This is a genomic window from Mannheimia sp. E30BD, from assembly GCF_041807785.1.
Classification (GTDB): domain Bacteria; phylum Pseudomonadota; class Gammaproteobacteria; order Enterobacterales; family Pasteurellaceae; genus Mannheimia.
Map to the genome: position 1 here is coordinate 1 of NZ_JBGTYX010000001.1, position 57,671 is coordinate 57,671.

The following is a 57,671-nucleotide window of genomic DNA, read 5'->3' on the forward strand; positions in this document are numbered from 1 at the left end:
CGGTTACGCCTGCTACAAACAGCTCTATGAGTTTATGTTGTTTGTACTGACTTAGACGACTTTTTCTCATAAGGTTATCTTAACCTAAATGGAAGTTTTAGTCGTTATCTAGGACAGCCCCTTGTTTAATCCTATTTCTAAATATACTTATATTCCCATTTTAATAGGTAAAAATAAGGTTAAGAAATATATTAAAGTTAAATTCATCGATTGTGCTAATAAAAATAAACGTCCAAAAATTTATTTACAAGAAAATTTTATTTCTATTTTTTATTATGATGGCAATAAGGAAACTCTTCCAATCCATGAATTCTTTGATCTAAGCAAGATAAATTTAGGTATCAGTAATAAGGTGGAATATGTTGGGTATACAAATGAACCAAGTAGAAGGCCAACAAATGGTTCACATACTGGATTAAGTGATATCCTATATAAGATATCAAATGAAGATAATGATTTCCTGATCTATTTTAATACTTTCAAAGTTAGAGTAATAACAGATAATAATAATTCTAGTTTAAATATTATCGCATCGAATGCAATGACTAACGAAGTTAATATTGATACTGAAGGTAAAATAATTGAGAAATGTTTTATTTCATATTTTAACTCCAATACTCAGAATCGTAACCGAAAAAATGAAGATAGTTATCTATATAATAACATGGAAAATTTATCATCTAAATATAAGATTCATAGTATAGAAATATACTATTATCAAACTGAAGAAAGTGACTATACATTATTTTCCTCATCATCGGTTGTTGCTAAACACGAACATTATTTTTCTGTATCACTAAATAATTCAAATATTGATATAACTCGTGATATAGAACCATTACTATAACAAAAAACCTAGAACATAAGTTCTAGGTTTCCAATTTATCGGTGCTGTAACAACAGCTCCTCTACGAACTATTACTCTTCCTCACCCGCATTTAACAACGCGGCTAAACTTTGGGTTGCATCGTCGGCAACGAATTCAAATTCAGCTTCGATGTCTGCATCAGTAACAAATGAGTTTTCTTTTGTAGCTGGTGCTTCGTATTCAGGGGCTACTGCGATGCCTGCATCAAGTTGTGCACGTTTTTTCGCGCGAGCTTGGTGGTAAGCAAAACCAGTACCTGCTGGGATTAGGCGACCAACGATTACGTTTTCTTTTAAGCCACGTAACTCATCTTGTTTGCCTGCCACTGCGGCTTCGGTAAGCACTCGAGTGGTTTCTTGGAACGAGGCTGCAGAAATAAAGCTTTCTGTTGCAAGAGATGCTTTGGTAATACCAAGCAATTCACGTTCAAACTCAACAAGTGGTTTGCCTTCTGCTGCACGTTTGCGGTTAGCAATTTTCACACGAGCTACTTCGACTTGTTCTCCGTCTAGGAATTCAGAGTCGTAAGCGTTGGTGATAGTTGCTTTACGCAACATTTGGCGAACAATCACTTCGATGTGCTTGTCGTTAATTTTTACCCCTTGTAAGCGGTAAACTTCTTGTACTTCGTTTACGATGTAGTCTGTTACAGCGTGTACACCACGTAAGCGTAAGATGTCGTGCGGAGTTTCTGCACCGTCTGAGATCACATCACCACGTTGTACCATCTCGCCTTCGAATACGTTTAATTGACGCCATTTTGGAATCATTTCTTCAAACGCTTCGCCTTCGGCTGGAGTAATTACCAAGCGGCGTTTACCTTTGGTTTCTTTACCGAATGATACGATACCTGAAATTTCCGCAAGGATTGCCGGCTCTTTCGGTTTACGGGCTTCGAATAAGTCTGCTACGCGTGGAAGACCACCGGTAATATCCTTAGTACCCACAGATTCTTGTGGAATACGTGCTAAGGCTTCACCCACTGCAATTTCTGCACCGTCATCTAAGGTTACAATCGCTTTACCTGGTAAGAAGTATTGCGCTGGAACATCTGTACCCGGAATTAAGATATCATTACCGTTGCTATCGACTAAACGTAGTGCTGGACGTAAATCTTTACCTGCAGTTGCACGTTCACCCACATCTTGCACCACGATTGATGATAAACCTGTTAATTCGTCCGTTTGACGAGTTACTGTTAAGCCATCAACGATGTCGCTAAATTGGATACGACCTGCTACCTCTGAGATAACTGGCATTGTGTGTGGATCCCAGTTCGCCACTACTTCGCCTGCGTTTACTTCTGCACCGTCATTTTTCGATAACACTGCTCCGTAAGGCACTTTGTAGTTCTCTTTTGTACGACCGAATGTATCGATAACCGTTAATTCAGTATTACGAGATGTTAATACGATTTTGCCGTCTTTGTTCGTTACAAATTTAGCGTTAGTTAGCTTAATCGTACCTGCATTTTTCACTTGAATGCTAGATTCTTTCGCTGCCGCAGATGCCGCACCACCGATATGGAACGTACGCATCGTTAACTGTGTACCCGGTTCACCGATTGATTGTGCCGCAATAACACCAACCGCTTCACCTTGATTGATTAAGTGACCACGTGCTAAGTCACGACCGTAACATTTCGCACACACTCCGTAGTCTGTGTTACAGGTTACTACAGAACGTACTTTGATTACATCAACGGATTCACGATCAACTACATCACACCATTTTTCATCTAATAAGGTGTTGCGTGGAATTAATACTTCATCTGTACCTGGTTTTAATACATCTTCCGCTACTACACGACCTAATACACGATCGCGCAGCGCTTCTTTCACATCACCACCTTCGATTAATGGGGTCATCACGATACCTTCGTGCGTACCACAGTCATCTTCGATGATTACTAAGTCTTGTGCCACATCTACTAAACGGCGGGTTAAATAACCAGAGTTCGCTGTTTTTAATGCGGTATCGGCAAGACCTTTACGCGCACCGTGGGTTGAAATAAAGTACTGTAATACGTTTAAGCCTTCACGGAAGTTTGCCGTGATTGGCGTTTCGATAATCGAACCGTCTGGACGTGCCATCAAGCCACGCATACCCGCTAACTGACGAATCTGTGCCGCAGAACCACGCGCACCAGAGTCTGCCATCATAAAGATGCTGTTAAATGACGCTTGTTTTTCTGGGTTACCTTCACGGTTGATTACTTCTTCCGTTGAAAGGTTTTCCATCATCGCTTTAGCAACACGTTCGTTTGCTGCTGCCCAAATATCGATTACTTTGTTATAACGCTCACCAGCTGTTACTAAACCGCCGTTGAACTGTTCTTGAATTTCAGCTACTTCTGCTTCAGCCGCTTCAATGATTGAGTATTTTTGTTCTGGAATAACCATATCATCAATACCAACAGAAGCACCTGAACGTGCAGCGTAAGCGAAACCGGTGTACATAATTTGGTCAGCTAAAACTACAGACTCTTTTAAACCTAAACGGCGGTAGCTCTCGTTAATTAATTTTGAGATCGCTTTTTTACCTAATGTTTGGTTGAATAAGCTAAATGGCATACCTTTTGGTGCGATCATCCATAAAATGGAACGACCGATAGTAGTATCCACTAATTCCGTTTTAGCAACAAATTCGCCTGCTTCGTTTTTCTCATATTCGGTAACACGCACTTTTACGCGAGAGTGTAATTCTGCTTCCCCTGTGCGGTATGCTTTTTCCGCTTCACGAGGGTCTAAGAAGTACATTCCTTCGCCTTTACCGTTTACTTTCTCACGAGTCATATAGTACAAGCCTAATACAACATCTTGGGATGGAACGATAATCGGATCACCACTTGCTGGTGAAAGTACGTTGTTGGTAGACATCATTAACGCACGAGCTTCTAACTGAGCTTCAAGTGTTAATGGAACGTGTACTGCCATTTGGTCACCATCGAAGTCCGCGTTGAAAGCCGCACACACAAGTGGGTGTAACTGGATTGCTTTACCTTCGATTAGTAACGGCTCAAACGCTTGAATACCTAAACGGTGAAGCGTTGGCGCACGGTTCAGAAGAATCGGATGCTCACGGATAACTTCTGCAAGAATATCCCATACGATTGGATCTTCACGTTCTACCATTTTCTTCGCAGCTTTGATGGTTGATGCAATGCCACGAGATTCTAATTTAGAGTAGATAAATGGACGGAATAATTCCAATGCCATTTTCTTCGGTAAACCACATTGGTGTAAGCGTAAGTATGGACCTACGGTAATTACAGAACGACCTGAGTAGTCTACACGTTTACCTAATAAGTTTTGACGGAAACGACCTTGTTTACCCTTGATCATATCCGCAAGTGATTTTAATGGACGTTTGTTAGAACCCGTGATTGCACGACCACGACGACCGTTATCTAATAATGCATCAACAGATTCTTGTAACATACGTTTCTCGTTACGTACGATGATGTCTGGTGCAACTAAGTCTAACAAGCGTTTTAAACGGTTGTTACGGTTAATTACACGGCGGTATAAGTCGTTTAAGTCAGAAGTTGCAAAACGACCACCATCAAGCGGTACTAATGGACGTAAATCTGGTGGTAATACAGGAAGAACGGTCATTACCATCCATTCTGGTTTGTTGCCAGATTGTAAGAACGCTTCTAAGGTTTTTAAACGCTTAGTGATTTTTTTACGTTTTGTTTCTGAGTTGGTTTCTTGTAATTCTTCACGTAACGTTTCGCATTGGTGTTCTAAGTCTAAATCACGAAGTAATACTTGGATACCTTCTGCACCCATTTTCGCTTCGAACTCATCGCCCCAACGCTCTTCAGCGTCCATAAACTGTTCTTCAGTTAATAACTGATTTTTCTCTAAATCAGTCATACCTGGTTCAGTTACGACATAGCTTTCAAAATAAAGTACACGCTCAATATCACGTAACGGCATATCTAAAATTAAGCCGATACGGGACGGAAGTGATTTTAAGAACCAAATGTGTGCAACCGGGCAAGCTAATTCAATATGCCCCATACGCTCACGGCGTACTTTAGTTTGTGTAACCTCAACACCACATTTTTCACAAATTACACCACGATGTTTTAAGCGTTTGTATTTACCACATAAACACTCGTAGTCTTTTACCGGCCCGAAGATACGAGCACAGAATAAACCATCACGCTCTGGTTTGAAGGTACGGTAGTTAATCGTTTCTGGTTTTTTTACTTCACCGAAAGACCAAGAACGGATCTTATCTGGTGATGCTAAACCAATTTTAATCACATCAAAATCATCGCTTGATTTTGTTTGTGCTTTTAAAAACTTCACTAAGTCTTTCACTTTTTTGCCCCTAGGGTAGGTTTTTAAATTCGCCCCGCAATTAGCCGAGCGAGTAAATTTTGTGTACAAGCGGTTAGGTTTACCCCAAATTTTGCAAATTTTTTGTAAAAATGAACCGCTTGTTGTTTCGTTTGTGGGCGAATGTAATTCGCCCCTACATTTATCCAAACGAAATTAAGCTTCGTCCAACTCCATATCGATCGCTAATGCACGGATCTCTTTGGTGATTACATTAAATGACTCAGGGATACCCGGTTCCATATAATGCGTACCATCTACGATGTTTTTGTACATCTTCGTACGGCCGTTCACGTCATCCGATTTCACAGTAAGCATTTCTTGAAGTGTGTAAGCAGCACCGTATGCTTCTAATGCCCAAACCTCCATCTCACCGAAACGCTGACCACCGAACTGAGCTTTACCACCCAACGGTTGTTGAGTAACAAGGCTATAAGAACCCGTTGAACGTGCATGCATTTTGTCATCAACTAAGTGGTTCAATTTGAGCATATACATATAACCAACGGTTACTGGACGCTCGAATTTCTCACCTGTGCGGCCATCGTAAAGGGTAATTTGACCTGAAGTTGGTAAGCCACCTAATTCTAATAAGCCTTTGATTTCTGTTTCGTGTGCACCGTCGAACACAGGGGTTGCAAGCGGTAAGCCTTTACGTAAATTTTGAGCTAAACGCATCACTTCTTCATCAGTGAAGGTGCTTAAATCAACTACTTGTGAACCGTGTCCTAAGTCATACGCTTTTTGGATATATTCACGCAGTTTCGCGATTTCTTGTTGCTCTTTGATCATCTTGTTGATCTGATCACCGATACCACGTGCCGCTAAGCCTAAGTGGGTTTCTAAGATCTGACCGATGTTCATACGAGATGGTACGCCCAGCGGGTTCAATACGATTTCAACCGGCTGACCGTTCTCATCATATGGCATATCTTCAACAGGGTTGATTTTCGAGATAACACCTTTGTTACCGTGACGACCCGCCATCTTATCACCCGGTTGGATTTGGCGTTTAACCGCAAGGTAAACTTTAACTACTTTTAACACGCCCGGTGCTAAATCATCGCCTTGAATGATTTTGTTACGTTTGATTTCAAGTTTACGTTCAAACTCTTTGCGTAACTCTTCGTGCTGTTCTGCTAACTGCTCTAATTGGTTTTGTTTCGCTTCGTCATCTAAAGTTTGTTCTAACCATTTCTCACGAGCAACGCCATCTAGTGCAGACTCTTTCACGCCACCTTCAATTAATAGGTTGCGAACACGAGTAAATAAACCTGCTTCTAAGATTTCTAACTCTTCAGATAAATCTTTCTTCGCTTCACGAAGTTGAAGTTCTTCGATTTCTTTCGCACGTTTATCTTTCTCTACGCCATCGCGGGTAAATACTTGAACATCAATAACCGTACCTGAAGTACCGTTTGGCACACGAAGTGATGAATCTTTAACGTCTGATGCTTTTTCACCGAAGATTGCACGCAATAGTTTCTCTTCCGGTGTTAATTGGGTTTCACCTTTAGGGGTTACTTTACCGACTAAGATGTCGCCACCTTTTACTTCCGCACCGATGTAAACGATACCTGATTCGTCTAGTTTGCTTAATGCAGATTCACCCACGTTTGGAATATCTGCTGTGATCTCTTCTGCACCTAATTTGGTATCACGAGCCACACAAGATAATTCTTGAATGTGGATTGTAGTGAAGCGATCTTCTTGAACAACACGCTCAGAAACTAACATTGAGTCTTCGAAGTTATAACCGTTCCAAGGCATAAATGCCACACGGATATTTTGACCTAATGCTAATTCACCCAAGTCTGTTGAAGGGCCATCTGCTAAGATTTCGCCACGAGCAACTGGCTCACCTAAGTTCACACAAGGTACTTGGTTGATACAAGTATTTTGGTTTGAACGGGTGTATTTGATTAAGTTGTAGATGTCGATACCTGCTTCGCCCGGGATCGTTTCATCTTCATTTACTTTCACTACGATACGAGAGGCATCAACATATTGGATAGTACCACCACGTTTTGCCACAATCGCTACACCAGAGTCTAGGGCGATTGGTTTTTCCATACCCGTACCGACTAATGGTTTATCTGCACGTAATGTTGGAACGGCTTGACGTTGCATGTTCGCCCCCATCAACGCACGGTTCGCATCATCGTGCTCAAGGAACGGAATTAATGCTGCCGCTACAGAAACCACTTGTTGAGTTGAGATGTCCATATACTGAATTTCTTCCGGTTTGAATAAACCTGACTCACCTTGCTGACGGCAAGTAACATAAGTATCTGTAAAGCGGAAGTTCTCATCTAAGTTTGAGTTCGCCTGAGCAATGATATTGTTGCTCTCTTCAATCGCTGATAAGTACTCGATCTCTTCTGTTACTTGACCATCAACTACTTTACGGAATGGGGTTTCTAAGAAGCCGTAGTTGTTTGTGCGTGCATACACCGAAAGAGAGTTGATCAAACCGATGTTTGGCCCCTCTGGCGTTTCGATTGGACATAAACGACCGTAGTGAGTCGGGTGTACGTCACGTACCTCAAAGCCTGCACGCTCACGAGTTAAACCACCTGGGCCTAATGCAGAAATACGGCGTTTGTGCGTAACTTCTGAAAGCGGGTTGTTTTGGTCCATAAATTGCGAAAGTTGTGAAGAACCGAAGAACTCCTTCACTGCCGCAGAAATTGGTTTTGCATTAATTAAATCTTGTGGTGTTACGCCATCTAAATCGCCTAAAGACAAACGCTCACGTACTGCACGCTCAACACGCACTAAACCAATACGGAATTGGTTTTCTGCCATCTCGCCTACAGAACGGATACGACGGTTACCTAAGTGGTCGATATCGTCCACCTCACCACGACCGTTACGAATCTCAATTAATTTTTTCATCACACCGATGATGTCATCGTTGCTTAAAATGCCTGTGCCTTCGCCTTCAGGAATCTCTAAAGAGCGATTAAATTTCATACGACCTACCGCAGATAGATCATAACGCTCTGCTGAGAAGAACATATTGTCGAATAACGCTTCTGCCGCTTCTTTTGTTGGTGGCTCGCCTGGACGCATCATACGGTAGATTTCTACTAACGCACTTAAACGATCGTAAGTTGGATCCACTCTCAACGTTTCAGAAATATAAGAACCGTGGTCTAAATCGTTGGTGAATAATACTTCAATCTCTTTATAGCCGGCTTGCGATAAGTTCGCCAACATTTCCATTGAGATTTCCATATTCGCAGGGCAAATCACTTCACCTGACGATAAATCAACATAATCTTGAGCCGCTACTTTGCCTACAATATATTCCACAGGCACTTCGATTTGGCTGATATTGTCTTTTTCTAATGCACGAATGTGGCGAGCTGTGATACGGCGACCCATTTCAACATACACTTTACCGTTTGCCGCAATATCAAATGAAGCTGTTTCGCCTCTTAAACGCTCAGGCACTAACGTCATTAATAATTTGTTATCAACAATTTCAAATTTAACCTTCTCGAAGAATAAGTTTAAGATTTCTTCGGTCGTGTAGCCTAATGCACGTAGAATAATAGTTGCTGGTAATTTACGACGACGGTCGATACGGGCGAATAAGTTATCTTTCGGATCGAACTCAAAATCTAACCAAGAACCACGATAAGGAATAATACGTGCGTTATACAGCACTTTACCTGATGAGTGGGTTTTACCTTTGTCAGAATCGAAGAATACACCTGGACTGCGGTGTAATTGAGAAACAATAACACGCTCGGTACCGTTAATAACAAATGTACCGTTATCGGTCATTAATGGGATTTCGCCCATATACACGTTTTGCTCTTTAATATCTTTGATTGTGCCAGCAGCTGCTTCACGATCGTAAGACACTAAACGCAATTTCACACGTAATGGAGCGGCATAGGTTGTACCACGAATTTGACATTCACGCACGTCAAATACCGGCTCACCTAATTCATAAGAAACGTATTGCAATTCAGTTGCACCGTTGTTGCTCACAATCGGGAAAACTGAACGGAATGCCGCTTCTAAACCCTGCTGCCCTTCAGGATCTTTTTCGATAAATTTTTCAAAAGAATCAAGCTGAATTGTTAATAGATAAGGTACGTTCAGAACTTGTGGACGTTTGCCGAAGCTCTTACGGATACGCTTTTTCTCGGAATATGAATATGCCATTTTTTAAGATAGCCTCTGAAATATATTTTTGGTTGAGATTACACAATCCGACACGAAAGACTCGGTTGGAAGTGGCATTATAAAAACTGTACGAGGTGTCATTTTCCAATCGCCAATCAAGCAGTCAAAAATCACTACTGCAAGCGGTCAAATTGGGCAGGAAATTTGCAAATTTTGTTGATTAAAATGACAAAACCAACACTTGCGTTCAAGCACAAAAGGCTGATCGGTCAAGCCGTCAGCCAATTTTTACTAAAAATGGTTAGAAATTATAGCGGGTTTTTTAAATTTTGGCAACAAATTGACCGCTTGTTTTTATGGAAAAATTATTGGGTTTTCTCTTCGTCTTGGGCTAATTTACTACCGAAAAATAGACTTGCAAAACCAATAGCGAAGATAGAAATTAAGAAATAATAGCCCCATTCAACATAATTAATGGTTGCTTCTAAACCTTGGATAGTCACTACATTTCCCAAAGTAAGAGCATATCCACCACTAATACATAAAACAACAATCACTTTTCCTACTTGCACTGAGCTGATTTCAAAGTCAGATATTTTACCTTGAGCTAAATACAATCCAAATCCAGCGATAATAAATAATCCAGCTAAAACAATAAAAAACATCATAATGACTAATCCTATTAGTTTTTAGCAGTTTTACATACTTTAACGATCAAATCTGATTTGGAAAATTTTTGTCCCAATTTACCATCTACACAAGCCTTTTTTATCAAAGGCATTCCTTCATGGAAATTACCTTTATGACCTAACACATATAAGTATCCTGTAATAAACTTACCTAAAGTATCATTTTTAGCAGCCGCTCTTTGAGCATAATTATACGCATCATCAAATTGCTCGGATTGAAAATACATATAAGCCACATATCCTAGAGAACTAGGCTGCCCTTTTTTCACTGCTGCAATTAAATCGTCAACCGTATAAGCCATAGTTTCAAGACCATCATAAATTTGATTATATGTTGCATTATTAGGGATTGGTTTAGCACTCACCACAGTCGAAAGAGAAAATGTTGCAACAGTAGCTAATAGAATAGATTTAAGAAATTGTTTGTACATAATAAATCCTTAGAAATGGTTTAATTAGAGATGTTTTACTTCCTATGTCAATAGGAAGTAAAGGGAGTATACTCCCTTGAAAAATTGATTTTTATTTGTTCAATTTTCCTTAAAATATTCTAGCGAGAAATTAGAATAATGATATAAACGATAGGCTACATTTAGTATTCAGTAGTAGATTGATAGGTTTATCCCTAAAAACAATACTAGGAGAATGAAAAATGAAACGCTGACCAGCCACCCGATTCGCCATACTTTTGCCAATAACCTTAGAAAAATCCGCCGATTAAAGGATATTTCTCAAGAGGCATTAGCATTTGATGCCGAACTGAGCCGAGCTTATATAAGTGATGTAGAGTGAGGGAAAAGAGCCATCTCAATAGATGCAATGGGGAAAATAGCCAACACCCTAAACGACAGCCTAATAGACCTACTGAAAAGCGATTATTCAGTAGATGATTTAATTCAAAAATAAAAAAACAAGCGGTCAATTTTCTTCAATTTTTTGCAAATAATCTCAACGTAAGGCGGGGCTTGCCCCACCGCTACAATATTGATTAAATAATTGCCGCACCGTAGGGGCGAAACATCTTTCGCCCTATTCAAATATCAAATACAAAAAGGCAAAAAATATTTTGCCCCTACATTTTTTCTCTATATATTTAACTACCGCTTGCAAAAAAACAAAACCCCGATGTTTCCATCGAGGTTTCTTGAACTTGAAGTCCGGGAAAAGTTAAATCAAAAATTATTTGATTTCTACTTTTGCACCAGCTTCTTCTAATTCTTTCTTAAGTGCTTCAGCTTCTGCTTTAGAGATGCCTTCTTTTAATGCAGCTGGAGCTGATTCTACTAAGTCTTTAGCTTCTTTTAAGCCTAAACCTGTTGCACCACGTACTGCTTTGATTACAGCTACTTTGTTTGCACCAGCTTCTGCTAATACTACATCAAACTCAGTTTTCTCTTCTGCTGCCGCTGCGCCTGCTGCTGGAGCTGCTGCTACTGCTGCCGCTGCTGAAACACCGAATTTTTCTTCCATCGCAGTGATTAATTCAACGATTTCTGATACTGATTTAGAAGCAATTGCTTCAATGATTTGTTCGTTAGTTAATGACATAACAATCGATTCCTAAAGTAAAATAAGTTGTTAAACGAATAAAGAAGAGTGCTTAAAATTAAGCTGCTGCTTCCATTTGATCGCGTAATGCTGCAAGAGTGCGAACAAGTTTGCCTGCCGCAGCTTCTTTCATTGTGCCCATTAAACGTGCAATTGCTTCTTCGTAAGTTGGTAAGGTTGCTAAGAATGCAACATCTTGTCTTTTACCTTCAAAGGCTGCACCTTTAAGTTCAAACTCTTTGTTTGTTTTCGCAAATTCAGTGAATAAACGTGCTGCTGCACCTGGGTGTTCATTTGAGAATGCGATAAGAGTCGGACCGGTAAACGTATCTGTTAAGCACTCGAACTCGGTGCCTTCCACTGCACGACGTAATAAAGTATTACGTACAACTTGCATTGTCACACCAGCTTCACGAGCTGCTTTACGTAACTCAGTCATTTTTTCAACTGTTACACCGCGAGAATCCGCAACAACAGCTGAAAGTGCACCTTTGGCAGCTTCGTTTACTTCAGCAACAATCGCTTGTTTGTCTTGAAGATTTAATGCCATTGGTTTTAGCTCCTGATACACTCTGCTTTTTCAAGCAGAATTTACAAAAAATCCCAAAAATATTACCGCTTGCATTGCTACAAGCTGCAATCTTCTTTGAGCCTAAGGTGTCCAGAAGCAGAGAATTCTGTCTGTTCACCATCTATGTAGGATTATTAAGTTTTCACCCCTACAGTCTTAGACGGGGCTTAGATAGGCTAAGCACCATCAGCTTGCTCTCGCAAGTTAAGGTCGCAAAGTATACAAATAATCTGCGACCCTGTAAAGCACAAAATTAAACTTAATCATCAATTTCTGCTTTACCAACAACTTCCGCCAATGCCTTCAATCTTGCATCAGACTTCGCTACAAACGGGTTGTTTTCGTCCCAAGCATAGCCGGCGAGAATGGAAGAGATCATTTGGCGGATTTCCGGTTGTGGATTGCGAGCATAGATCACATCTTGGAATGAGCAGTCATACCAGCCGTTTACATAGGTACGGAAAGCATTTACGCCCACCATCAGCGGTTTGGTAAATTCCTGCTCCCAATCGACCGCTTGTCCGTTGAGCTGTTGGGTAACAAGGCGGGCGGCAAGTTGTGCCGAGTGTAGCGCAATCGTCACACCGGAGGAGAACACCGGATCTAAAAACTCGGCGGCATTGCCCAACAGGGCGAAATGTTTACCGTGCAGGGATTTTACATTTGCCGAGTAGCCTTGAATGTTACGGAACGGGAATTCGTTGTTCCAGTTAGCGTTGGCAAGAATGCGGTTGAGCATTGGGCATTCGAGAGCAAATTTTTTCAACACGGTTTCGCTGTCGCCTTCCAGCACATCAGGCAAGCCGACTACGCCGATAGAACAACGGTTGTCCGCAAACGGAATTAACCATAGCCAAACATCACGATGGCTTGGGTGCGTGGTAATCAAAATTTTATTGCGGTCGAAGTCTTCAGCGGTAATGTTGTCGTCAATATGGGTGAAATGTGCCAAACGTGCCGGCAGGTGAGACGGTGTATCCAACTGCATTAAACGAGGCAATACACGCCCGTAACCGCTGGCATCTAACACAAATTTGGCTTGAATTTGGTACGTTTCACCGGCTTCGGTGCGAGCCGAAATCACCGCCAGCTCACCCGAATTATCCAACGCTAACACCTCATGTCCGAACCGCACTTCCACGCCTTTTTTGGCTGTTTCATCGATCAAAATTTTATCGAAAATCCCACGGCGGACTTGATAAGTCGTTCCCGGCCCGGCGGTAAATTTATCGGTAAAATCAAAATAGGTGTAACGATTCCCCCAAGTGAAAGCCGCCCCGTTTTTGAATTGGAAACTCGGTTCAGCGTGAACTGCCTCGACCAACCCCGCATCCTCTAAAATTTCCATACAGTGTGGTAGCAGGCTCTCGCCAATCACAAAACGTGGGAAATGCTGTTTTTCCAACACGCACACTGAGAAGCCCTGTTTTTTCAACAGCGAGGCAGACACCGAACCGGACGGGCCGGCGCCAATAATCACGACATCAAATTGTTGCATACTCTTTTCTCCGTTGGGTGCGTTTTAACGCACTATTTAAATAATCTAAAAGTGAATATCACACTCAATACCACACCAAGGCTGACGCTTAAACCGAAACTTGCCACAGCCGGTGTGTGGCTCTGGCTGAGCAGTAAAAAGGAAATCAGCGTGGTAGCAGCGGCAAGCAATACCGCAATCCGTTTTGCCGCTACAGGCTCTTCGGCAGTTTGCATATAGGCGGTGTAATCAATGCCGATGGCTGAAACCAGCAACAAGCCGAACATCGCAAACAGGCTAATCGGCAGCCCCAGCCAGCCGAACAGTGCCATGGTTGCCAAAATCGCCCCGAACGGCACAAGTAACATTCGAGCGGTGTGGCGTAGCCCAAAGAAATAGCCTAGCAGCCAGCCAGCCAGCCCAAAAGAGACCACTTTCAGCCACGCCGCTTGGTTACGGCTTTGCTCAAAGGCTTGGTTGAGGTAGGCACGTCTGTCTTGCCAAAAAATATCAATGCCGTTTGCAAACGGTGTCATCTCCGCAGCATTTTGCAAACCGCTGATTTTTACCACACTCGCCACTTGCCCTTGTTCCAGCTCGCCCAAATAGAGCGAACGCCAAGCCTGCCCGAGTTCGGTCTGCAACGCACTTTTCAAGGAAATCGGTTTTTCTTGGGCGAATGCCTCAATCGCCTGTTGAATATGAGCCGGCTCAATGCCGATCTCGCTTAAAACCGCATAATCCTCAGGCTGAATTTGCCTTGCCAGTTGTTGTGTAAACGCCTTTTGTTGCTGTGGTGACATTATCCACTGACTCAATGCTTGAAACGAGTGAATTTTGCCTTGTTGCTGTAATAAAAGTAGTTGTTGTGTCAAGTTTTGCTCTTTATTGAGCAAATTATCATCATTTTCGGCGGTCACTAAAAAATACTGACTACCAAGATCGGTTTGGGTGATACGGCTGATTTGTTGTGCATCGGCAAGCAAATTTTCCGGCAATGCAACCCAATGGCGAATATCGTCTTGCCAGTGGGTTTTGCTTATGCCAATAAGGGTTAAAATCACGAAAAATCCATATCCCAATGATCGGATCCCCCTCTTTGAAAAAGAGGGGTTAGGGGAGATTTGCCGTTGTAAATCTCGCCCCCGCCCCTCTTTTTCAAAGAGGGGAGCCTGTTTATGCCGTTGAAATAACATCGGCAAAAACAACACCGTTGCCAACATTGCCGTCACCAACGCCACAGCAGAGAAAAGTGCGGTCTGTTTTAGCACCGTTAAGGGCGTGAAACCTAACAGCAGATAACCCAGCAACGTCACCAGCAAGCTAATCAAAAAGCTAAACCGCAGGCGGTTCATCGCCTGTTGTGGCTGCCAATTTGGGTTGGAAAGTGCGCCGCTCAGCCAATGGAGCGGGAAATCGATTAACACCCCAATCAGGCTGGTGCCGATAACCAAGGTTAAAATATGAATATGCCCAAAGCCCAGCACCGTTGCCGTTATGCCACATAACATTCCTACTGCAATCGGCAAGAACAGCCACATCACTCGCAACGAGCGGAAAACACCCAGCAGGAGCAGCAGAGTAAAGCCAATGCCAAGACTGCTCATCAGCACACTTTCCGTTTCCGCTTGTTGTTTGGCGTGAGCCGCAAACAGGGAAGTGCCGGTGGCGAGTAATTTGCCGTGTTGAGCTTGAATTTGTTGCTTGCTCTCTTCAACCAAATTTAACAACGCCAGCGAGGGGCTAATCAAATCCGCCTGAGCTAATTCGGCGTGAATAGCAACCCACGTCATTTTTTCGTTTGGCGCATCGCTTTCTTGATAAAGCATTCCGTTTTCCGAATGCCATTTAAGCGAAGACAAGCCCTGTGCAGCGCTCAATGCAAAACGCCCAAAGCCGAGCCAATCTTGGTTCAGCGGTAACAGATTTTGTTGTTGAAAAGGGTTCGCCAGTTGTTCGGCATAGGCTTGAAAATAGCGGTTTGGCTGGTTGAGTAGCTCTGCTCGCACGGTTTCCGGCAAGGTTGCGACACGCAGTTGCTGTAATTGCAGGCGAAGAGTGGGCAGATTAGGTTCAATCCGCCAATTTACCACCGAAAAATGACCGCTCTTTTGCCATTTTTCGCCCAATTCAGCGGTGAGTTGAAAGGCAGATTGTGCCTCAGAATGCCCGACAAGAGCGATGAATTGGCGGTTAAGTTGCGCCTCTTGGTGGCGGTCGGCTTGTTGTTGTGCTACCGACCAATGGCTTTCGGGGAGTAATGCTTGCAGTTCGGTTTGAAGCCAACCGCCTTGGCGCAACTGTACGCCAAAGACAATCAACACGCCCACTAAAAACAGAGCGTAAAGCCAACGGCAAGCGGTCAGTTTTTTCATTATTTTTGCAACGCAGATTGGGCAAATGCCGATAACGGCTGATCTTGCTGAATTTGCTCGAAACGGATCAAGGTGCGATCCCCCTGTTTTTCCCGAATTTCGATGCTTTTCACGACCAGATCGCCTCGGATTTCAATATTGTCAAAAATCTGTTTCATCAACAAAGTGTTCGGCACAAGGCTGAGTTGCCACGCTTTTTCGGTACCGTTCAGTTGCAGATTAAATTGTGAAGAAAGTGCCGCCACATCGCCCGACAACAGCCCTAAAAACAGCTTAATCTGTTCCGACTGACCGAGTTGCTGGCTGCTTACCCACTGGCTACCGTTCCACTGGCTAATGCCGTCTGCTTTCACACGCAGTTGGTTTTCAAACGGCTTTTTCATCTGCCACAGTAAGCCTTGATTTTTCAGCAACACAAAATCACCCTGTGTCATCATCGGCTTGGTTAGCCCGTTTAAAAACCGTTGCTGGCTAAACTGCCCTTGCAAATTGCTTGGCTTTTGGAGTTGTAAAACTAAATCTTGTTGCGAAAATGCCACAACAAGCGGTGAAAACAGGCTGAAAATCAGCGAAAAGATCAATTTTTTCATATTCTTTTGAGGCGGGTTCTGCCCCCGCCCATTGCTTCATTGGTAATTCGGGCGGGTACAAGCCCCCGCCCCTACGATGATTAAATTAACGGCACAAAACCCTGATAATTTTCCACCGCACTTCGCCAAGACGGTGGGGTTTGGAACTGCATTTCTTGGCTGGCGATTTCCACCGCCACTTGCGTGGTGCTGCCGGTGGTTAGTTTCTTACCAGTGGCTAGATCGACAATGGTGTAATCAAAGCGAATGGAGCTTTCATATTCCACCAACGCCACATCCACCCGAATTTTTTGGCGAAACAACGCAGGGCGGACATATTTTAAATTCAGTTGCACAATCGGATAGCCGTAGCCGTGGGCTTTCATCACGTCATAGGTGTAATGAATTTGCTCCAAAAAGGCACAGCGAGCCATTTCCAGATATTTTACATAATGCCCGTGCCACATAATTTCCATCGAATCCACATCAAAAAACGGGATTTCATATTCACTACTGTGTTGGGCGTAAATGTGTTTTTTAATTCGCATATTCACTTTATCACCAAACCTTGTATATATCTTGACAAAATAGCGTTTTTAATTAGAATTTACGGATGAATTTTACCCTTATTATGGAGATTTTCCTATGAAAAAATTTATCATTACATTACTTGCCGTATCTGTACTAGCCGCTTGTGGTAGCAAAGCAGATCGAGATTCTGCTCGCATTGCAAAACGTGAAGCACGTCTCGCTAAAGAAACTGCATTTACTTTGGGTGTGGATGCTAACAGTGTAAAAATTTCTAATGTCTCTGGCAATATGTACGGCTATAGATGGCAAGCTCAAGCGAATGGTAAAACATACAATTGCTCTATTGTGGGCGGAAATTTTATGACTTGGGGACAAACAGTGACGCCACCACAATGCCACCCAATAGCAAGTGGTGAAACGAAGAAAAGTCGATCAAAAACAAAAAACAAAAAATAAACAATAAAGACGGTGAGAGATCACCGTTTTTTATTGCCAAAAATCATAAAAATTAAACCATAAATGCGGATTTTTTGCACACTCTTTTTCAAGCAGTTTGGCGTAATTTTGCATTGCCTGTTGAATGTTTTGCTGGCGAACTCTGCCTCGTCCGCTGATAGGAGAGCTGAATTTACGCAGTTGCAAGCGGTATTTTCCGTTCTCTTTTAAGCAAAAAACCGTGTTGAGTTCCGCTTTTAGCAGACTTGCCAGCAACCACGCCCCTTCGGGGAAGTTTGCAGATTTTCCGAGAAATTCAACCGCTTGGGTTTTATCGCCCCGCACCGGAACACGGTCGGCGGCTAAGGCAATCCATTCGCCCCGTTCGATCCGCTCGCTCAATTCCAGCATTTTTTGTGCGTCCAGTTCTTCCACTTGAATCAGCGAAAGCTCGTTCGCACCGGCTTTGACTAAGGCTTGATTAAAGGCTTCCGCATTGCGACTATGCACCAGCACATTGAGCTTAAAATGCGGGTGATGTCCGCTATCCACCAAGGCACGGCAGATTTCCATATTGCCAAAATGGGAGCAGACCAAAATCTGCCCACGCCCTGTGGGGTTGTCCATTTCGGCATAGAGATTATCCGCATCGTCCACCACTAAATCCGCATAGCGAATTTTGCGTTGCCACACCGCAAAACAGTCGGTTATCGCCTCACCAAAAGCAAGAAATTGGCGGAAAACCGCCTGTTTCGGCAGTCGAAGATGCGGAAAACTCGCCTGCAAATGAGCCTGATAGTCGGCAATATGCGTGCGGGCTTTTTTCGAGGTAAGGTAAAAATAAAGCACCACCCAAAAGCTGACAAAACGAATACCACCCAGCGGAAAATACTTCACAATCAAGGTGGTTAAACGTAGAAAAAACGGCGTGCCACGCTCTGCTTGTTTTGCCCAGTGGCTTGATTTCATCGCATTTTCCCCGTGAGCAACCGCCCCAACATCTTAAAAAACAGCCGTGCGTGCATTTTGCTGATGAGCCAATTATCCGCCCAACCTCGAAAGTGTGAAACACCGCCAACTTCATATTTCACCGGTGTGTCCACCCAAACCAGTGGGATTTTACGCCAGTGGCAGTGAACGAGAATTTCAATGTCGAAATCCATTCGGTCGCCCAGTGGCTCACTTTGTAAAATCGGCACAACGTCGGCAAGCGGATAGAGGCGGAAACCACACATTCCGTCCACAATTTGGGTGGAATGGGTGTTTACCGCCAGCCAAAAGTTGGTGATTTTCCGCCCGTAGAGCCGTGCCTTTGGCGCATCTTCGCCATAAATCGGTTTACCGCAAATGCAAGCGGTCGGATTTGCCCGAGATTTTGCAAGCATTTCAACCACATCTGCCAAGTTGTGCTGACCGTCCGCATCGACTTGCACGGCGTGGCTAAATCCCAGCTCAAAGGCTTTTGTTAAACCGGTTTTCACCGCCGCCCCTTTGCCACCGTTTTTCTCACGAAAAACCAACCGCACTTTGTCACTTTCCAGCGTTTTCAACACCGCTTGATGCTCAATTGAGGAGCCGTCATCGACAATCAACACCGGCAAATCAAGGGCAAGCAGTTCTGCCACGACCTTACCGATAGTGGCGGAATGGTTGTAGTGGGGGATGAGGACGGTGGGCGTGAAGTTCATTTTTCTTGTTTCCTAAATAGTGCTTTTAATTTTTCAATCTCTTCTCTTGTATTATATCGTTAAATACACATTCTATGTTTATCATACTTTTTCCAAACACACCCTCTCAAAATCCGCTCGGCTGATTTTCGATTGGCTGTTTCTTGGCAGTTTTTCGCAGAAACGCCAGTAGCGGGGCAGGGCAAATTTTTCTTGGGTTGGGAGCAAGTGCTTTCTCAATTCGGCGATCAAACTTTTCCGCTCAGCTGCTAGCCCTGCCGAGTTGAGGGCAACCCACGCCACAGGGCGTTGATGTTCGGGGTGTAAGCCGAGGTAGCAGTCACTCACCCAAGGGTGTTTCAGCAAATCTTGCTCAATTTTTGCCAATGAAACCCGCTTGTCGCCAAGTTTGACGATGCGGTCAATCCGCCCGAGCAGTTCAAAGCTGTCCTCAGCAAACTGCACGCTGTCGGCGGTCTGTTCACGCTGTGCCAACCACGGGCTTTCTACCCACAAGGCTCCGTCTGCATTTAAGCCAAGCCGACTTTGTGGCATTGGCTGCCAATTGCCTGCTTGGGTGCGATAGGCAATCACACCGGTTTCGGTGCTGCCATAGATTTCAATGATCGGGCAAGCAAGGGTATGACGCAGTGCCGAAGCGGTCTGTGCCGGCAATGCCCCGCCGGAGGAGATAATACCGGCAAGGGGGAGCGTAGCAAATTCAGGGTTAGCGAGATTAAGGTTCATCAACAACGCCGGGCTGCTGATCCAGACTGCTTTTTGACGGCGGGTTTCAGCAATCAGAAATTCGGGGTATTGCAACGCCGCCCCGCCCAATTGCCAGCCCATTTCCAACGCCAAGAAGATGCGGAAGGTTAAGCCGTAGAGGTGCTGAGTACTGACACTGCCGAGCAGTTGCACCGCCTCGCCTTTTTCAAGTGGTAACACCTGAGAAAGAGCGGTCGCCTCACACCACATTTGTGCAGCGGTTTTGCGGATAATTTTTGCCTCGCCACTGCTGCCCGAGGTTTTCAGCCAAATCTCGCTTTCGCTCTGTTTATCCACAAGCGGTAGGATTTGCTCGATTTCTTGCAAATCACCAACCTCGGCAAGATTATTATCACAAATAAACAGATCGGCGTTTTCGTCCAGCCATGCCCGATTTTCCGCCAATAAATTCGGCGGCAAAAGCAACCGCACTTTGGCGTGCAAACAGTGAAGCAACACTTGGGCGAAGCGGCGACTGTCTTCCAGCCACAGCCCAACGGATTGGATGTTATGTTCGGTTAAATAATCGGAAAATTTCATTGTGTTATCGTTGTATCACCATTTTTCGGTACAACCATTCGCCCCCCATCACCACGCCCATAATGACATAGGCAATCACGCCGGTGTAAATCGCCCACCACGCAAATTGTGCGGCAATGATAAGCAGGGTTGAAATCACTATATTCAGTATAAACACGCCACACCAAAGTTGGGTGACTTTTCGGGTGTAACGCACGCCTTCTTCGGGTAAATTCGGATCTTGCAAACGGGCGAGGCGTTCGACTATAGTTTGATGTTGCCACAAACTGCCGCCAAACATCACTAGCATAATGCCGTTAATGATAATCGGATACCAATACATTGTTTCAAGACTTCGACTAAGCCCAACAATCAGTAAAATAATCGCCATTAAAATGGCAAAAAATTGCTGAAAACCAACCGCTTGTAGCCCCGCTTTCGCCCCCCAGCAGAGTGCAAGCAGAAACGGTAGATAGCCTAATATCGGGCTATCCTGCCCCTGCCACAGCCAAATGAGGGGGTAGGCGAGGCTTAATAGAGTAAGCAAAACGGTTATCACCGCAGTCAATTTTTTCATTGTTTTTAAGTAAGGGTATTTACTCACCCACAAACACTACTAACCCGCTGCCGCACATTTCGCCGCCGGTTTTGAGTTGGAATGCCATTCGGTTTTTGCTTTCTTCCCATTTGAGGCGGAGTTCCAGTTCGTCGTTCGGGCGGAGGAATTTTTGGAATTTGAGGTTATCAAAGCGTGCCACGGCTTTCTCTTCGCCGAAGTCGCTGTGGATTTTATCCATCACCCACTGCATTTCCACTACGCCGGGAACGAGCGGAAAATTAGCGAAATGTCCGCCGAAATAGGCAAGATCAAGCGGGACTTTGCCGTGAAAAATCTGCCAATCCACTTCCACGCTTTCTGAGAGCCAAATCGGGTCCGTGGCAAAGTGCAGACAGGTTTTCTCAAATTCCACACGACTGATTTTCGATTGGCTGTTGCGTGGCAGATGGTCAGTAAACCGCCAAAAACGAGGAACCGCCGAGCTTTCTTGGCTGGCAGTCAGGAAGCGTCGCAATGCCTCAATCACCGCCTTGCGCCCCTGTTCCCGAAAAGTGGTAATGCCTTCGTCATTCAGCTCCACCCACGCCGCCAGACGAGGCTGGCTCGGGTGTTGGGCGATATAGCAATCATTCAGCCAAGGGTGCTGATTTAACGCCGTTTCCACCCCTACCAATGAGGTGCGTTTGTCGCCGATTTTGACAATGCGGTCAATCCGCCCGAGCAATTCAAAGCCGTTTGGGTAAATCTCCACCGCATCGGCGGTTTGCTGGCGATCTTTCGCCCATTTTGCTTCCAGCCAGAGCGCGCCCTGCTCGTCCGTTCCCACTTCGCTATACGGCAGGGTTTGCCATAAACCGATGTCGGCACGCACCGCTATCGGGCCGGTTTCGGTGCTGCCATAAATTTCCACCACCGGCTTGCTGAGGCAGTGGCGGATTTGCTCGGAAAGCTGAGTATCCAGCGCCCCACCGGAGGAAATCACGCCGACCAATTGAGGAAAATCGAGCTGCTGCCAAGCCATTCGGCTCAACATTGCCGGACTGCTAATCAGCACACTTTGACGGGTTGCGGCACTTTCCGCCTGTAAATTTTCCGGAAAGAATTGCTGTTTGCGCCCGATGATCCAGCCTTGTACCAGCGACATCATAACCTGCACCGTTAAGCCGTAAATGTGCTGGGCGCTGACGCTGGTGATGGCAGTGATCTGATTTCCCTGCGCAAAAGGCAGTGCATTTGCCAGCACTTCGGCACTGAGCCACAGCTCTTCGGCGGTTTTCTCGATGGTTTTCGCCTCGCCACTGCTGCCGGAGGTTTTCATTAAAAGTGCGGTCTGATTTTGGCGAGAAACAAGCGGTAGGTTTTCGACATTTTTTTGCAACATCGCTTTGGCAGAAAAATCGGCAAATTGTACCGCTTGTGGGTGCGAAAGTGCGGTATCGGTAAGCCAAATATCCGCATTGGCTTCCACCCATTCACGGCTTTCCGGCGTGTCATTCGGCGGGAACAGGGTTTTGACACCGGCGTGCCAACAGGCAAGCAGAGTACAAGCCAGTTTTGCACCGTCTTCAAACCAGAGGGCGAGCGAACGAATTTGTTCAGCGTGCAATTGTGCCGAGAGTTGCAGAGCGTGGCGTTCAAAATCGGCGAACGCCCAGTTGGGGTGAGTGGCGATTAAATCGGTTGGGGAATAAGGTAGTTTCATCATCATTGTAGGGTGCGTTTGCTAACGCACCATTTTTCGTTGCGGTGCGTTGGAAAACGCACCATTTTCGTTATAGTGCGTTAGGAACACAGCATTTTTGCGGTGCGTTAGCAAACGCACCCTACTGTGCAGAAATTTTCTTCACCGCCTCAATCACATCGGCCACGGTGCGTACGTTGCGGAAATCGTCCGCTTGCAGTTTGTAACCGGTTTGGCGTTTGATGTGGTCGATTAAGTCAATCGCATCAATGCTGTCGATTTCTAAATCTTGGTAGAGATGCGTTTCGGGCGTGATTTTGCTCTCGTCAATTTCAAACAAATTCACCAACGCTTCGGTTAAGATTTTCTGAATCTCTTGTTCGGTCATTTTATGCCCCCTGTTGGCTACGGATAAAGGCTGCCAGTGTTGCCACGCTTTCAAAGTGGCTGCGCAGATTTTGGTTTTCGCTGTCGAGCTTTAAGCCGAAGGTTTTTTGCACCGCCAAGCCAAGTTCCAGCGCATCAACAGAATCTAAGCCTAAGCCGTCATCACCAAACAGCGGCGCATCGGTTTCAATGTCATCAATGCTAATATCTTCAAGGGCAAGACTATCAATAATCAGTTGTTTAAGTTGTTGTTCTAATTGCATTTTTTATTCCTTCGAGTAGGTATTGAAATAGGTTTCCAAATCCGCATTCAGGCGGCGTGAGGCAATCGGCAACGGCTTTTCTGCCAAATAGGTTTGTGGATCGATGTCCTCGCCCACCCTGAGCGTATAAATCATTTTGTGCTTAGCAATGTCATACCACGGTTGCCCTTTTTTCAAGGCACGATGTTGCAGTTGAATTACAATCGGGGTAATCACTTTCGCACTGCGTAGCCCGATAGAGACCGCCCCTCGGTGCAATCGCACCACGCCGTCATCTTTGGTTCTCGTGCCTTCGGGGAACAGCAGTAACGGCTGGGTTTGCAAGATTTGGTGGCTGATCTCAAGTAGCTCTTCACTTTCGGTGTTCGGGACAAAACCGCAGGCTTTAATCGGGCTGACCATTGCCGGATTTTGCATTAAATCTTGCTTTACAATGCAATTAAAGCGGTGTTCTTGGCTGAAAATCAGCACCACATCAATCAACGAAGGGTGATTGGCAAGCACCAATTGTCCTGCTCTGCCGAGTTTTTCAAAGCCGTGATAATGCACTTCCAAAACCCCACTCCATTGCAGATAACGCACAAAATAGTACCACGTTCGGCTGACGATTTTGCGCCCTTTGAGTTGGGTGGCGAGCGGGTTGTGCGGGTAATTTTTGGCGTAAGGATAAAGTAGCGGGATAAACAGCACCCCCACCACGCCGAAAATCACAAAACCAAACAGCGTGGCAACAAAGCGTTTCAGCCAGTTTAGTTTTTCACCCATCGCCACACACCTCCACGGCTTGCCGAGGTTTGCCACGCTCGGTTGCCCAAGTGCTGTTGTTGCACAAAGATCAGGGCATTATCCCCATTTGTAATTTTTTCGCTGTTTTCGACCGCTTGTGAGTGCAGTTCAAGCTGATACTGACTGCCTTGCTCCACCACCAACGCCAAGGCATAAGCAAAGGGCTGGCGATAAACCGGCTCGGCGTTATACGCTTTCGCCAGCGGATCTTCCGCCACCACGACCAGCACTTTCTGATGCCCATCATTGAGCAACAAATAGGCTTCCAGCAGGGCAGTTTCCAAATTATCCTGTTGTGCGGCAATCGCAGTGGTCTCCGCCTTCACCCGACGCATTTCCGACCACTGCCCCACCAGCGCATTATGCACCGACAGGCTAAATGAAGTCGGCGACACATCGCCCTCTTTCAACAAACTTTCCCACAGGGCAAAACTGCGGTTGATTTCACTGTTTTGTGAAGCATACACCACCGGCAGATTTTCGCCCTCTGCCGTTAATTCCCACGCACTTTCAAAGAAAAGGCGAGCCGCATCGCTTAAACGGCGGCGTTTGAGGGGTGGCAGAAATGCCAATTTCGGCGAAACCGTTTCCCAACGCTCGGCATTTGCCTGCCAAAACGCCTCGCCCTGTTGCCAATCTTCAACCGACAAGGCTTTATTGGCAACCACGTTCCACGCGGAAATGTTGAAAGAGAAGGTGCAGATTGAGGTCATCATTATTTCAGTAATTCACCAAAAATTTTCTCAACTTGGCCTTTTAAACCTGTTTTGGCGACTTCTTCTTCCTCAGAAGATTTTTGCCAATAAGAAACTTCTCTTAAACGAGTTTTAATATCGCCCGTTTCAGGATTAATGGAAACTAAACGGAATTTACCATTTACAATCGCACCATTTTTCTCATTTAACGCATAAGAAACGGCATATTCACAACCAGGTTTGATGTTCAGCATAATTTCGGAGGAAATCCCTCTGGTTTTTAAATACTGAGCCACAGTCGGATTGTATTCAGCTAATTTAGGCACTTCACCTTCTTTTAAGCAAATATGCTTAATTCCATCGATAGATTGCTCGCTTAAAGCACTATATTTAATCGGCTCGCTTGAACAAGCGGTTAGAACCAGTGCGCTCACAACAGAAATAACGCCAAGTTTTTTCATCTTTTTTTCCTTAAAAGTGTCGAAAAATTGTGGCTATTCTACACAATCTCCACCAGATTTTCTAATATTTGTGGGAAAGTGCGGTCAATATTGCCAATCTTTTGATTTAGCTCAGTAATGGATAATGGAATATCGCCATTATGAGAAACCAACCACCACACACTACCTTCGCTTTGCTCTTCTGCCGAATGCTCAAACGCCCAGCCAACTAACGCTTGCGAATGCTGTTTTAACGCCAGCCTCGCCAACTGTAACGGTTGCCAAAAGCTATGGCTATCTACGGTGACAAAAATGCTGGGAGCCGAGGTTTGAAACTGCTGAGCAAGCAGAAACGTCGCCGCATTATTCAGATTTGCCATAAAATCCAATGGGCTGGGCAGATCCTGTTCTGTGAGTTGGGTGAACATGTTGTTAAATTTGCTTGGCGAGGCAAAGGGGGAGCCGAGAAAAATCGGAGTGTCGGGCGTAATCTGTTCTCGCAACGGCAACGCCCCAAGCAATGCCAACTGGCTAAAACGGCTCATTCGGCGAGCGTTAATGCCGAGCGTTTTCAGCGCAGTTCGCAGGGATTTGTCGTCTTGAATATCTCCCCAAAAGGCGTGTTTTTGTTTAACGTATAACATGTTGATTTAATAAAATTTGAGTACCCACCCCACATTACTCCCGCCAAATCCGAGGAAATAACAGAGGCTATATTGGCTTACTGCAAGCGGTCGATTTCCGCCATTTTTTTGCTGTTGTTCCCTGAAATGTTCCCACAGCCACGCCGTCTCCACCGCACCGCTCGCACCTAATGTATGCCCCAGTTCGGCTTTGGGCGACAACATCTCTGCCTGTGGAAAAACCGCTTGGAGCAAGGCTTTCTCCGCCTCATCAAAATTGCCACCGACCAAATGCGGTTTAACCTGCAAAACTTGGCGAAAATCCACCGCACTTTGCTGCAAAATAGCCTCAATCAGAGCCTTTAATGCGGTTTCACTATTATTGGTGAGATTATCAAAATCCGTTTGACCAGTGACGCCCAGCAGTTCACAAGGCAGATCGGCATTTGCCTGCGAGCTTAACGCCACACAGCCTAACCCTTCGCCCAGCACAATGCCCTCTCCGTTTGTTTCCGCAAGCAGGTGCATAGCGTGAAAATGTTCAAAGGTTAAGCGGTTAAACGGCTCAAAACCGATCACCAACGCCTTGTCGCACCAACCTTGCGCCAACATTTGTGAGGCGTAATAAATGCCCTGCGCCGAGGCGGTACAAGAAGTGGCAAGCGAATAAACTTTGGTTTGGTAACGTGCTTGCAAATAACTGCCTATCACCGCAAGGCTGTAAGCGTCAGGCAAGGGCTGGCCAGCGGCAAGTCGAGCCTCACAGTCGGCAATCACATAGCCGGTGGAGCCAAGAAAAATCGGGATTTGACACAATGTTTCCTTTTGCCAGCCGGCTTGTTGGAGGCAATGTTCAATTTGCTCATCGATTAGCCGATAAAGCGCATCAAGGGCAAGCGGTGACTGCGGAAACTGCTTGAAATAGGGCAATTCCCTTTGCTCACCAAGCTGACAAGCGGTCTGTTTTTGCAAACTTTCGGCAAAATCCAACCGCTTGTAACGGCTTGCCGCCACCAAAAACACCGCCATTATGCGTGGTTCTCCCGAATAAATTTTGCTAAATCCGCCACGCACATCATATGTTTACGCACCGCTCGGTCGCCCTGCAACCGTACCCCAAAGTGCGCTTGCAACGCCACTACAATTTGGAGTGCGTCGAGTGAGTCGAGCTGAATACGGCTTTGATCGCCGAACAGATATTCATCATCGCTAATTTCCGAAGGCTCAAAATCATCTTTTTCGCTTTCACTTAAAATCAATTTTTTTAATTCAAGTTCGAGTAAATTGGGTTCTAAGGTAAATGTATATTTCATCATGTGTAGGGTGCGTTTGCTAACGCACCGTCTCCTTCTTTTCACAGTCTGTTGGTACGTTTGCTAACGCACCGTTATGGGAAGATTTAATGGTGCGTTGGCAAACGCACCCTACTAAAATCTTACCTGCGTTTTTAATTGATGCTGATAAACCACCGCGGCCAGTGCCAACATTGCCACACCGCAAGCGGTTAATTTCCACAGAGAATCTGCAATTTGATGAAGATCGGCGTGGTTGAGTAGCAGATGTTGGAACGCACTTAACGCCCAGCCCATTGGTGAAAATTCGGCGAGCGTTTGCATTATTTCTGGCATCACATAGGTCGGCACCATAATGCCTCCAATCGCCGCCATAATGATAATTCCACCACCGCCCAGCACCACGGCGTGTTCGGTGGTGCGGGCTATCACGCTGACCAATAAGCCATAGCCCAGCGCCGACAGGCTGACCGCAGCAGCCAGCACCGCATAGTGCCAGCTTTCGCCAACCAGCGAAAACGCCGGCATTTCAAGCCGAGGCAATACGAAATAGCCGAGGGCAACCATACCGATAAATTGCAGTTGGTTGATCAAAAAATAGGGAATGAGCTTCGCTACAATCAATTTGGTGGCAGAGGCGCGTGCCATTCGCAGCCTTGTGATGGTGTTGGTTTGCCTCTCCATCGCCATCACGTTTGAGAGCGGAATCATAATAAAAAACATCCCGAAAATCAGCCACGCCGGTACGCTGTGTTGCACCGAATTGGGCTTGGTGACTTCCTTTCCTTGGCGGTTGAGGTAGATTTCCGCCCAGAGATCTTTGGCAAGATAGGCGTTAATTTGGGCAAACTTTTCGTCCAATTCCTGATTAACTTTCTGCTCTATCTCTTTGATTTGCTTGCGTTTATTATTTTCCAATGTGATGTGATTATCATCAAGATAGCTTTTTAACCGCAATTCAGTGTAATGCTTTTGCAGCACACCTTTCACGCCCAGCAACCAGCCTCGATCCACGCTCGGATTCAGCCAGAGTTGCAGCGGTTGTTCCGCTGAAAGTGCGGTGGATTTTGCATTCGGATTAGCAATAATCAGCGCAAATTTGCCCGCTTGTAACTCGCTTTGATAGTGTGCCAGCTCGCTCATATCCGCCTGTTCCAGCCACAGATTTTCTTGCTTTAACGCATTAGCAAAATCGGCATTTAGCTCACTATTCGGCTCAGATAACAACACAATCGGCGAAGTTTGCTTAATTTCCTCATTATTACTGAGTGCTGCCGACATAATCAGCATAAATAAAATCGGCATCATAAACAGCACCGCTACGCCGTGCAGATCCCGACTTAATAGCCGAAGTTCTTTTAAGATCGAGGCAAATAACATCATTTTCCTGCCTGTTTATCTAAAAATGCCAAATAAAACCGCTCCAACGAGCCGTGTTCACGCACCAGCTCCTGCACCTTGCCTTGATAGAGCAATTCACCTTGGCTGAGCAATACCACACGCTCACAAAGTTGTTCAATCTCTTGCAAATAGTGAGAGGTATAAATCACGGTGACCCCTTGCCCAATCAGCGTTTTCACCGCATTGAGAATAAATTGGCGGGAAACGGGGTCAATGCCGACCGTGATTTCGTCCAAAAACAAGATTTTCGGGCGGTTAATCAACCCAATCGCAAAATTCAGCCGGCGTTTCAAGCCACCGGAAAGGTGCTTGGCGAGCTTTTTACGATGCGCCTGCAAACCGCTTTTTTCCAACAGCTCCTCGAGGTGTGCCTTGTCGTTCAGGTCGTAAAGGGAGGCAAAAAAGCAGAGATTTTCCCACACCGTTAAAAGTGGGTAGAAAGCAAAATCCTGTGGCACAAGGGAAATTTGATGACGCTCGGCACGGCTTAATTGCTCAAACGGCACACCATCAAGCAAAATCTGCCCCGATTGCACCGCTTGCAACCCCGTCAGCAACGACATTAAAGTCGTCTTCCCCGCCCCATTTTCACCGAGCAAACCGATAGCGGAGGCCGGGGGAATATGCAAATTGATATTTTGCAGGGCAGGGGTTGAAGTGTTGGGGTATTTGTGGATTAAATTTTTTATTTCTATCATACTCGTAGGGTGCGTTTGCTAACGCACCTTTTAATCAATTAATCATAATTGTTGTGAATGGTGCGCTAGCAAACGCACCCACTATTTCTTATAAATTAGCCCTGATTGTTGTGAACGGTGCGTTAGCAAACGCACCCTACTATTTCTTATAAATTAACACTGATTGCTGTGAATGGTACATTCGCAAACGCACCATACTATTATATTTCACCTTTAATCATCAAATCGGGATTTCCGCCCCAGTATTGCGGGTAAATACCTTGTTTTACATCACGATGGAATGAAGAATATTGCCAATCTTTTACAAATTTCACATAGCCATGCTTTACAGGGTTGTAATAAATATAATCCATATGATTAGCTAAATCTTTCTCATCACGGATTAAATGTTCCCAAAACCGTCGTTGCCAAATAGTTAATTCTTTTCGTTTAACTCTACTTTCATTTAGGCTTGGCTGTTGAGGTAATTTCATTGAGAAATTACGTTTTATTGATTGAATACGCCGAGAATAATTTTGATCTCCTTCCGGTAATTGAATGATCATATGTAAATGATCAGGCAAAATACAAATCGCAATAATTTTAAAAGGATAATATTTTTGTGTTTCAGAAAAAGCTGACCGCAATTCATGAATATATCGAATTAAAAAATCCGCCTGACGATTTTCTAAAACCACCGTGAAAAAGTAGAGACCACCTTTTGTAAAATCTCTGCGATAATTTGGCATATTATCTCCACAAATTGATCTTTGACGGTGCGTTAGCAAACGCACCCTACCAAGAAACGCCACAACCTTTCTTCTCTCTGTGCAATCTCCCTCAAACACGCAGCCACTTCCCGATAGCCTTCCGCTGTCGGTTTTCGGCACTGTTTGACACAGAGACTTGCAAATTCCCGCCATTGGTCGCCGATTTCGGTCATTTGCTCGGAAGCCTGTTTGAAATTTGGCTCTTGGCAAATTTCAGCCGCTTGTTCGAGGAAATAGGCATAGAGATAGCGGAAGCCTGCGCCGCCGGTGCCGATTTCTTCCTGCATTCGCACAATATGCCCAAGGTACAAGCGGTTATATTTTTCGCCTTTTTTGCAACGGCTCAGTTTTTCGATGGATTTTGCCACCGTGCGAATACCTTTCACGCCCACAAAAAACAGTGGGGCGAGCATCTGTTTTGCCTGTTTGCGCACGGCTTGGCGAATGAGGGTCGGCAAATCAAGAGCGCTCAAATCCGGCGTGCTGTCGAAATAGTACATCAGTCCTTTCGCTGCCAATGCGCCTTTGGCAAAACGAGCTCGTTGCAGGTCGGTAGCCGAGCAGCGTTGCACGTTTTCAAACACGGGGTCGCTAATTAAATATTCCTCGCCCTCTTTGCCATACACCAACAAATTATGGGCGTTGAAATGAAAACGCATTTCCGGCGGGAAGTAGGGCAGCCAAAATACGGAAGTCTGTAGCCCGACTAATTTACCCTGTGCCAATGCCTTATCTAACGCCTGCTGCCCTGCCATTTCATTGGAAAACTTCTGCATTTTCAACCGCACTTTCAGGTGTTTTGACAGTGTTTTGATAATCGATTTCGGCGGCATGCGGTAGGAAATCAGCGGCATTCCGCTCACTTTAATCAAGGGCAGATAGACAAACGTCAAGGCGTGCGACAGCCCGAAAACCATCGCTTCGTTAAAATCAACACCCTGCGATTTCAGCAGGGTACTCATCACGCCACTTTCGCAGTGGGCAGTGTGTTGGTGGGGGAAGTTGTTCATTTGCAAAAAATTTGGGTTATTTGACCGCTTATTTGTTTAATTGGAATAATTGTTCAATATATTTTTCGCCGATTTGTTCCTTTTCTAAACGGCGTTTTTCGGCATATTTATCATATTCGGCGAAGGCTTTTTCATCGGCTTGCTTTTTACTGATTGAACCTTGGTCATTCAATATATTTCTCTCATTAAATGCAAGAAAACTATCTAATTTTTCTTCCCAATCTTTGAGAAAAAATTGTTTTTTTCGGCTGGCTTGATCCTCTGCAAAATCCAGCCACATTGAAACAATACGATTTAATGCTGTGATTTCCTGCTCATTCAAATAATTTTTCGCCACGACCACATCTTGTTTTACCACTTCCGAGCCTTGAAAATTGGTTAAGCCCATATTGGGTAATTCAGCATTAGCTCTCTGAAAAATAATTTCGGCAGCAGTATGATCTGTACAGGCAAAATGCAACTTATTTTGAATTTTCTGGAAAAATTGTGTAGTTTCTTTAAAACTCGGTTGATAATCTGCCGCTAAGGTAAAAATTTCACGCACTCGCAAATACATTCGCCGTTCACTGGCACGAATATCACGAATTTTTTCCAATAAGAGATCGAAATAATCGTCCGCTTGGTTCGCACCAATCGGCGGATTTTTCAACCGCACTTCATCTAGCACAAAACCTTTTTGGATATATTCGCCCAAAGTACGGGTTGCCCATTGGCGAAATTGCGTACCACGAGTGGAACGGACACGATAGCCGATGGCTAAAATGAGGGGTAAAGGATAATACGCCATTCGACGTTTTATTTCTCTTCCACCTTCATTCTGAACTGTCAACTGAAAGTTGACGGTTGAATTTTCATCAAGCTCATTTTCCTCAAAGATGGCTTTAATATGCTTGCTGATATTTTGCTTGGAAGTTTGATAAAGCTCGGCAATTTCAAGCTGAGTAAGCCAAAGCTGTTGGCCCAATTCACGGAGAGTGAATTGGGATAAACCGTCTTCGGTGGTGTAGAGGATGATGTTGTTATCTGCCATTTTTGAATTCCTCAAGAGATAATCCAAAAGTTTCCGCATATCTCCCCAAAGCCTTTTCCCCCAACCTCGCAAACACCTCCGGTCTAAAATGCCGTCTTACCTGCCATTTCCAAAAGCCGGTGGCTTGGGCGAGAGAGGTTTCGTCGAAGCGGTATTTGTACATCAAATAGTAAATAACCGATTTTTCGCCGTTTTTGACCGCTTGTAGAGCCTGTTCGGTGAGTTCGTCCAAGGCTTGTACCGCTTGTTGGGTGGCGAACTCTTCTTCCGCCCAGCCGTTGGATTTTCCGGCTTCAAATTTGCCGTTACGGGTAGCGTAAATCACTTTGCGTTCGCCGTTGAAGATTTTGCTGTTGTCTTGGGGAATGTCTTTTATATCCATAATTCGTAGGGTGCGTTTGCGACAGCACCATAAATATCTCTTTTTTTCGGTGCGTTGGCAAACACACCCTACACAATAATCGCTTCCAATAGCATAAAACACGATGAGAACCTTCCGCTTTCCGGTACATAGCAGAGGATTTTTTGCCCTTGTTTAAGATCGTGGGTGCGGATAAATTCATCCAACATAATGTAAATGGAAGCGGAGCCGGTGTTGCCTTTGGTAGTCAGGTTGGTAAACCATTTTTCCTGTGGGATCAGGAAATTGATCCGCTGTAAACCTTCCAATAATTTATCTCGGAAGAAACCGGACGAGTAGTGTGGCAGGAAGTAGTCAATCTCTTCGGCGTTGAGCTTGTATTTCGGGATAATCCGCTTCAATGCTTTTTCCACCGTGTATTTGACGATGTTTTCGTTGAGCAGTTTGACATCTTGTTTCACCGCCATTGCCGAGCATTCGGCACGTTGGGCTTCGCTCATTGCTTTCCAACCGGTGTAGTTGCCGTCGATAAATTCCGCACCGGCGTACATACAAACCGGCATTTCGTTAGCGTAAGAGACCAGATCAATCCAATGAATTTTGAGGCTCAACCCTTTTTCGTTCGGCTGATTGGCAAGCAATACCGCCCCTGCACCGTCGGAGAGCATCCAACGCAGGAAATCTTTCTCAAAACCGATCTCAGGGCGAGCATCGTCCAGTTTTTTGTGATCGATTTCGGCACGGAAATGTTCACTGCGCATAATGGCGGAGGCGGTTTCGGAAGCCGTTGCAATCGCAGCACGATGCTCACCGGTGCGCACGGCATTATAGGCGTGCTTCATCGCGGCCATTCCCGCCACGCACACGCCGGCAGTGGTCAGCACTTCCATCGGTTCGGCATCAAGCAAGCCGTGTACCATCACCCCCTGTCCCGGCATAATTTGGTCAGGGTAAGACGTCCCCACAGCCAAGCAAGTCGCCGATGTTGCAGAATTTCCCAATTTTTTGACCGCTTGTACCGCCAACTCGGTACTGCTGTGAGTCGCTTGGCGGGTTATCGGGTCAATGGCGTAATAACGATGTTGAATACCGTTAGAACGCAAAATCATCTTCCGCACTCGAGAAGGCGTTTCGCCCACCATTCCCAGTACCGCTTCCATTTCATCGTTGGACACAGGGGCATTGGGTAAAAAGGCGGAGGTGTTGGTGATATAGACGTTAGATAGCATTCTGTTTCTCATCACTCATTTGTTCGTATAATCTGTCAATATGAGATAAATGACTGTCTGCCGATAATATCTCTAAGTTTTCCATTTTAGCCGTTGCATAATGAAACATATCAAATTTCCGTTTTTCAAGGTTCTTAGGAACATTATCTCTTTTTGATTTATATTCATCAAAACGATATAAATCACGGGCAAGATCAGCAATTTCATCTCGAATATCCAGTGATTTAAACTGTTTTAATATATTTTCTAATTCTTCCAGTTTAGTTTCATCTTCCCATTTTATACCTCTCATTACTTCATAACGAATTAAAGGAGTTAGTATAAAACGGTTATTGGGATCGGATAACTTTTGACGAAGTTCTCGAAGAGCTTCACGTTTTACCTCTGAATCAGAATTTGAATCAACAAGATAAATCAAGTTGTTGGTATCCAATAAATAATTTGCCATTATTTATCCCCCCATATTCTCTAATTCTTGTTGCACTAACTTCAAAAGCGCTTTTTTCGCTTCTTCTTGTGTTTCTTCATTCAGTCGAGAACGTTTTAATTCATTTAAGTTTACATCAAAGGCATCGTGTAATAAGTCGATAAATGAAACATTACTTGGATAATCAATCAATTTTCCATATACCACGCCATCATCTTTATTTCGTTCTAAACGATAAGCTTCCCCGTGTTCTAACTGGCTGATAACCAGCGAAGAGTGCGTAGTAATAAAAAATGTCGTATTAGGAAATAATTTTTTCAGTAACGGAATAATTTTAACCTGCCATTGGTTATGTAAATGGCTTTCGATTTCATCGATCAATACAACCCCACGCACATTGGCAATTTGTGTTTCATTAGTGAAATAACTGTAGCCGGCAATAATAGATTGCAAGATTTTTAAAATAGAAGAAAAACCGCTGGAAAGCTCTGATAGCTCTCGTTTTTGGTTTTCTATTTTTATGAATACTCGGTTAGAGCCTGAAATTTCCATAAAATCCTTAGAAATTCTATGATCAATACTATTCAATAACTCTAGCAATGTTTTGATTTCAATTTCTCTATTATCTTCTTTTGATTGGTATGGGTTTGCAGATTGTGCCCTCTGGATAATCCATTCTTCAATAGGCATTTCACTATTAATATTTTTTAAACTCTTACTCTGAGAGGAATTAAAATATGAATAAATATATTCAAAATAATCTTTTTCTCTCTCTAGCTTACTCCCCAATTTACTTATATTATTCTTACTAGTATTTATATATGATCGATTACCTGCTGATAAATATAAAATAGGATAGTTATGAGATATGTATTCAAATATATTAGAAATATCTGTTAGCGGATTATTTTCCAAACTAAAATTAAAAATTAAGCTATTAGCTTCAACTTGTGAAAAAGGTATATTATTCCTAACGATCCATCTATCTTCTGATAAAACTTTAGTATAACTAAAAAATAAAAGAACAAATAAACTCTCCAAAAACTTCGTTTTCCCGACACCATTTTCCCCAATTAAGGTATAAACACGTTGATCAGGTAAAAAATCCAATTCCATTGTTCCTACGCCTTTCATTTGTTCAAAGCGTAATTTGGACGATAGTAATGTTTTCATCATCATCTCCTAAAATTAAAGTTACTCGCCCGAAGGCTCGGCAAAATACCGTTTTTGTTTTTCTAATTTCTCTTTCAGCAGTGGGCGTAATAGTCGTTTAATCACCGCCGAAATCGGGACGACGGTTAAAATTAACGTCACTAAAAAGATGATGTAAAAATAGAGTACCGCTTGGCGTAAGTGCGGTGAAATTTGACCGCACTTGATCAGCAATTTGCCCCAAAGGTGGAAACTTCTTGCACCGACTTTTTCGCTCATCATCAATTTTTCGTCAATTTTGACCGCTTGCATTTGGCGGAAAAGGGTGCTGTTAAGCGGTTGGTTTTGGCTAAAAATGTGCAAAAGTTTTGCCCCGAAGCGTTTTACATCTTCCATTTCGCTTTCGGCAATGCCGGCGCTCGGCAGCTTGCCGATTTTTTTCTTGCCGGTCAGCATCCAAAGCGGTGTGGTGATAAAACTCGCCCAGTCGTTAGATTGATCTACTTTGACCACGTTGCCAATGAGCTTCGCCTCACTCTCGGCAAGCAGTTTTTTCACTTTTTCCTGCGCCATCAGCCACATATTGCGACAGCCGATCAGCGTGATGACGGGCGTATCCTTCAACACTTTTTTTGCCTGTTCACTCTGTAAAAAAGCGGTAATCGGCTGGCTGGGGGAGAGAAACCACACGGAGTAGGCGATGATCACCAAGTCGTATTTTTCGTGCTTAAACGACAGAGGCTCAATCGGCGGCGGTGTGAGGTGGACGGTTTCGGGGAAGGTGTTAAAAAAACGCATAAACCGCCACGGAAACGGGTATTCCTGTTGCGGCTTAATTGCGAGTTTTTCCACAAAAACGCCCGCTTGTTCAAGCGGTTGTACAAAATTTTCCGCCAAACGGGTGAGTTGCCCGGTTTGGGAGTAATAAACTAATAATATCTTTTTCATTATTTGAAAACGGTTATTTCCAACGTTTAAAAATCAATGAGGTATTCACACCGCCGAAGGCGAAATTGTTGTTCATCACATAATCGGTGTGGATTTCCCGTCCGTCACCTTGAAGGTAATCCAAGTCGCCACAGCGTTCATCGACATTTTCTAAATTCAGTGTTGGGGCGAACCAGCCGTCTCGCATCATTTCAATGCTGAACCAGCTTTCCAATGCACCACAGGCACCGAGCGTATGTCCTAAGTAGCTTTTTTGTGAGCTGAGCGGAATTTTGCCGAACACCGCTGCGGTGGCTTGAGTTTCAGCAATGTCGCCCTGCTCGGTGGCCGTGCCGTGTCCGTTTACATAGCCGACTTGGTTCGGTGGAATACCGGCATCTTTGAGGGCGAGTTCCATACAGCGTTGCATTGTGGTGGCTTGTGGGCGGGTGACGTGGGAACCGTCACTGTTTGCTCCGTAGCCCACCACTTCGGCGATAATGTTTGCCCCTCGTGCCAAGGCGTGTTCCAGCTCTTCTAGCACAAACATCCCTGCCCCCTCGCCGATCACTAAGCCGTCTCGGTCTTTGTCATAGGGGCGTGGCGTGCCTTTCGGGTTGTCGTTGCGGCGACTGGCCGCATAGAGGCTGTCAAATACATAGACTTCAGAGGCGCAAAATTCTTCGCCACCGCCGGCAAGCATCATCGGGATCATACCGTATTTAATGGCTTCGTAAGCGTAGCCGATACCTTGGCTGCCCGAGGAGCAAGCACTGGAAGTCGGGATAATCCGCCCTGTCAGCCCGAAGAAAATGCCAATATTGGCAGCGGTGGTGTGAGGCATCATTCGCACATAGGTGTTGGCATTGAAGCCGTCTGATTTGCCGGTCATCAGCAATTCGGCGGCGTCTTTGATGTCATTGGTAGAGCCTGTGGACGAGCCACACGCCACACCCATTCGCCCGTCTTTTAGCCAGTCGAAAATCACGCCGTTTTCGTCCAGCAAACCGGCCTGTGCTAAAGCCCGCTCGCTGGCCTCCACCACAAATTGAGACACTCGTCCAAGGCTGCGCAACTGCTTGCGGTTCCAATGTTTCGGCGGTTGATAACCGTGAATTTCCGCCCCTAATTGTGCCTCTAATTCCGGGTAACGCTCTACCCAATCGGCTTTATGTTGAACGGCATTTTGCTTGCGTTGGAAGGCCGCTTTCACTTCCGCCCACTCTTTACCAAAAGCGGTAACCGCACCAATGCCGGTAATGACGACTCGTTTCATATCTTATCCATAGGGTGCATTTGCGACAGCACCATTAAAATTTTGTTATGTGGTGCGTTGGCAAACGCACCCTACTATTTAACACAACCCACCATTAACAGCGATGACTTGGCGTGTGATGTAAGCGGCTTTTTCATCCATTAAAAACGCAACGGCGTGTGCCACTTCATCAGGATCGCCCATTCGTCCTGCGGGGATCATTTTGAGAATTTCTTCGATTGGGACGTTTTCGTCCAGAATATCGGTATCAATCAAGCCGGGCGCCACGCAGTTTACCGTGATTTTACGTTTGGCAAGCTCGATGGCGAGTGCTTTTGCCGCACCAATAATGCCGGCTTTTGAAGCGCTGTAATTGACCTGCCCACGGTTGCCGATCAAGCCGGAAACCGAGGTGATACAGACAATCCTGCCTGCTTTACGGCGGCGGATCATCGGCATCATAATCGGGTGCAGGACGTTGTAAAAACCGTCTAAATTGGTACGCAACACGCTGTCCCAATCCTCATCGGTTAAAGCAGGAAAAGCGTTATCACGGGTAAGCCCTGCATTTAGCACCACGCCGTAATAGGCACCGTGTTGTTCCACATCTGCCTCTAAAATCGACCGCACTTTTTCACGATCCGCCACATCAAACTGTAACACTCTGGCATTTTTTCCGAGATTTCTGACCGCTTGTGCCACCGCTTCCGCTTCTTCCACACGAGAACGGCAATGCACCACAATATCAAACCCTTGTTGTGCAAGGGTTAAAGCAATCGCTTTACCGATGCCACGGCTCGAGCCGGTGATGAGAACTGTATTATTCATTTTATTGTCCTACGGTTTTGTATGCTTGTTTAGGGTGATTTTTAGCCGTTGGATAGGCTAATTCTAACTTATTTTCTTTGACTAATGGATTTAGGTAATTTTTCCGGAGCGTATCCGCTTTTTTATCTAGCAGCAAAGCAAGATCCGCAATCGTAATATAACCAAATTGACAAAGTCTCAGAATCCCTTCCATAAAAGGCTCTTTACCAATTCTTCGAACATCGCCTTGTAGCTCACTTGCAATCAATTTCAATGCTTGCCACCGCTGGTTATCGCCTATATCTGTAGTTGATTCCGGAGCTAGGTCCGGATCCAACTCCGGATTATCCGGACTTAGCTCCGGATTTTTAATAAAGTCCTGAGCTAATGCTTTGCCTGTTTGGTTATCAGGAGTTGGCATTTCAAACTCGGGGCGATGATAAATTTTACTGCGCTGCTCACCACTGGATGAAATCATACAAAGCTTTTCTAATTTCACCAATGCAATTGTCACATCTCGAGAATGCACCGAAATATGCAGACAAATTTGCTTATGAGTTAAAGATTCATTCGTATAAATTTCAATTAGAATTGTTCGCTCTAATTCTGAAAGCTGAATGAATTTCTTACCGTATCGTTTTGCAAGAGAATCTATAATCTCTTGCGGATATAAAGAGATCGTTTTTAGTTCTAAAATAGTTTGTTCATTAGGTTCTCTCACCTCTTTTAAATATGGCATACGCCAATGTTGCGTTTTCCAACCGCTTAAAATTCTCGGTAAACCAGAGCCGGCCTGATCGCCAAAACGAATATAACGAAACATTTGAGCCAATAAGCGATTACGGCAGTCGGCTTCTCCCCCTTTCAGCGCAATTTCAATCGGAATTCTCATCAACCCAGGATTACGAAAATAAAAAGCATCTGGTTTTTTAATAATTTGGATTGAAGCTTTATTACTGTAATCTGCATGAATAAGTGAATTAGCTAAGGCTTCTCGTAATGCGATATGTACAGGGGTATCTTCTTGACGTAAACCATTTTCGACTTTGAAAGGTACTTTAATATTTTCGACTAATTTACGATAAACTCGCTGAGAAAAATCATATAAATTACCTGACCATTTGCCATCTAATGTAATTCTATCAATCCAGCGTTCTTCTGGATTATTTGAATGCTCTTGATAATCTAGCATATAAAAAGGAAATTTCTCTTGAATGGCCGTATGATTACCAAACATCAATAGCCCTGCAATAGTAAGCCCTTTATTACCTGTTTCACGTTCAACTTTATAAGCACCAATTTTCTCTAAAAATGCTAAATCTGATAATTCATTCCAAGGATGAGTAGGATCTAAATTAGTATAACGCTGCCGATAATTATGCAACGACTCCAAATTTAAATCGTTAATTTGAAAGTGCTTTAATACCTCAGAGTCCAGTGAATCTGATGTTTGCTCTGCCAGCATTCTTTTCACTTGTTCATCAGTTAAACGTTGATCTGATTCATTAAGACGATGATAACTATTCCCTAACGGGTTTCCTTTTAAATAAACGGGTCGTTCAGCCCTCTTCGCTCTTGGAACATAAATGATAAGCAAGGATTTTTGATCATCAAGTGGCAATTCTTTAATAAAAGAATTTGTCAGTAAGTTGATACTGACTTTTTGAGGGTTGTTTGCAAGGTCAACTATCTGTTTTTTTACTTGTACTACGTTTGTAATTCCCTTTGCAATAAAGCTATTTTTCTTTTCTTGCATACCAAGGACAATATAACCGCCATCAGTATTCGCAAAGGCACTATATGTATCCCACATATCAGAAGGCACTTCACCTACCCCATCCTTCCCTTGAGCAAGCTTGCACTCTAATTCAGAAGATTCTCGCAATAGCTTTAAATCGTCAATACTTTCCAAATAGTCAAAAATATCTTTCATAATACAATTATTTCCCCAAGTGTTCTTCCTTCGGACTAAACACATTCAGCGCACCTTCCAAAATCACTTGGTTGTCGGCTAAATCGATCAGTTGGCAGTCGAATACGCCGAAGCCGGTGGCATCTTGAATAGACATTTTGATCTGAATTTGTAGCTGTGAGCCAATCGGGATTTCTTGGCCGTGGAGGTGCAGTTTGCGAGTGCCTAGCAGGTAGCCTAAGCGAACCGGTTCACCGGCTTGTGTGGCAATACACCCGGCCCACGCTGCCACGCCTTGAGCCATAATTTCAATGCCGGCGTAGGTGGCGAGTTTGCCGTGTTTGATCAGCGGATTATCGGGGCGAATGTTGGCTTCAGCGGTCAGAAAATCCTCGCCGAATGCGGTAATGCGGTCGAGTAGGATCATATTGCCACTATGCGGAACCAATGGTGCAATTTGTTCGATAGGGAAGGTGAATTTATGCATCGCTTTCTCCCAAAATCAGCACGCTGTTGTTGCCGCCAAAGGCAAAAGAGCTGCTTGCGCCAATCCGTCTGCCTGCTGCCCAACGGCTCTGTTCATCGGTGATCGCAAGGTTCGGCAGGTTTTCGTCCGATTGTTTATCCCATAATTGCGCAGGGAGCTTGCCGGTCGGGTTGTGTTGGCGACTGAGCATTCCCCACAAAATCGCCGCTTCCACCGCACCGGCAGCCCCGAGCGTATGCCCTGTGTAGGGTTTAGTAGTGGTGCAAGCGGTCTGATTACCGAAGATTTTTGCAACAGCGAGGCTTTCCATTTGATCGTTGTGAAGCGTCCCTGTGCCGTGCAGGTTGATCCAGCCGATGTCGGCTGCGTCTAAGTTGGCATTGTGCAGGGCATTTTGGAAAGCGGAAATTGCCCCTTCCCCTTCGGGGTGAGGCGAGGACATATGGTAAGCGTCCGCGCTGGAACCATAACCCAGTAACTGAATGCGATGTTCGTCCAACGGTTCACGGCTCATCACAAACACCGCTGCGCCTTCGCCGATGTTAATACCGTTACGGTTAGCGGAAAATGGGTTGGTTTGTTGGTTTGATAGCACTTCCAGCGAGCTAAATCCGCTGATCGTTAAAGGCGAAAGGGTATCCACACCGCCGCAAATCACCGCATCGCACAAGCCGGCTTTCAGTAAACGGGCGGCAGAAATTAACGCTCTTGCCCCAGAAGTGCAAGCAGTGGAAATACCATAACTCAGCCCCGTTAAACCATACACTTCAGCAACAAAATCGGACGGCGCAGAGAAGAGAATTTGCTGTTGATTAAACTGCTCAGCGGCATAATCGCCCTGCACACCGGCTTTGAAGACGGGAATATTTTCATCGGCGCCAGTAGTGGACGTGCCGATGATCACCGCAATCCGCTCACGCCCGAATTGCTCGATACAAGCGGTAATTTTAGGCTCAATTTCTGCAAGGGCATGCCATAGCAGTTGGTTGTTGCGGCTGCGGTGAGCGTCTGCCAGATGTTCAGGAAAAGCACGAAGTGGAAATTTAACGGCACCCAGCATTTTAACGGCAGCTTCGATACCGTTGTCTGCAAAGGGTTTGTCGGTTTCACCCAATGGCGAAGGAATACTGTCTAGCAAGCCCTCAATATGCCGATCAATGCTCTCGCCAAGTGCTGTGACAATGGTGGGTTGGGTTAAAAATAGGTTCATTCTTGCAACTCTCTTATCTTCCATTGACTACCGTCAGGTAACGTGATGAAAAACTCAGGCGAATTTATTTCCAATCGCCAGCGGCTGTCTAATTGAAAAGGTTGTTCGTTCGGATTTAACACATTAGCAACCGCACTAAACAGCAACTTAGCTTGTTGGTTCGGCATCACAAAACCGTCATTTTGCCAACCATTTGGGGTTAAAATCACACGAGCCAGTGGGCTACCGAGTGGATCGGTTTGTATCCAGCGCCATTTATTCTCATAAAATTGAATTACAAGCAAACTTTGCTGGCCATTATTTTCAACTTTAAAGGATTTTACGGATTCAGTCTGTGGCGGTAATTCCTTAATTTCAGGTAATACTGTACAAGCACTGATAAAAAAAATAAAGCAAAAAGATAATAGTTTTAACATTCTTACCTAAAGAAAAAGACCGTAGGGTGTTAACACTACGGTCTTTTGATTCCATTAATAATTAAAGTGATGCTTGATCAACTGCAACACCAGCACCCATTGTAGTAGAGATGCTTACTTTCTTGATGAAGATACCTTTTGCTGTTGTTGGTTTTGCTTTAGTTAAAGCAGCTAACAATGCGTTTAAGTTATCTTTTAATTGTTCAGCTGAGAAGTCTGCTTTACCGATAGTAGTGTGGATAATACCGTTTTTGTCGTTACGGTAGCGGATCTGACCTGATTTCGCATTTTTAACCGCTTCTGCAACGTTTGGTGTTACAGTACCTACTTTCGGGTTTGGCATTAAGCCACGTGGGCCTAATACTTGACCTAATTGACCTACAACACGCATTGCATCTGGAGAAGCGATAACAACATCAAAGTTCATTTCGCCTTTTTTGATTTGCTCTGCAAGATCTTCCATACCTACTAAATCTGCACCCGCTGCTTTCGCTGCTTCTGCGTTTGCACCTTGTGTAAACACAGCAACACGAGCGGTACGACCTGTACCGTGTGGTAATACTGTTGCACCACGTACGTTTTGGTCTGATTTACGCGGGTCGATACCTAAGTTTACTGCAACATCTACGCTTTCAACGAATTTCGCTGTTGCGAATTTTTTTAACAATTCAACTGCTTCGTTGATGTCATAAGCTTTAGTAGAATCTACACCAGCTTTAATTGCTTTCATTTTTTTAGTCAATTTAGCCATTGTATTATTCCTCTACGATTAAGCCCATTGAACGAGCTGTACCAGCGATTGATTTCATTTTGGTTTCGATAGTTGAACCAGTCATATCTGCTGCTTTCGTTTCAGCAATTTGACGGATTTGTTCTTGAGTTACTGTACCCACTTTATCTTTGTTCGGTTTACCAGAACCAGATTTGATACCTACCGCTTTTTTCAGTAATACTGCTGCTGGAGGAGTTTTGGTAACGAATGTGAAAGATTTATCTGCATATACAGTGATAACAACTGGAATTGGTAAACCTTTTTCTAAGCTCTCAGTACGAGCGTTGAATGCTTTACAGAATTCCATAATATTAACACCTTGCTGACCTAATGCAGGACCAACTGGTGGTGATGGGTTAGCCATACCCGCTGCAACTTGCAGTTTAACGTAGGCTTGGACTTTTTTTGCCATTTTAAATTTTCCTTTATTGTGGGTGATAACGCTGAAAATCAGCTCCCCTGTTACATAAAAAATACGAGTCAGCAGGCTGGCTCGTAATAGGTCGCAAATTCTAAATAATCTACGACTATTTTTCAAGCAAAACTTTCGTTTTGTTGAATAAATCTTGTTACAAGCGGTCTTTTTTCAGTTGAATTTTGCAAAAAATCGAGAAAAATAACCGCTTATCTGTGAAATTAATTGGAATTAACTCTGTTTTTCAACTTGGCTGAATTCTAATTCTACCGGAGTTGCACGACCGAAAATCGATACAGAAACTTTCAAGCGACCTTTTTCGTAGTCCACTTCTTCGACCGTACCGGAGAAATCTGCAAACGGCCCTTCTGTTACCAAAATGCTTTCACCTGGTTGGAACTCTTTTCTGTGGCGTGGTTTTTCTGCCGTTTCTTGAACACGGTTTAGAATGCGATCGGCTTCACGCTTGGTAATTGGTGCTGGGCGATCCGCTGTACCACCAATAAAGCCCATTACACGGGGAACGCTTTTCACTAAGTGCCAAGTATCGTCATTCATTTCCATTTCAACTAATACATAGCCCGGAAAGAATTTACGCTCAGTTTTACGGCGTTTACCGCCCACATTTTCTACAACCTCTTCGGTTGGCACTAATACTTCGCCAAACTGCTCTTCCATTTTATGAAGTTTGATGTATTCGCGTAATGTTACTGCCACACGGTTTTCAAAACCTGAAAATGCTTGTAATACATACCAACGTTTTGAGCTGGTTTCTTTTACTTCTACTTCATTCATTTTAGAACCTTAAATTTGTTAAAAATGTAATTAATGCCACGATAATAGAATCAATACCCCATAACACTAATGCAACAATCACACACATCGCAAGAACAATTAATGTTGTTTGCGTTGCCTCAGGGCGTGTCGGCCAAATAATTTTACGCAGCTCAGTGCGAGAATCTTTTATAAAATGAATTGCTTTTTGTCCTTGATTAGTAATAGCTGCGAATGCGACAGCTCCAATCAATAAAACCACCAATAAAAGCACTCGAACAATTAATGAAAAGTGCGATGCAAAATAAGTATTTCCTACCGCTGCAACCACTAAAAGTGCAATAGCTAACACCCATAATAGGGTATTCACACCTTTACTTTTTGACCCTTTGTGTTCAACTTGTTCAAGGGACTTTGTTTTAATCTCAGTAGCCATATATAACCTAGAAATGAATAAAAAATCGAATATTTATTTTTAAAGCGTTAAATTCTATCATTTTCTACAAAAGTTGCCACGATCTTTTATATATTTTTCGCTAAATTTCTTCTAAAAAACGATCAACTTGCCACATAGCCCCCACTCACTTGCTTAATCACGCCTAATAATTCCAAGCCGAGCAATTCCACTAACAAGGTTTCTACGGACATTTCTGCTGCTTTGGCTAAATCATCAATCGTAATAGGCTCTAAGCTGATATGCTGATAAATTTGCTGCTGGCAAGCGGTCAGATTTGGCAGATTTTTTGCAAATTTTTCGCTGTTTCTAACCGCTTGTAAAGAGGTGCTTACTATTGGCTTAGGCTCATCAAACAAAGGGATTTGTTGAGGTTGGTATTGAGAGGCGACCGCTTCTAACATATCCTCCACACACTCCACCAGCAATGCCCCTTCTTTAATCAGCTTATGGCAACCTTGTGCGTAAGGGTTTTGCACCGCATTCGGTAACGCAAATACTTCCCGACCTTGTTCAAGGGCATAGCGAGCGGTAATTAAAGAGCCACTATTGATGGTTGCTTCAATCACCAAAGTGCCGAGCGATAAACCGCTGATTATGCGGTTTCGACGTGGGAAATTTTCAGCAATCGGGGGCTGATTAGGCGAAAATTCAGACACCAATGCACCACCTAACTCGACAATTTGCTCTGCCAGTTTTTGATGGCGGGCAGGGTAAATCCGGTTTAATCCGCTGCCTAACACGGCAACCGTAACCCCTTGATGTTCCACCACTTTTTTATGGGCAAAGCCATCAATTCCAATCGCTAAACCGCTGGTCACTGTCATATTATGTTTCACTAAGTCAGCGGCAAATTGCCCTGCCCAATATTCACCGTAGGGCGAATAATCCCGACTGCCGACAATCGCAATTTGCGGTAAAGCAAGGCTTTCGACATTCCCCTTTACAAATAAAATCGGCGGAGCGGTGGAAATTTGCCGCAACAAGAAAGGATAAGCTTTATCAAATAAACTCAGGATTTGCTGATTCGGCTGCTCCGCCCAAGTTAGTGCCTGCTCAATCCAATGTTTATCCGGATTAAACCAACGCTGAATTTGCTTTTCATTCCAGCCTATTTGCTTAAGCTGAATTTTGTCATAATCACAAAACTGAGCAAAATCGACCTCGCTCAATAATCGCCCAATTCGCTGTGCACCCAACTGCGGAACTTGCAATAATCGTAATAAATTGTACTGATGTGCCATTTTTATTCCTCAACATTTCCCTAATAATAAGAAAAGGTTTAAAATAGCCAAACGAATTTTTTAAACTTTTCGAGTGAGATCACAAAAATGGCAGTATTAGAGGTTGTACTCTACCCTGATGAAGGGTTGGCAACAATGTGTAAACCTGTAGAACAGGTTGATGAAGAATTAAATCGTTTTATTGATGATATGTTTGAAACAATGTACGAACACGAAGGCATCGGGCTTGCCGCACCGCAAGTGGGCGTATTAAAACGAGTAATTACCATCGATATTGAAGGCGATAAAACCAATAAAGTCGTGTTAATCAACCCTGAAATTTTAGAAAGCTGCGGCGAAACAGGCATTGAGGAAGGGTGTCTTTCCATTCCAGGACATCGTGCATTAGTACCACGCAAAGAGAAAGTGAAAGTTAAAGCCTTAAATCGCAAAGGCGAGGAAATTGTCTTCGAGGCAGACGGGCTTTTCGCCATCTGCATTCAACACGAAATCGACCACTTAAACGGTGTGCTGTTTGTGGATCATATTTCCGCCCTCAAACGCCAACGCATTAAAGAAAAAATGCAGAAGCTAAAAAAGCAGATTGCAAGGGCAAAGTAACGGCTACAAGCGGTAGAAAAAACGAAAAATTTTGCAAATTAAAACAAGAAGGATAGAAAAATGATCATCGTAACCGGTGCTGCCGGAATGATTGGCAGCAATATAGTAAAAGCGTTAAACGAAATCGGTCGCAAAGATATTTTAGCGGTAGATAACCTAAAAAACGGTGAAAAATTCATCAACTTAGTGGATTTGGATATTGCCGATTATTGCGATAAAGAGGATTTCATCGCATCCATTATTGCAGGTGATGACTTTGGCGAGATTGATGCCGTTTTCCATCAAGGAGCTTGCTCTGCCACAACCGAATGGGATGGCAAATACTTAATGCAAAATAACTATGAATATTCAAAAGAGTTATTGCACTTCTGTTTAGACCGCCAAATTCCGTTTTTCTATGCCTCAAGTGCCGCAACATACGGTGGACGCTCTGATAATTTTATCGAAAAACGTGAATTTGAAAGCCCATTAAATGCCTATGGCTACTCAAAATTCTTATTTGATGAATATGTTCGCCGTATTCTGCCAGAAGCGGAATCGCCAGTATGCGGTTTCAAATACTTCAATGTTTACGGACCTCGTGAACAACATAAAGGCTCAATGGCAAGCGTGGCATTCCACCTTAACAACCAAATGCTAAAAGGCGAAAACCCAAAATTATTTGAAGGTTCTGAACAATTCTTGCGTGATTTTGTGTATGTAGAAGATGTCGCAAAAGTAAATCTATGGGCGTGGCAAAATGGGATTTCAGGGATTTTCAATTTAGGCACAGGCAATGCGGAATCCTTCCAAGAAGTTGCAAATGCAGTGATTAAATATCACGGCAAAGGCGAAATTGAAACGATCCCATTCCCGGATCATTTAAAATCTCGCTACCAAACCTTTACCCAAGCAGATTTAACCAACCTCCGTGCAGCCGGCTACACAGGTAAATTCAAAACTGTTGCGGAAGGCACAGCGGAATATATGGCGTGGTTGAATAGATAAGTTTTTCTAAAATATTCTTCAAAGGGAGGAAATATGTCTGATAAAGATATTATTAATAACATCATAAATGCTCTTGGTAACAAAGAGAATATTAAAACAGTAGATGCCTGTTTAACACGCTTGAGAGTGGTGTTAAAGGATAACAGCCTACTGAATAAATCCGTACTAAAAAAACTAGGTGCCGTAGATGTAGTCAAAGTTGGCGATACCCAACAGATTATTTTTGGTACGAAATCAGCTCAATATCGTGATGAGATCAAAGCACTAATCAGCTAAAAATTAGACCTGCAATTCGCAGGTCTAATTTTTAGGCATTTTTCAGTGCAAGAGAAACCGCTATTGTTTGAGCCAAAGTCATAGTGGCACACTGTGAACGGAAACCGCTTACTTGAGCTTCTTTAATAATAAAAGAGACATCGCTAAAAGAAAGCAGCGGGCTTAGTTGGCTATCTGTAATTGCAATATGTTTTACCCCTGCTCGAGCTGTGGCAGTAACCACATTTAAAGTCTCATTTGCATAGGGCGAAAAACTTACTGCAATGACTGCATCTCCTTCACGAATTCGACTCAGCTGCTCATCAAACATTCCACCAGAGCCATCAATCATAAATACATCATAATCTAAATGGTGTAACGCATAATTTAGATAGTTAGCAATGCTGAAAGAGCGTTTTAACCCCACAATAAAAATGCGTTTAGCACTATGTAGAATATCTACTGTTTGTGCTAACTGCTCTTGGCTAATCTGCTCAGATAATTGTTGTAACGCTTGAGTGTTGCCTTGTACGAATACATCAAGAATATGATTGAGTTCATTATTCTCATCAAGCGATTCAATTTGACGAAAAAGTTGCACTCTCTCGGTGTAACGAGAAGTACCTTCCATCATATTTTGGCGATAAAGTTGTTTGATTTCATTAAATCCGTTAAACCCCATTGCATTTGCAAAACGGATAAGGGTTGATGGCGGAACGCCAGCACGCTCGGCAATGGTGGAAACCGTATCAAATACTACACTGTTTCCGTTATCTAAAATATATTGTGCGACCTGTTTGAGTCGTTTGCTTAATCCGTCGTATTGCTTACGGATCTCTTCCTGAAAATGGGCAAGTTGAGTAGGTTCATTCATAGATGATTAGTTATTAAAATAGAGGGCTAAAAATAAGATGAGCTATTATAGCTTAACAAATCATCAGACATAGTAGTTTTTTTAATAAGCGGTTAGATTTATTCATTTTTTTGCAAAATAAAAGGCTAATCATTTTAGTAAATTTGATTAGCCTTATTTCATATTTCATTTATATGAAATTATTGTGCCGCCATTTTAGCTTTTTCTATTAAATCCTGCTCTGCTTTCGGATCAACATTTTGTAGCTGCTCTTTTTCGATACAAATCTTTTCATATAATTTAAAGAATGGGTAGTAGATAATGATATCTAAAATGATTAGAGAGATACTTAATATCGGAGCCCAAATATCGCCGGCAGACACTAAATATGCACCTATCGGTGCAGGTGTCGTCCACGGTGCCATTAGATAAATTCGGTGGATGAGGTCAAAATCCAAAATTAAATATGCAATTACCGCATTGGCTAATGGAGTTAGAATGAGTGGAATAAAGAAGAGCGGATTTACTACCATTGGTACACCATAAACAATCGGCTCGCCGATAGAGAAGAATGATGGTACTAAACCGATTTTCCCGATTGAGCGTAAGTGTGCCGATTTACTGCGAACCAATAAGAACGCTAATGCAATTACCCCACCCGATGCCCCGTGTACGATATAGAAATCCCAGAACGAGTTCGTAATAATGAACGGCAATGGCTCACCCGCTTGGAACGCCGCTAAGTTTGCTGCCATATTTTGCAGTAGGAATGGTGTCCAAAGTTGCATTAGCACTAACGAACCATTGATCCCCAAGAACCAGAGCAAATGAGTGGCAATAACGAACAGGCAAATTGCTCCTAAAGAATCACTTACCGCAATAAGCGGTGCCATAAAATCCATAATCAGTTGCGGAATATTGCGACCAGTTTCACTTTCTACCCAAATAGAGAACGGATAGAGTGTAAGTAAAATCGCTAAAATTGGAATCACAATATTGAGAGATTCCGCTACTGCGTGCGGTACTTCTTTCGGTAAGCGGATTTTGATTTTCAGGAACTCCAACAAGCGGGTCATTTCTACCGAATAAAAAGCAATAAAGATAGCAGAGAACAGCCCAATACCACCGAAGAATTTAATGTCCATCATACCGTCTTTTACCGGAGCGGCGACTAACAAGAACGCCATCACGGAGAGAAATGCCGCAGGTAACGGTTCCCGTTTATAGGCTTTAGCGAGATTGTAAGCAATACTGGCTGAGGTAAACAGCGAAATCGCATTAAACGACATTTGGAAGAAGTTCCAACCATACGGGCTTGCCCAGTTAGCAAAACGCCACCACGCTTGACCAAACGCATTGGTTGTATTTTCATCAAACGGTGGAATGAGCAAAATCATAATAAAACTACCGACAATTAAGAACGGTAGCACCACGATAAAACCGTCCCGAATGGCGGAAATGTGCGGTTGGTTTTCCATACGACGGGCAACCGGTGCCACGTGCGTATTCATAAAATCAATAAAGTGTTGTGAGATAGACATAATTATTTTTCTCCATCAACAATTTTGAAGCCCAACACATACCAATCTGCTTGGTAGTTGTTTATGTGTAATACTCGACCTGCTGCGGTTTGTTCCACGGCAAAATCTAAGGCTGGGTTAAGCGCTTGTAACTCGCCAAACACAGAAAGCGGTAGGCTAGTTTTGCCTTCGGCTAAACCATCAATGTAGAGATAGAGATCTTGACCGACTTTGGTGTAACGCACGGTTGCGCCGTTTACGGTTTCGGTTGGATATTTACTGCAACGGGAGCGATAAATCCCTTCGCCGTTTTGCTCTAACCATTTACCTAAGGCGAGCAGGCGTTCAACTTGCTCTTGCGGAATCGTACCGTCTGCTTTCGGGCCGATGTTGAGCAACAGGTTACCGTTATCTGCCACGGTTTCGACCAAGAGCGAAATCAGATCTTTCACCGAAATCAGGTGGCTTTCGTCTTCCACTTGGTTATAACCGAACGACAAGCCCATACCACGGCACATTTCCCATTTTTTATCACGCGAAGCCACACCATGTTTGTACTCTTTTGAAGTGAAATCGCACCAGAGTTTGTTCCAGCGGTCATCAACCACACCATGTGGCACGCTGTTGTAGTAGTGGGCGAACAAGTGTGGAAGCATATGCTCACCCACTTTTGGCCAGCCAATGTCATTCCAAAGCACATCCGGTTTATATTTATCAATTAGCTCAACCACTTGTTTGTAAGCGTAGTCAGCATATTCATAGGTTGGGCAGGCATTTGAGAAGTTTTGGCTCTCGGTGAAAATCGGTGCAGAAGAGTAGGTCCAGTCGATAATACCTGAATAGTAAGCGCCCATTCTCAGCCCTTTTTCACGCACGTTGTCGGTCAGCTCGCCCATCAAATCACGTTGCGGGCCGGCTTGGGTGCAGTTGAAATCGGTATATTTACTTGGGTATAAACAGAAACCGTCGTGGTGTTTAGTGGTCAGCACCACATATTTTGCACCGGCTTTGGCAAACAGCTCCGCCCATTCGGCAGGTTGCCATTTTTCCGCTTTCCATTGTGGAATAAACTGTTCATAGCCGAAATCTTCACCATAGGTTTTGATATGATGCTCGTAAGTTGGACCTTTTTTGACGTTAATTGAATTGAAATACCACTCCGCATACGGATTGTTGCAAAACCACTGCTCGTCAATATCGATCTCACCTAATTGACAAGTCGGCGGCGCAAACGCCGGCACGGAATAAATCCCCCAATGAATAAAAATCCCGAATTTCGCATCATCGTACCATTCCGGCACTTGGTGCTGCTTGATCGATTCCCAACTAGCGTGGAAGCGAGTTGGTGACGGTTTCGTACTCATAGACAGACTCCTATTTTTCTGATGGAATAAATTGAAATATATTTTCCACTTATTTAAAAACAAAACCATTTATTCCATAAAAACCACCCTAAATTGTTAATAAAATGTGAGGCTCATCACACTTATTTCGCTTTTTGAGGATAAAAATTTGCCCGATATTTCCATTTTGAGTAAAATTCGGGCATCAAGCGGTCAGATTTTGTCAATTTTTTGCAAAAGAAAACCCCTCGCATTTTACGAGGGGTTAAGTCTAATCAAGCAATTAACGCTGTTGCCATAAGTCAATCAAGGTGCGGTATTTTTCAGACACCGCCGCAATCAAGCCGTTGTCGTCAAGCTGACCGGCGAGCCACTGTTCGGACGGGCTTCCGAAAATGGTTCTGCCCACCGCAAAGCCTTTGACTTTTTCGCAGCCTTTCGCCTGTTCAAAGGTCGCTTTAAACACATCGAGCGGTGCATCTAAACCTAAGATCAGAATACCACGGCAATCTGGGTCATTCGCATCAATGGTGGCGGAAATCGCTTTCCATTGTGCGGTGGATACGCCCGGTAATTTCCACCATTCCGGTTTGATGCCGAGTTGGTAGAAATGGGTGATCGCTTCATTGTAGTAGTGTTCATCTTGTGGCATATCGGCCGGTAAGATGATCTCTAACAGCAACTCGTGGCCGGTGCGGCAGCACGCTTGGTACACTTCTTTTAATTTGCGATCTTGGCGTGCTTTTAAACCGCTTTCATCGGTTGGGTGGTAGAACGCCAAGCATTTGATGACGTGATCGCGTGGGAAAGCAGAAAGCTGTGTGCCTAAATCGCCGTATTCCAATTCAAGCGGGCGAGAAGATGGCTCTTCAATCGGGCGAGCAATCCAGTAGTTTTTACCGGTAATTTCATTCAGTGCATCTTGTCCGAAAGTGGTATCCGCCAAAATCCCTGCTTGATTTTGTGGAAGCCCTGCCGCTGCGGCGGTCTGCTCCATCGCTTTTAACAGAAGCTGTTTGAGCTTCGGTAAACGCGCCACATCTGCGCCGACTTTGTTTGCCATATCGACCAACTGTTTACGGTGATCGAACGCAAAAATGCAGAGATTTTCCCACGATTTTTTGCGGGTTGTCACACGGTGTAAATGGTTTAAACGCTCGTCTAAATCCGGACGAGGCACGCTGGCCGCACGGGTTAAGTAGTCATCCAACTCACGTTTGGTCGGCATTGCCGGCGAGCAGCCGTGGCGGGAAACCACTAACGCCCCGCACGCATTCGCATAACGACACGCTTGTTCCCAACCTTCATTATTTAAGTAACCACGCAGTAAGCCCGACATAAACGCATCGCCTGCACCCAGTACGTTCAGCACTTCCACACGCACGCCGTACACATTCAAACCGCCGTCTAAATCGTTCGGTAGTTCGCCTTCAAACACGGAGCAACCTAATGCACCGCGTTTGCACACTAACACCGCATTCGACACTTTACGCACATTTTTCAGTGCAGTGAGCGTGTCGGTAGAACCGCCTGCAATATGGAACTCTTCTTCTGTGCCCACAATCACGTCAAAATGGTGTAGCACTTCTTGTAGAGATTTGGTCACTTCCGCACTGTCGATATAACGGGTTTCACCATCGCCAAGTGAAGTCAGCCCCCAAAGCACCGGACGATAGTCAATATCCAACGCGCGTTTTACGTCATTTCTGCCCGCATATTCCAATGCCGTAAGTACCGCTTCACGGGTTTTGGGATTAGAAAGGTGTGTACCGGTAATGGCTAATGCACGGCTGGACGCAATATAATCTTCACTGAAATCATCTTTTTTAATCGCCATATCCGCACAGTTATCACGATAGAAAATCAGTGGGAAAGTCTCTTTATCTTTAATCCCTAAAATCACCAGCGCCGTTAAACGCTCTTTATCGGTAATCAAGTGGCTAGTATCAACCCCTACGCTTTCCAATTCTTCACGCAGAAAACGCCCCATATGTTCGTCACCCACACGCGCCAACATCGATGAACGTAAACCTTGCACCGCCGTACCATATGCCACGTTGCCGGATGAACCGCCAAGATATTTTGAGAATGTAGTCATCTCTTCCAAACGAGAACCGATCTGTTGCCCGTAGAGATCGACCGCAACACGTCCTAGACAGATAAGATCGAGAGGTCGATCTTGATGATTTACCGTAGCCATAACCTGCTCCTTTCAACAAAAATGGATTGAATTTTTATCATCATACAAAAACGAAACATTTATTTCAATTTTATTCTATTTAAATTATCATTTCTGTGATGTAGTTCTCATCTTTGTACTGTATAACATCAAATGCAGATTAATTTGAAGAAATGCGAGGTAGATCACATCTTTTTCTCGATTTACCTGTTATGATAAATGAAATAAATTTTTCATTTGCAAACTTTTCTGAATAATCGCCCGCTTGTAGCGTTCTGCTCGGCTGGCGACACGCACATTATGGAGAATGCACTATGCAAACAACCAGACTGACAGTCGCTCAAGCATTGGTTAAATTTTTAGATAATCAATATTTGGAAGTCGATGGCAAGGAAATCAAATTTGTTCACGGTGTTGCCGCCATTTTCGGCCACGGCAACGTACTGGGCATCGGGCAAGCACTGGCACAAGATGCAGGCAGCCTAACGCTCTACCAAGGCAGAAATGAGCAAGGTATGGCACACTTGGCGATGGGTTTTGCGAAACAGAACTTACGCCAAAAAATCATCGCCTGTACTTCGTCTGTCGGCCCAGGTGCAGCCAATATGGTGACCGCGGCGGCAACCGCAACCGCCAACCGCATTCCACTTCTGTTATTACCGGGCGATGTGTTTGCCACCCGCCAACCAGACCCTGTACTACAACAAATTGAGCAATCTTACGATTTAAGTATCAGCACCAACGATGCATTCCGTGCGGTCAGCAAATACTGGGATCGTGTGCAACGTCCAGAGCAGTTGATGAGTGCCTGTATCAATGCCTTCCGCGCACTGACTGATCCGGCAGAAACTGGGGCTGTGACCATTGCACTTCCGCAAGACGTGCAAGCAGAAAGCTTTGACTTCCCGAACAACTTCCTACAAAAACGCGTTCACCGTTTGGAGCGCAATCTGCCAACCGAAGCGATGCTGAATGATGCGGTGAAACTAATTACTGCCAAGAAAAAACCGCTGATCGTCTGCGGGGGAGGTGTACGCTACTCACAAGCGGGTCAAATCCTGCAAAAATTTGCAAAACAGTTTGGTATTCCATTTGCAGAAACCCAAGCGGGTAAAAGTGCGGTGGTTTCCGACTACGAATTGAACGTGGGCGGTGTCGGCGAAACCGGCTGTTTAGCGGCAAACCGCTTGGCGAAAGAAGCCGATTTAGTCATCGGTATCGGCACACGCTACACCGACTTCACCACTTCTTCGAAATGGATATTCCAAAATCCGGACGTGCAGTTCTTAAATATCAACGTGGCACGTTTCGATGCCTACAAATTAGACGGCGTGCAAATTGTGGCTGATGCCAAAGCAACGCTTGAAGCATTGCTGGCTAAGCTCCCAAGCAGCTACCAAGCACAATGGGGTAATGAAATTGCCACCGCCAAAGCGGACTTTGCCGAAGAAATCAAACGCCTGCGCGCGGTGCAATACAGTCCGGATTTCACCCCTGAAATCAACGATAACTTGGATCACAAAGCGGTTCATAACGAATTTATCAAGCTCACCGGCTCACAATTAACCCAATCCCAAGTACTCGGTATCGTGAACGAAACCATTGAAAACGATGGCATTATCGTCGCTGCTGCTGGTAGCTTACCAGGCGATTTACAACGTACTTGGTTGAGCAAAGGCGAAGAGACCTATCACCTTGAATATGGCTACTCCTGTATGGGTTACGAAGTCAGTGCGGCGGTCGGCGTGAAAATCGCTCGCCCTGAGCAAGAAGTTTACGCCTTACTTGGCGACGGCTCTTACTTAATGGCGCACACCGAGTTAGTGACTTCTATCCAAGAAGGTAAAAAAATCAACGTGGTGCTGTTCGACAATATGGCAAACGGCTGTATCAACAACCTGCAAATCGGCAACGGAATGGACAGCTTCGGCACGGAATTCCGCTTCCGTAATGTGCAAAGCAACCAGCTCAACGGCGGTTTAGTGCCGATTGATTTTGCTAAAAACGCCGAAGCATACGGCTGCAAAACCTATCGGGTAACTAACGAAGCCGAATTGCGTGCCGCCCTTGATGATGCGAAAAAACAGACTGTTTCTACCTTAATCGATATTAAAGTGTTGCCGAAAACGATGGCTCACGGCTATGGCTGCTGGTGGCACGTTGGTGTAGCGGAAGTGTCAGAGAGCGAGCGTATTCAACAAGCCAGAACGAGATCGCAAGAGCAGTTAGCAAAAGCGAGAAAATACTAATTTTGCAAAAAATTGACGAAAAATCACCGCTTGTAGGGGCGAGTTGCAATTCGCCCCTACGGAAAATAAATTAACTCAATCAAACGAGGTTTCTCTATGAAAGCAGAAAACATTCAATTAGGTATCGCCCCTATCGGCTGGACAAACGATGACTTGCCTGAACTGGGTGCAGAAAACACTTTCGAGCAGTGTGTGAGTGAGATGGCACTTGCCGGCTACACGGGCTGTGAAGTGGGTAATAAATATCCGCGTGATGTTGCCGTGTTAAAACATAAGCTGGACGTGCGTGGCATTCAAATCTGTAATGCGTGGTTCAGCACCTTCTTTGTGGACGGTAAGCGGGAAGAGACCATTGCCGAGTTCATCAAACACCGTGATTTCCTGCAGGCAATGGGTGCAAAAGTGATCGGCTGTTCCGAACAGAGTCGTAGTATTCAAGGCACAACCAAATCTGTGTTCAAAGAAAAACCGATTTTCAACGATGAAGATTGGAAACGTATGGCAGAAGGCTATAACGAATTGGCGAAACTTGCCGCCGAAAAAGGAATGAAAGTCTGCCTGCATCACCATATAGGAACGGGTATTCAAACGCCTGAAGAAGTGGATCGTTATATGGCAGAAGTGAATGATGATGTTTACTTGCTGTTCGATTCAGGTCATCTGTACTACTCAGAGGGTTGCCAAAAAGCGATGCTCGGCGTGCTGGAAAAATATATCGACCGTATTATCCACGTGCACTTAAAAGATGTGCGAGATGAAGTTGTTGCAGAAGTGAAAGCGAAAGATTTGAGCTTCTTAGAAGGTGTGAAAAAAGGCACATTTACCGTGCCGGGCGATGGTGTCATTGATTTCCGTCCGATTTTCGATATTTTAGAAAAACACGACTACAAAGGCTGGATGGTGGTAGAAGCAGAACAAGATCCAGCAATCGCAAACCCATTTGAATACGCCTTAAAAGGCAGAAACTATATCCGTGAAGTGGCAGGAGTTTAATATGTTAAAAGTAGGTATTATTGGTGCAGGTCGTATCGGTCGAGTTCACTCCGAAAGTATCAGCAAATATGTAAAAGGGGCAGAAATCAAAGCGATTTCTGATGTTAAAGTTACTAATGAATTGACCGATTGGGCAAAATCAATGGGTATCCCAGCAGTTTATGATGACTACAAACAAATTCTGCAAGACCCAGAAATTAATGCTGTATTAGTCTGCTCTTCCACCAACACTCACGCCCCGATTTCAATTGAAGCAGCACAAGCTGGTAAACACGTTTTCTGTGAAAAACCAGTTGATGCCGATCCTGAAAAAATTCGTGAAGTATTGGAAGCTGTAGAAAAAGCAGGTGTGAAATTCCAAGTGGGTTTCAATCGCCGTTTCGACCATAACTTCAAAGCGATCAAAGATCGTGTTGCCGCTGGCGATATTGGCGAACCACACCTCATTCGTATTACTTCTCGTGATCCTGATGCACCACCAATCGAATATGTAAAAGTATCAGGTGGTATGTTCTTCGATATGACCATTCACGACTTCGATATGATTCGTTACCTCTCTGGCAGCGAAGTGGAAGAAGTGTTTGCGGTGGGTACCGTTCTGGTAAACCCTGAAATTGGCAAAGCAGGCGACATCGATACTGCGGTAATTACGCTCAAATTAGCAAATGGAGCAATCGGCGTGATCGACAACAGCCGTAAAGCTGCTTACGGTTATGACCAACGA

At 44.3% G+C, this 57,671-nt stretch carries 57 protein-coding genes and 1 pseudogene (1 of these 58 running past the window's edge); 9 read left to right on the forward strand and 49 right to left on the reverse strand.

Annotated features, from left to right (window positions below):
- Positions 1-70: pseudogene (locus ACERCG_RS00005) on the reverse strand (IS1595 family transposase); the annotation flags it as partial.
- Between the two features lie 51 nt (positions 71-121).
- On the opposite strand from ACERCG_RS00005, the gene ACERCG_RS00010 reads away from it, so the two are divergent.
- Positions 122-847, forward strand: coding sequence for a hypothetical protein (locus tag ACERCG_RS00010; RefSeq protein WP_373610059.1), 726 nt, complete (start codon positions 122-124; stop codon positions 845-847).
- A 71-nt stretch (positions 848-918) separates the two neighbouring features.
- Here ACERCG_RS00010 and rpoC read toward each other — a convergent pair whose 3' ends face one another.
- The 4 genes from rpoC to ACERCG_RS00030 all read right to left on the reverse strand — a co-directional run bounded on the left by rpoC (position 919) and on the right by ACERCG_RS00030 (position 10,483).
- Positions 919-5,202 carry a DNA-directed RNA polymerase subunit beta' gene (rpoC, locus tag ACERCG_RS00015; RefSeq protein ID WP_373610060.1) on the reverse strand — a complete coding sequence of 1,428 codons (4,284 nt, stop codon included), beginning with the start codon at positions 5,200-5,202 and terminating at the stop codon, positions 919-921.
- Positions 5,203-5,376: 174 nt separating this feature from the next.
- Positions 5,377-9,402 carry a DNA-directed RNA polymerase subunit beta gene (gene rpoB / locus ACERCG_RS00020; protein WP_373610061.1) on the reverse strand — a complete coding sequence of 1,342 codons (4,026 nt, stop codon included), beginning with the start codon at positions 9,400-9,402 and terminating at the stop codon, positions 5,377-5,379.
- A 326-nt stretch (positions 9,403-9,728) separates the two neighbouring features.
- A complete protein-coding gene (locus ACERCG_RS00025; protein ID WP_373610062.1) occupies positions 9,729-10,031 on the reverse strand; it encodes a hypothetical protein in 303 nt (100 codons plus the stop codon).
- A 14-nt stretch (positions 10,032-10,045) separates the two neighbouring features.
- A complete protein-coding gene (locus tag ACERCG_RS00030) occupies positions 10,046-10,483 on the reverse strand; it encodes a hypothetical protein (RefSeq protein WP_373610063.1) in 438 nt (145 codons plus the stop codon).
- A gap of 214 nt (positions 10,484-10,697) precedes the next feature.
- Between ACERCG_RS00030 and ACERCG_RS00035 the strand changes: the two genes are divergently transcribed.
- Complete coding sequence (locus ACERCG_RS00035; protein WP_373610064.1) at positions 10,698-10,844, forward strand: helix-turn-helix domain-containing protein; 147 nt, start codon at positions 10,698-10,700, stop codon at positions 10,842-10,844.
- Positions 10,845-11,231: 387 nt separating this feature from the next.
- On the opposite strand, the gene rplL is transcribed toward ACERCG_RS00035, so the two are convergent.
- The 6 genes from rplL to ACERCG_RS00065 all read right to left on the reverse strand — a co-directional run bounded on the left by rplL (position 11,232) and on the right by ACERCG_RS00065 (position 17,134).
- A complete protein-coding gene (rplL, locus tag ACERCG_RS00040; RefSeq protein ID WP_006248748.1) occupies positions 11,232-11,600 on the reverse strand; it encodes a 50S ribosomal protein L7/L12 in 369 nt (122 codons plus the stop codon).
- Positions 11,601-11,658: 58 nt separating this feature from the next.
- On the reverse strand, positions 11,659-12,150 hold the full coding sequence (rplJ, locus tag ACERCG_RS00045) for a 50S ribosomal protein L10 (RefSeq protein WP_025235143.1): 492 nt from the start codon (positions 12,148-12,150) through the stop codon (positions 11,659-11,661).
- A gap of 280 nt (positions 12,151-12,430) precedes the next feature.
- Positions 12,431-13,669 carry an NAD(P)/FAD-dependent oxidoreductase gene (locus ACERCG_RS00050; RefSeq protein WP_373610065.1) on the reverse strand — a complete coding sequence of 413 codons (1,239 nt, stop codon included), beginning with the start codon at positions 13,667-13,669 and terminating at the stop codon, positions 12,431-12,433.
- A 32-nt stretch (positions 13,670-13,701) separates the two neighbouring features.
- On the reverse strand, positions 13,702-16,023 hold the full coding sequence (locus ACERCG_RS00055; RefSeq protein ID WP_373610066.1) for an MMPL family transporter: 2,322 nt from the start codon (positions 16,021-16,023) through the stop codon (positions 13,702-13,704).
- Positions 16,023-16,613, reverse strand: coding sequence for an outer membrane lipoprotein carrier protein LolA (locus tag ACERCG_RS00060; protein ID WP_373610067.1), 591 nt, complete (start codon positions 16,611-16,613; stop codon positions 16,023-16,025). The genes ACERCG_RS00055 and ACERCG_RS00060 overlap by 1 nt, the downstream gene beginning before the upstream one ends.
- 80 nt (positions 16,614-16,693) lie before the next feature.
- Positions 16,694-17,134 carry a thioesterase family protein gene (locus ACERCG_RS00065; protein WP_025266668.1) on the reverse strand — a complete coding sequence of 147 codons (441 nt, stop codon included), beginning with the start codon at positions 17,132-17,134 and terminating at the stop codon, positions 16,694-16,696.
- Positions 17,135-17,237: 103 nt separating this feature from the next.
- Between ACERCG_RS00065 and ACERCG_RS00070 the strand changes: the two genes are divergently transcribed.
- The gene (locus ACERCG_RS00070; RefSeq protein ID WP_373610068.1) at positions 17,238-17,579 is read left to right on the forward strand and encodes a hypothetical protein; all 342 of its coding nucleotides are present in this window, start codon (positions 17,238-17,240) and stop codon (positions 17,577-17,579) included.
- Between the two features lie 30 nt (positions 17,580-17,609).
- Here ACERCG_RS00070 and ACERCG_RS00075 read toward each other — a convergent pair whose 3' ends face one another.
- The 34 genes from ACERCG_RS00075 to dprA all read right to left on the reverse strand — a co-directional run bounded on the left by ACERCG_RS00075 (position 17,610) and on the right by dprA (position 45,968).
- On the reverse strand, positions 17,610-18,527 hold the full coding sequence (locus ACERCG_RS00075; protein ID WP_373610069.1) for a glycosyl transferase family 2: 918 nt from the start codon (positions 18,525-18,527) through the stop codon (positions 17,610-17,612).
- Positions 18,524-19,246 carry a glycosyltransferase family 2 protein gene (locus ACERCG_RS00080; RefSeq protein ID WP_373610070.1) on the reverse strand — a complete coding sequence of 241 codons (723 nt, stop codon included), beginning with the start codon at positions 19,244-19,246 and terminating at the stop codon, positions 18,524-18,526. Before ACERCG_RS00080 ends, ACERCG_RS00075 begins: the two co-directional genes overlap by 4 nt.
- A gap of 81 nt (positions 19,247-19,327) precedes the next feature.
- Positions 19,328-20,533 (reverse strand): AMP-binding protein, encoded by a 1,206-nt coding sequence (locus ACERCG_RS00085; protein ID WP_373610071.1) that lies wholly within the window; start codon positions 20,531-20,533, stop codon positions 19,328-19,330.
- Between the two features lie 4 nt (positions 20,534-20,537).
- Entirely contained in the window at positions 20,538-21,089 is a 552-nt protein-coding gene (locus tag ACERCG_RS00090) for a hypothetical protein (protein WP_373610072.1), read from the reverse strand.
- A gap of 19 nt (positions 21,090-21,108) precedes the next feature.
- On the reverse strand, positions 21,109-22,779 hold the full coding sequence (locus ACERCG_RS00095) for an AMP-binding protein (RefSeq protein ID WP_373610073.1): 1,671 nt from the start codon (positions 22,777-22,779) through the stop codon (positions 21,109-21,111).
- A gap of 115 nt (positions 22,780-22,894) precedes the next feature.
- Positions 22,895-23,140, reverse strand: a complete 246-nt coding sequence (locus tag ACERCG_RS00100) for an acyl carrier protein (protein ID WP_015433595.1) — start codon at positions 23,138-23,140, stop codon at positions 22,895-22,897.
- Between the two features lies 1 nt (position 23,141).
- Positions 23,142-23,402, reverse strand: coding sequence for a phosphopantetheine-binding protein (locus ACERCG_RS00105; RefSeq protein WP_015433596.1), 261 nt, complete (start codon positions 23,400-23,402; stop codon positions 23,142-23,144).
- A 3-nt stretch (positions 23,403-23,405) separates the two neighbouring features.
- Positions 23,406-24,167, reverse strand: coding sequence for a lysophospholipid acyltransferase family protein (locus tag ACERCG_RS00110; RefSeq protein WP_373610074.1), 762 nt, complete (start codon positions 24,165-24,167; stop codon positions 23,406-23,408).
- Complete coding sequence (locus ACERCG_RS00115) at positions 24,152-24,904, reverse strand: beta-ketoacyl synthase chain length factor (protein WP_373610075.1); 753 nt, start codon at positions 24,902-24,904, stop codon at positions 24,152-24,154. Before ACERCG_RS00115 ends, ACERCG_RS00110 begins: the two co-directional genes overlap by 16 nt.
- Positions 24,904-25,344 carry a hypothetical protein gene (locus ACERCG_RS00120; RefSeq protein WP_373610076.1) on the reverse strand — a complete coding sequence of 147 codons (441 nt, stop codon included), beginning with the start codon at positions 25,342-25,344 and terminating at the stop codon, positions 24,904-24,906. Before ACERCG_RS00120 ends, ACERCG_RS00115 begins: the two co-directional genes overlap by 1 nt.
- 38 nt (positions 25,345-25,382) lie before the next feature.
- Positions 25,383-25,967 (reverse strand): hypothetical protein, encoded by a 585-nt coding sequence (locus ACERCG_RS00125; protein ID WP_373610077.1) that lies wholly within the window; start codon positions 25,965-25,967, stop codon positions 25,383-25,385.
- Positions 25,968-25,973: 6 nt separating this feature from the next.
- On the reverse strand, positions 25,974-26,975 hold the full coding sequence (locus ACERCG_RS00130; RefSeq protein WP_373610078.1) for a beta-ketoacyl synthase N-terminal-like domain-containing protein: 1,002 nt from the start codon (positions 26,973-26,975) through the stop codon (positions 25,974-25,976).
- Positions 26,975-27,262, reverse strand: coding sequence for an acyl carrier protein (locus ACERCG_RS00135; protein ID WP_373610079.1), 288 nt, complete (start codon positions 27,260-27,262; stop codon positions 26,975-26,977). Before ACERCG_RS00135 ends, ACERCG_RS00130 begins: the two co-directional genes overlap by 1 nt.
- A gap of 111 nt (positions 27,263-27,373) precedes the next feature.
- Positions 27,374-28,621 carry an ABC transporter permease gene (locus ACERCG_RS00140; protein WP_373610080.1) on the reverse strand — a complete coding sequence of 416 codons (1,248 nt, stop codon included), beginning with the start codon at positions 28,619-28,621 and terminating at the stop codon, positions 27,374-27,376.
- Positions 28,618-29,337 (reverse strand): ABC transporter ATP-binding protein, encoded by a 720-nt coding sequence (locus ACERCG_RS00145; RefSeq protein WP_373610081.1) that lies wholly within the window; start codon positions 29,335-29,337, stop codon positions 28,618-28,620. Before ACERCG_RS00145 ends, ACERCG_RS00140 begins: the two co-directional genes overlap by 4 nt.
- Positions 29,338-29,537: 200 nt before the next feature.
- Positions 29,538-30,065, reverse strand: coding sequence for a transposase (locus ACERCG_RS00150; protein ID WP_373610082.1), 528 nt, complete (start codon positions 30,063-30,065; stop codon positions 29,538-29,540).
- 32 nt (positions 30,066-30,097) lie between these two features.
- Positions 30,098-31,096 (reverse strand): BtrH N-terminal domain-containing protein, encoded by a 999-nt coding sequence (locus ACERCG_RS00155; RefSeq protein ID WP_373610083.1) that lies wholly within the window; start codon positions 31,094-31,096, stop codon positions 30,098-30,100.
- Between the two features lie 28 nt (positions 31,097-31,124).
- Entirely contained in the window at positions 31,125-32,126 is a 1,002-nt protein-coding gene (locus tag ACERCG_RS00160; protein ID WP_373610084.1) for a virulence RhuM family protein, read from the reverse strand.
- Positions 32,116-32,508 (reverse strand): hypothetical protein, encoded by a 393-nt coding sequence (locus tag ACERCG_RS00165; protein WP_373610085.1) that lies wholly within the window; start codon positions 32,506-32,508, stop codon positions 32,116-32,118. The genes ACERCG_RS00160 and ACERCG_RS00165 overlap by 11 nt, the downstream gene beginning before the upstream one ends.
- Before the next feature lie 68 nt (positions 32,509-32,576).
- Positions 32,577-33,716 (reverse strand): beta-ketoacyl-ACP synthase III, encoded by a 1,140-nt coding sequence (locus ACERCG_RS00170; RefSeq protein ID WP_373610086.1) that lies wholly within the window; start codon positions 33,714-33,716, stop codon positions 32,577-32,579.
- A complete protein-coding gene (locus ACERCG_RS00175) occupies positions 33,706-34,164 on the reverse strand; it encodes a type II toxin-antitoxin system VapC family toxin (RefSeq protein WP_373610087.1) in 459 nt (152 codons plus the stop codon). The genes ACERCG_RS00170 and ACERCG_RS00175 overlap by 11 nt, the downstream gene beginning before the upstream one ends.
- A 3-nt stretch (positions 34,165-34,167) precedes the next feature.
- Positions 34,168-35,316, reverse strand: coding sequence for an AAA family ATPase (locus ACERCG_RS00180; protein ID WP_373610088.1), 1,149 nt, complete (start codon positions 35,314-35,316; stop codon positions 34,168-34,170).
- Positions 35,317-35,337: 21 nt separating this feature from the next.
- A complete protein-coding gene (locus tag ACERCG_RS00185) occupies positions 35,338-36,243 on the reverse strand; it encodes a flavodoxin family protein (protein WP_373610089.1) in 906 nt (301 codons plus the stop codon).
- Between the two features lie 13 nt (positions 36,244-36,256).
- Positions 36,257-37,498: a beta-ketoacyl-ACP synthase gene (locus tag ACERCG_RS00190; protein WP_125134437.1), complete on the reverse strand. Its 1,242-nt coding sequence runs from the start codon at positions 37,496-37,498 to the stop codon at positions 36,257-36,259.
- Positions 37,499-37,576: 78 nt separating this feature from the next.
- Positions 37,577-38,305, reverse strand: coding sequence for a 3-oxoacyl-ACP reductase FabG (fabG, locus tag ACERCG_RS00195; protein ID WP_006251925.1), 729 nt, complete (start codon positions 38,303-38,305; stop codon positions 37,577-37,579).
- 1 nt (position 38,306) lies between these two features.
- Positions 38,307-40,217, reverse strand: coding sequence for an RNA-binding domain-containing protein (locus ACERCG_RS00200; RefSeq protein ID WP_373610090.1), 1,911 nt, complete (start codon positions 40,215-40,217; stop codon positions 38,307-38,309).
- Between the two features lie 7 nt (positions 40,218-40,224).
- Complete coding sequence (locus ACERCG_RS00205) at positions 40,225-40,683, reverse strand: dehydratase (RefSeq protein ID WP_373610091.1); 459 nt, start codon at positions 40,681-40,683, stop codon at positions 40,225-40,227.
- Complete coding sequence (locus ACERCG_RS00210; RefSeq protein ID WP_373610281.1) at positions 40,676-41,893, reverse strand: beta-ketoacyl-ACP synthase; 1,218 nt, start codon at positions 41,891-41,893, stop codon at positions 40,676-40,678. The genes ACERCG_RS00205 and ACERCG_RS00210 overlap by 8 nt, the downstream gene beginning before the upstream one ends.
- Positions 41,890-42,309: a hypothetical protein gene (locus ACERCG_RS00215; RefSeq protein WP_373610092.1), complete on the reverse strand. Its 420-nt coding sequence runs from the start codon at positions 42,307-42,309 to the stop codon at positions 41,890-41,892. The genes ACERCG_RS00210 and ACERCG_RS00215 overlap by 4 nt, the downstream gene beginning before the upstream one ends.
- A gap of 61 nt (positions 42,310-42,370) precedes the next feature.
- Positions 42,371-43,060, reverse strand: a complete 690-nt coding sequence (gene rplA / locus ACERCG_RS00220; RefSeq protein ID WP_373610093.1) for a 50S ribosomal protein L1 — start codon at positions 43,058-43,060, stop codon at positions 42,371-42,373.
- Between the two features lie 4 nt (positions 43,061-43,064).
- A complete protein-coding gene (gene rplK, locus ACERCG_RS00225) occupies positions 43,065-43,493 on the reverse strand; it encodes a 50S ribosomal protein L11 (RefSeq protein WP_025235141.1) in 429 nt (142 codons plus the stop codon).
- 234 nt (positions 43,494-43,727) lie between these two features.
- Positions 43,728-44,291 (reverse strand): transcription termination/antitermination protein NusG, encoded by a 564-nt coding sequence (gene nusG / locus ACERCG_RS00230; RefSeq protein ID WP_373610094.1) that lies wholly within the window; start codon positions 44,289-44,291, stop codon positions 43,728-43,730.
- Position 44,292: 1 nt separating this feature from the next.
- Positions 44,293-44,706, reverse strand: a complete 414-nt coding sequence (gene secE / locus ACERCG_RS00235; protein ID WP_373610095.1) for a preprotein translocase subunit SecE — start codon at positions 44,704-44,706, stop codon at positions 44,293-44,295.
- Positions 44,707-44,828: 122 nt separating this feature from the next.
- A complete protein-coding gene (dprA, locus tag ACERCG_RS00240) occupies positions 44,829-45,968 on the reverse strand; it encodes a DNA-processing protein DprA (RefSeq protein ID WP_373610096.1) in 1,140 nt (379 codons plus the stop codon).
- An 87-nt stretch (positions 45,969-46,055) separates the two neighbouring features.
- Between dprA and def the strand changes: the two genes are divergently transcribed.
- Genes def through ACERCG_RS00255 form a run of 3 tightly spaced genes read left to right on the forward strand, consistent with a single transcriptional unit; the run spans position 46,056 to position 47,831 of the window.
- Positions 46,056-46,568 carry a peptide deformylase gene (gene def, locus ACERCG_RS00245; protein WP_373610097.1) on the forward strand — a complete coding sequence of 171 codons (513 nt, stop codon included), beginning with the start codon at positions 46,056-46,058 and terminating at the stop codon, positions 46,566-46,568.
- A 60-nt stretch (positions 46,569-46,628) separates the two neighbouring features.
- A complete protein-coding gene (rfaD, locus tag ACERCG_RS00250; protein ID WP_373610098.1) occupies positions 46,629-47,555 on the forward strand; it encodes an ADP-glyceromanno-heptose 6-epimerase in 927 nt (308 codons plus the stop codon).
- A gap of 33 nt (positions 47,556-47,588) precedes the next feature.
- On the forward strand, positions 47,589-47,831 hold the full coding sequence (locus ACERCG_RS00255) for a PTS transporter subunit EIIB (protein ID WP_373610099.1): 243 nt from the start codon (positions 47,589-47,591) through the stop codon (positions 47,829-47,831).
- Between the two features lie 31 nt (positions 47,832-47,862).
- On the opposite strand, the gene ACERCG_RS00260 is transcribed toward ACERCG_RS00255, so the two are convergent.
- From ACERCG_RS00260 to iolC, 4 genes are all read right to left on the reverse strand, one after another.
- Entirely contained in the window at positions 47,863-48,684 is an 822-nt protein-coding gene (locus ACERCG_RS00260) for a MurR/RpiR family transcriptional regulator (RefSeq protein WP_373610100.1), read from the reverse strand.
- 179 nt (positions 48,685-48,863) lie between these two features.
- On the reverse strand, positions 48,864-50,204 hold the full coding sequence (locus ACERCG_RS00265) for a PTS sugar transporter subunit IIC (RefSeq protein ID WP_373610101.1): 1,341 nt from the start codon (positions 50,202-50,204) through the stop codon (positions 48,864-48,866).
- Between the two features lie 2 nt (positions 50,205-50,206).
- Complete coding sequence (locus tag ACERCG_RS00270; protein ID WP_373610102.1) at positions 50,207-51,547, reverse strand: alpha-L-fucosidase; 1,341 nt, start codon at positions 51,545-51,547, stop codon at positions 50,207-50,209.
- A gap of 262 nt (positions 51,548-51,809) precedes the next feature.
- Positions 51,810-53,726, reverse strand: coding sequence for a 5-dehydro-2-deoxygluconokinase (gene iolC / locus ACERCG_RS00275; RefSeq protein ID WP_373610103.1), 1,917 nt, complete (start codon positions 53,724-53,726; stop codon positions 51,810-51,812).
- A gap of 293 nt (positions 53,727-54,019) precedes the next feature.
- On the opposite strand from iolC, the gene iolD reads away from it, so the two are divergent.
- The 3 genes from iolD to iolG all read left to right on the forward strand — a co-directional run.
- Positions 54,020-55,954 (forward strand): 3D-(3,5/4)-trihydroxycyclohexane-1,2-dione acylhydrolase (decyclizing), encoded by a 1,935-nt coding sequence (iolD, locus tag ACERCG_RS00280; RefSeq protein WP_373610104.1) that lies wholly within the window; start codon positions 54,020-54,022, stop codon positions 55,952-55,954.
- A gap of 96 nt (positions 55,955-56,050) precedes the next feature.
- Positions 56,051-56,947 (forward strand): myo-inosose-2 dehydratase, encoded by an 897-nt coding sequence (gene iolE, locus ACERCG_RS00285; RefSeq protein WP_373610105.1) that lies wholly within the window; start codon positions 56,051-56,053, stop codon positions 56,945-56,947.
- 1 nt (position 56,948) lies between these two features.
- Positions 56,949-57,671, forward strand: the 5' portion of a protein-coding gene (iolG, locus tag ACERCG_RS00290; protein ID WP_373610106.1) for an inositol 2-dehydrogenase. The gene runs 288 nt beyond the window's last position; the window shows 723 of its 1,011 coding nt (coding positions 1-723); it begins with the start codon at positions 56,949-56,951; its stop codon lies beyond the right edge, outside the window.

Coding starts and splice junctions, on each gene's coding strand:
- rpoB (WP_373610061.1), bottom strand. CDS start 9,402: ATGGCATATTCATATTCCGAGAAAAAGCGTATCCGTAAGAGCTTCGGC.
- ACERCG_RS00025 (WP_373610062.1), bottom strand. CDS start 10,031: ATGATGTTTTTTATTGTTTTAGCTGGATTATTTATTATCGCTGGATTT.
- ACERCG_RS00030 (WP_373610063.1), bottom strand. CDS start 10,483: ATGTACAAACAATTTCTTAAATCTATTCTATTAGCTACTGTTGCAACA.
- ACERCG_RS00035 (WP_373610064.1), top strand. CDS start 10,698: ATGAAAAATGAAACGCTGACCAGCCACCCGATTCGCCATACTTTTGCC.
- rplL (WP_006248748.1), bottom strand. CDS start 11,600: ATGTCATTAACTAACGAACAAATCATTGAAGCAATTGCTTCTAAATCA.
- rplJ (WP_025235143.1), bottom strand. CDS start 12,150: ATGGCATTAAATCTTCAAGACAAACAAGCGATTGTTGCTGAAGTAAAC.
- ACERCG_RS00050 (WP_373610065.1), bottom strand. CDS start 13,669: ATGCAACAATTTGATGTCGTGATTATTGGCGCCGGCCCGTCCGGTTCG.
- ACERCG_RS00055 (WP_373610066.1), bottom strand. CDS start 16,023: ATGAAAAAACTGACCGCTTGCCGTTGGCTTTACGCTCTGTTTTTAGTG.
- ACERCG_RS00060 (WP_373610067.1), bottom strand. CDS start 16,613: ATGAAAAAATTGATCTTTTCGCTGATTTTCAGCCTGTTTTCACCGCTT.
- ACERCG_RS00070 (WP_373610068.1), top strand. CDS start 17,238: ATGAAAAAATTTATCATTACATTACTTGCCGTATCTGTACTAGCCGCT.
- ACERCG_RS00075 (WP_373610069.1), bottom strand. CDS start 18,527: ATGAAATCAAGCCACTGGGCAAAACAAGCAGAGCGTGGCACGCCGTTT.
- ACERCG_RS00080 (WP_373610070.1), bottom strand. CDS start 19,246: ATGAACTTCACGCCCACCGTCCTCATCCCCCACTACAACCATTCCGCC.
- ACERCG_RS00085 (WP_373610071.1), bottom strand. CDS start 20,533: ATGAAATTTTCCGATTATTTAACCGAACATAACATCCAATCCGTTGGG.
- ACERCG_RS00090 (WP_373610072.1), bottom strand. CDS start 21,089: ATGAAAAAATTGACTGCGGTGATAACCGTTTTGCTTACTCTATTAAGC.
- ACERCG_RS00095 (WP_373610073.1), bottom strand. CDS start 22,779: ATGATGATGAAACTACCTTATTCCCCAACCGATTTAATCGCCACTCAC.
- ACERCG_RS00100 (WP_015433595.1), bottom strand. CDS start 23,140: ATGACCGAACAAGAGATTCAGAAAATCTTAACCGAAGCGTTGGTGAAT.
- ACERCG_RS00105 (WP_015433596.1), bottom strand. CDS start 23,402: ATGCAATTAGAACAACAACTTAAACAACTGATTATTGATAGTCTTGCC.
- ACERCG_RS00110 (WP_373610074.1), bottom strand. CDS start 24,167: ATGGGTGAAAAACTAAACTGGCTGAAACGCTTTGTTGCCACGCTGTTT.
- ACERCG_RS00115 (WP_373610075.1), bottom strand. CDS start 24,904: ATGATGACCTCAATCTGCACCTTCTCTTTCAACATTTCCGCGTGGAAC.
- ACERCG_RS00120 (WP_373610076.1), bottom strand. CDS start 25,344: ATGAAAAAACTTGGCGTTATTTCTGTTGTGAGCGCACTGGTTCTAACC.
- ACERCG_RS00125 (WP_373610077.1), bottom strand. CDS start 25,967: ATGTTATACGTTAAACAAAAACACGCCTTTTGGGGAGATATTCAAGAC.
- ACERCG_RS00130 (WP_373610078.1), bottom strand. CDS start 26,975: ATGGCGGTGTTTTTGGTGGCGGCAAGCCGTTACAAGCGGTTGGATTTT.
- ACERCG_RS00135 (WP_373610079.1), bottom strand. CDS start 27,262: ATGATGAAATATACATTTACCTTAGAACCCAATTTACTCGAACTTGAA.
- ACERCG_RS00140 (WP_373610080.1), bottom strand. CDS start 28,621: ATGATGTTATTTGCCTCGATCTTAAAAGAACTTCGGCTATTAAGTCGG.
- ACERCG_RS00145 (WP_373610081.1), bottom strand. CDS start 29,337: ATGATAGAAATAAAAAATTTAATCCACAAATACCCCAACACTTCAACC.
- ACERCG_RS00150 (WP_373610082.1), bottom strand. CDS start 30,065: ATGCCAAATTATCGCAGAGATTTTACAAAAGGTGGTCTCTACTTTTTC.
- ACERCG_RS00155 (WP_373610083.1), bottom strand. CDS start 31,096: ATGAACAACTTCCCCCACCAACACACTGCCCACTGCGAAAGTGGCGTG.
- ACERCG_RS00160 (WP_373610084.1), bottom strand. CDS start 32,126: ATGGCAGATAACAACATCATCCTCTACACCACCGAAGACGGTTTATCC.
- ACERCG_RS00165 (WP_373610085.1), bottom strand. CDS start 32,508: ATGGATATAAAAGACATTCCCCAAGACAACAGCAAAATCTTCAACGGC.
- ACERCG_RS00170 (WP_373610086.1), bottom strand. CDS start 33,716: ATGCTATCTAACGTCTATATCACCAACACCTCCGCCTTTTTACCCAAT.
- ACERCG_RS00175 (WP_373610087.1), bottom strand. CDS start 34,164: ATGGCAAATTATTTATTGGATACCAACAACTTGATTTATCTTGTTGAT.
- ACERCG_RS00180 (WP_373610088.1), bottom strand. CDS start 35,316: ATGAAAACATTACTATCGTCCAAATTACGCTTTGAACAAATGAAAGGC.
- ACERCG_RS00185 (WP_373610089.1), bottom strand. CDS start 36,243: ATGAAAAAGATATTATTAGTTTATTACTCCCAAACCGGGCAACTCACC.
- ACERCG_RS00190 (WP_125134437.1), bottom strand. CDS start 37,498: ATGAAACGAGTCGTCATTACCGGCATTGGTGCGGTTACCGCTTTTGGT.
- fabG (WP_006251925.1), bottom strand. CDS start 38,305: ATGAATAATACAGTTCTCATCACCGGCTCGAGCCGTGGCATCGGTAAA.
- ACERCG_RS00200 (WP_373610090.1), bottom strand. CDS start 40,217: ATGAAAGATATTTTTGACTATTTGGAAAGTATTGACGATTTAAAGCTA.
- ACERCG_RS00205 (WP_373610091.1), bottom strand. CDS start 40,683: ATGCATAAATTCACCTTCCCTATCGAACAAATTGCACCATTGGTTCCG.
- ACERCG_RS00210 (WP_373610281.1), bottom strand. CDS start 41,893: ATGAACCTATTTTTAACCCAACCCACCATTGTCACAGCACTTGGCGAG.
- ACERCG_RS00215 (WP_373610092.1), bottom strand. CDS start 42,309: ATGTTAAAACTATTATCTTTTTGCTTTATTTTTTTTATCAGTGCTTGT.
- rplA (WP_373610093.1), bottom strand. CDS start 43,060: ATGGCTAAATTGACTAAAAAAATGAAAGCAATTAAAGCTGGTGTAGAT.
- rplK (WP_025235141.1), bottom strand. CDS start 43,493: ATGGCAAAAAAAGTCCAAGCCTACGTTAAACTGCAAGTTGCAGCGGGT.
- nusG (WP_373610094.1), bottom strand. CDS start 44,291: ATGAATGAAGTAGAAGTAAAAGAAACCAGCTCAAAACGTTGGTATGTA.
- secE (WP_373610095.1), bottom strand. CDS start 44,706: ATGGCTACTGAGATTAAAACAAAGTCCCTTGAACAAGTTGAACACAAA.
- dprA (WP_373610096.1), bottom strand. CDS start 45,968: ATGGCACATCAGTACAATTTATTACGATTATTGCAAGTTCCGCAGTTG.
- def (WP_373610097.1), top strand. CDS start 46,056: ATGGCAGTATTAGAGGTTGTACTCTACCCTGATGAAGGGTTGGCAACA.
- rfaD (WP_373610098.1), top strand. CDS start 46,629: ATGATCATCGTAACCGGTGCTGCCGGAATGATTGGCAGCAATATAGTA.
- ACERCG_RS00255 (WP_373610099.1), top strand. CDS start 47,589: ATGTCTGATAAAGATATTATTAATAACATCATAAATGCTCTTGGTAAC.
- ACERCG_RS00260 (WP_373610100.1), bottom strand. CDS start 48,684: ATGAATGAACCTACTCAACTTGCCCATTTTCAGGAAGAGATCCGTAAG.
- ACERCG_RS00265 (WP_373610101.1), bottom strand. CDS start 50,204: ATGTCTATCTCACAACACTTTATTGATTTTATGAATACGCACGTGGCA.
- ACERCG_RS00270 (WP_373610102.1), bottom strand. CDS start 51,547: ATGAGTACGAAACCGTCACCAACTCGCTTCCACGCTAGTTGGGAATCG.
- iolC (WP_373610103.1), bottom strand. CDS start 53,726: ATGGCTACGGTAAATCATCAAGATCGACCTCTCGATCTTATCTGTCTA.
- iolD (WP_373610104.1), top strand. CDS start 54,020: ATGCAAACAACCAGACTGACAGTCGCTCAAGCATTGGTTAAATTTTTA.
- iolE (WP_373610105.1), top strand. CDS start 56,051: ATGAAAGCAGAAAACATTCAATTAGGTATCGCCCCTATCGGCTGGACA.